Origin of the sequence: Amycolatopsis sp. NPDC058278, assembly GCF_042881395.1 — a bacterium.
GTDB lineage: Bacteria > Actinomycetota > Actinomycetes > Mycobacteriales > Pseudonocardiaceae > Amycolatopsis.
Genome location: NZ_JBHVXZ010000007.1, coordinates 1 through 57,153 on the forward strand (window position 1 = coordinate 1; position 57,153 = coordinate 57,153).

Annotated in this window: 50 protein-coding genes and 1 pseudogene (1 of these 51 only partly in view); 13 read left to right on the forward strand and 38 right to left on the reverse strand. The window is 70.3% G+C overall.

The window, feature by feature from the left end; translation table 11 throughout:
• The 13 genes from ACFVYA_RS05020 to ddaH all read right to left on the reverse strand — a co-directional run.
• Window positions 1–291: glycosyltransferase (locus tag ACFVYA_RS05020; protein WP_387042564.1), on the reverse strand; the 291-nt coding region annotated here is incomplete at its 3' end.
• Complete coding sequence (locus tag ACFVYA_RS05025) at window positions 288–1,475, reverse strand: O-antigen ligase domain-containing protein (protein ID WP_387042840.1); 1,188 nt, start codon at window positions 1,473–1,475, stop codon at window positions 288–290. The genes ACFVYA_RS05025 and ACFVYA_RS05020, both read right to left, overlap by 4 nt.
• Before the next feature lie 82 nt (window positions 1,476–1,557).
• Entirely contained in the window at window positions 1,558–3,084 is a 1,527-nt protein-coding gene (locus tag ACFVYA_RS05030; protein WP_387042567.1) for a right-handed parallel beta-helix repeat-containing protein, read from the reverse strand.
• 9 nt (window positions 3,085–3,093) lie between these two features.
• Window positions 3,094–5,268, reverse strand: coding sequence for an alginate lyase family protein (locus ACFVYA_RS05035; RefSeq protein WP_387042570.1), 2,175 nt, complete (start codon window positions 5,266–5,268; stop codon window positions 3,094–3,096).
• A 232-nt stretch (window positions 5,269–5,500) separates the two neighbouring features.
• Window positions 5,501–7,678 (reverse strand): bi-domain-containing oxidoreductase, encoded by a 2,178-nt coding sequence (locus ACFVYA_RS05040; RefSeq protein WP_387042573.1) that lies wholly within the window; start codon window positions 7,676–7,678, stop codon window positions 5,501–5,503.
• A complete protein-coding gene (asnB, locus tag ACFVYA_RS05045; protein ID WP_387042576.1) occupies window positions 7,675–9,585 on the reverse strand; it encodes an asparagine synthase (glutamine-hydrolyzing) in 1,911 nt (636 codons plus the stop codon). The genes ACFVYA_RS05040 and asnB overlap by 4 nt, the downstream gene beginning before the upstream one ends.
• Before the next feature lie 33 nt (window positions 9,586–9,618).
• A complete protein-coding gene (locus ACFVYA_RS05050) occupies window positions 9,619–11,457 on the reverse strand; it encodes a Wzz/FepE/Etk N-terminal domain-containing protein (protein WP_387042579.1) in 1,839 nt (612 codons plus the stop codon).
• Window positions 11,454–12,797, reverse strand: a complete 1,344-nt coding sequence (locus tag ACFVYA_RS05055; RefSeq protein ID WP_285987990.1) for an exopolysaccharide biosynthesis protein — start codon at window positions 12,795–12,797, stop codon at window positions 11,454–11,456. Before ACFVYA_RS05055 ends, ACFVYA_RS05050 begins: the two co-directional genes overlap by 4 nt.
• Before the next feature lie 186 nt (window positions 12,798–12,983).
• On the reverse strand, window positions 12,984–14,165 hold the full coding sequence (locus ACFVYA_RS05060) for a glycosyltransferase family 4 protein (RefSeq protein ID WP_285987989.1): 1,182 nt from the start codon (window positions 14,163–14,165) through the stop codon (window positions 12,984–12,986).
• Complete coding sequence (locus tag ACFVYA_RS05065; protein WP_387042583.1) at window positions 14,155–15,465, reverse strand: nucleotide sugar dehydrogenase; 1,311 nt, start codon at window positions 15,463–15,465, stop codon at window positions 14,155–14,157. The genes ACFVYA_RS05060 and ACFVYA_RS05065 overlap by 11 nt, the downstream gene beginning before the upstream one ends.
• A 206-nt stretch (window positions 15,466–15,671) precedes the next feature.
• The gene (locus ACFVYA_RS05070) at window positions 15,672–16,367 is read right to left on the reverse strand and encodes a glycoside hydrolase family 75 protein (protein ID WP_387042586.1); all 696 of its coding nucleotides are present in this window, start codon (window positions 16,365–16,367) and stop codon (window positions 15,672–15,674) included.
• 315 nt (window positions 16,368–16,682) lie between these two features.
• On the reverse strand, window positions 16,683–17,339 hold the full coding sequence (locus ACFVYA_RS05075; RefSeq protein ID WP_285987986.1) for a polysaccharide deacetylase family protein: 657 nt from the start codon (window positions 17,337–17,339) through the stop codon (window positions 16,683–16,685).
• Between the two features lie 81 nt (window positions 17,340–17,420).
• Window positions 17,421–18,266 (reverse strand): dimethylargininase, encoded by an 846-nt coding sequence (gene ddaH / locus ACFVYA_RS05080; RefSeq protein WP_387042588.1) that lies wholly within the window; start codon window positions 18,264–18,266, stop codon window positions 17,421–17,423.
• A gap of 73 nt (window positions 18,267–18,339) precedes the next feature.
• Here ddaH and ACFVYA_RS05085 point away from each other — a divergent pair, with 73 nt between their 5' ends.
• The 5 genes from ACFVYA_RS05085 to ACFVYA_RS05105 all read left to right on the forward strand — a co-directional run bounded on the left by ACFVYA_RS05085 (window position 18,340) and on the right by ACFVYA_RS05105 (window position 23,328).
• A complete protein-coding gene (locus ACFVYA_RS05085) occupies window positions 18,340–18,786 on the forward strand; it encodes an Lrp/AsnC family transcriptional regulator (RefSeq protein WP_033261465.1) in 447 nt (148 codons plus the stop codon).
• Window positions 18,787–18,879: 93 nt separating this feature from the next.
• The gene (locus ACFVYA_RS05090; protein ID WP_387042592.1) at window positions 18,880–19,644 is read left to right on the forward strand and encodes an enoyl-CoA hydratase; all 765 of its coding nucleotides are present in this window, start codon (window positions 18,880–18,882) and stop codon (window positions 19,642–19,644) included.
• A 259-nt stretch (window positions 19,645–19,903) separates the two neighbouring features.
• The gene (locus tag ACFVYA_RS05095) at window positions 19,904–21,829 is read left to right on the forward strand and encodes a 2-oxoacid:acceptor oxidoreductase subunit alpha (protein ID WP_387042595.1); all 1,926 of its coding nucleotides are present in this window, start codon (window positions 19,904–19,906) and stop codon (window positions 21,827–21,829) included.
• Entirely contained in the window at window positions 21,826–22,890 is a 1,065-nt protein-coding gene (locus ACFVYA_RS05100; RefSeq protein ID WP_387042598.1) for a 2-oxoacid:ferredoxin oxidoreductase subunit beta, read from the forward strand. The genes ACFVYA_RS05095 and ACFVYA_RS05100 overlap by 4 nt, the downstream gene beginning before the upstream one ends.
• A 96-nt stretch (window positions 22,891–22,986) precedes the next feature.
• Complete coding sequence (locus ACFVYA_RS05105; protein ID WP_387042601.1) at window positions 22,987–23,328, forward strand: VOC family protein; 342 nt, start codon at window positions 22,987–22,989, stop codon at window positions 23,326–23,328.
• Here ACFVYA_RS05105 and ACFVYA_RS05110 read toward each other — a convergent pair.
• From ACFVYA_RS05110 to ACFVYA_RS05120, 3 genes are read right to left on the reverse strand one after another with little or no spacing between them, the layout of a single operon-like run.
• Window positions 23,321–24,556 carry a hypothetical protein gene (locus ACFVYA_RS05110; protein ID WP_387042604.1) on the reverse strand — a complete coding sequence of 412 codons (1,236 nt, stop codon included), beginning with the start codon at window positions 24,554–24,556 and terminating at the stop codon, window positions 23,321–23,323. The genes ACFVYA_RS05105 and ACFVYA_RS05110 overlap by 8 nt on opposite strands.
• A gap of 23 nt (window positions 24,557–24,579) precedes the next feature.
• Window positions 24,580–25,632, reverse strand: a complete 1,053-nt coding sequence (locus ACFVYA_RS05115; RefSeq protein ID WP_387042843.1) for a polyprenyl synthetase family protein — start codon at window positions 25,630–25,632, stop codon at window positions 24,580–24,582.
• A 57-nt stretch (window positions 25,633–25,689) separates the two neighbouring features.
• The gene (locus ACFVYA_RS05120; protein ID WP_387042606.1) at window positions 25,690–26,412 is read right to left on the reverse strand and encodes a hypothetical protein; all 723 of its coding nucleotides are present in this window, start codon (window positions 26,410–26,412) and stop codon (window positions 25,690–25,692) included.
• A 250-nt stretch (window positions 26,413–26,662) separates the two neighbouring features.
• Here ACFVYA_RS05120 and ACFVYA_RS05125 point away from each other — a divergent pair, with 250 nt between their 5' ends.
• The 4 genes from ACFVYA_RS05125 to ACFVYA_RS05140 are packed head-to-tail and all read left to right on the forward strand — an operon-like array spanning window position 26,663 to window position 29,665.
• Window positions 26,663–27,076, forward strand: coding sequence for a hypothetical protein (locus ACFVYA_RS05125; protein WP_387042608.1), 414 nt, complete (start codon window positions 26,663–26,665; stop codon window positions 27,074–27,076).
• Window positions 27,076–27,684, forward strand: coding sequence for a DUF3558 domain-containing protein (locus ACFVYA_RS05130; protein WP_387042611.1), 609 nt, complete (start codon window positions 27,076–27,078; stop codon window positions 27,682–27,684). Before ACFVYA_RS05125 ends, ACFVYA_RS05130 begins: the two co-directional genes overlap by 1 nt.
• Window positions 27,684–28,991, forward strand: a complete 1,308-nt coding sequence (locus tag ACFVYA_RS05135; RefSeq protein ID WP_387042614.1) for a hypothetical protein — start codon at window positions 27,684–27,686, stop codon at window positions 28,989–28,991. Before ACFVYA_RS05130 ends, ACFVYA_RS05135 begins: the two co-directional genes overlap by 1 nt.
• Window positions 28,988–29,665 (forward strand): ESX secretion-associated protein EspG, encoded by a 678-nt coding sequence (locus tag ACFVYA_RS05140; RefSeq protein ID WP_387042615.1) that lies wholly within the window; start codon window positions 28,988–28,990, stop codon window positions 29,663–29,665. Before ACFVYA_RS05135 ends, ACFVYA_RS05140 begins: the two co-directional genes overlap by 4 nt.
• A gap of 23 nt (window positions 29,666–29,688) precedes the next feature.
• Here ACFVYA_RS05140 and nuoN read toward each other — a convergent pair whose 3' ends face one another.
• The 16 genes from nuoN to ACFVYA_RS05220 form a co-directional block, all read right to left on the reverse strand.
• Window positions 29,689–31,260 (reverse strand): NADH-quinone oxidoreductase subunit NuoN, encoded by a 1,572-nt coding sequence (nuoN, locus tag ACFVYA_RS05145; protein ID WP_285987973.1) that lies wholly within the window; start codon window positions 31,258–31,260, stop codon window positions 29,689–29,691.
• Between the two features lie 2 nt (window positions 31,261–31,262).
• Complete coding sequence (locus ACFVYA_RS05150) at window positions 31,263–32,813, reverse strand: NADH-quinone oxidoreductase subunit M (protein ID WP_285987972.1); 1,551 nt, start codon at window positions 32,811–32,813, stop codon at window positions 31,263–31,265.
• Window positions 32,813–34,714: an NADH-quinone oxidoreductase subunit L gene (gene nuoL, locus ACFVYA_RS05155; protein ID WP_387042616.1), complete on the reverse strand. Its 1,902-nt coding sequence runs from the start codon at window positions 34,712–34,714 to the stop codon at window positions 32,813–32,815. Before nuoL ends, ACFVYA_RS05150 begins: the two co-directional genes overlap by 1 nt.
• A gap of 64 nt (window positions 34,715–34,778) precedes the next feature.
• Window positions 34,779–35,078 carry an NADH-quinone oxidoreductase subunit NuoK gene (gene nuoK, locus ACFVYA_RS05160; protein WP_003081840.1) on the reverse strand — a complete coding sequence of 100 codons (300 nt, stop codon included), beginning with the start codon at window positions 35,076–35,078 and terminating at the stop codon, window positions 34,779–34,781.
• The gene (locus ACFVYA_RS05165; RefSeq protein ID WP_387042619.1) at window positions 35,075–35,941 is read right to left on the reverse strand and encodes an NADH-quinone oxidoreductase subunit J; all 867 of its coding nucleotides are present in this window, start codon (window positions 35,939–35,941) and stop codon (window positions 35,075–35,077) included. The genes nuoK and ACFVYA_RS05165 overlap by 4 nt, the downstream gene beginning before the upstream one ends.
• Window positions 35,938–36,462 carry an NADH-quinone oxidoreductase subunit NuoI gene (gene nuoI / locus ACFVYA_RS05170; RefSeq protein WP_013222460.1) on the reverse strand — a complete coding sequence of 175 codons (525 nt, stop codon included), beginning with the start codon at window positions 36,460–36,462 and terminating at the stop codon, window positions 35,938–35,940. The genes ACFVYA_RS05165 and nuoI overlap by 4 nt, the downstream gene beginning before the upstream one ends.
• On the reverse strand, window positions 36,449–37,798 hold the full coding sequence (gene nuoH, locus ACFVYA_RS05175; protein ID WP_387042621.1) for an NADH-quinone oxidoreductase subunit NuoH: 1,350 nt from the start codon (window positions 37,796–37,798) through the stop codon (window positions 36,449–36,451). The genes nuoI and nuoH overlap by 14 nt, the downstream gene beginning before the upstream one ends.
• Window positions 37,795–40,266 (reverse strand): NADH-quinone oxidoreductase subunit G, encoded by a 2,472-nt coding sequence (locus ACFVYA_RS05180; RefSeq protein ID WP_387042624.1) that lies wholly within the window; start codon window positions 40,264–40,266, stop codon window positions 37,795–37,797. Before ACFVYA_RS05180 ends, nuoH begins: the two co-directional genes overlap by 4 nt.
• The gene (nuoF, locus tag ACFVYA_RS05185) at window positions 40,263–41,558 is read right to left on the reverse strand and encodes an NADH-quinone oxidoreductase subunit NuoF (protein ID WP_364514206.1); all 1,296 of its coding nucleotides are present in this window, start codon (window positions 41,556–41,558) and stop codon (window positions 40,263–40,265) included. Before nuoF ends, ACFVYA_RS05180 begins: the two co-directional genes overlap by 4 nt.
• Window positions 41,558–42,415, reverse strand: a complete 858-nt coding sequence (nuoE, locus tag ACFVYA_RS05190) for an NADH-quinone oxidoreductase subunit NuoE (RefSeq protein ID WP_387042627.1) — start codon at window positions 42,413–42,415, stop codon at window positions 41,558–41,560. Before nuoE ends, nuoF begins: the two co-directional genes overlap by 1 nt.
• On the reverse strand, window positions 42,412–43,794 hold the full coding sequence (locus tag ACFVYA_RS05195) for an NADH-quinone oxidoreductase subunit D (RefSeq protein ID WP_387042630.1): 1,383 nt from the start codon (window positions 43,792–43,794) through the stop codon (window positions 42,412–42,414). The genes nuoE and ACFVYA_RS05195 overlap by 4 nt, the downstream gene beginning before the upstream one ends.
• Entirely contained in the window at window positions 43,791–44,540 is a 750-nt protein-coding gene (locus tag ACFVYA_RS05200; RefSeq protein WP_387042632.1) for an NADH-quinone oxidoreductase subunit C, read from the reverse strand. Before ACFVYA_RS05200 ends, ACFVYA_RS05195 begins: the two co-directional genes overlap by 4 nt.
• Window positions 44,541–44,544: 4 nt before the next feature.
• Entirely contained in the window at window positions 44,545–45,093 is a 549-nt protein-coding gene (locus ACFVYA_RS05205; RefSeq protein WP_020643101.1) for an NADH-quinone oxidoreductase subunit B family protein, read from the reverse strand.
• A gap of 4 nt (window positions 45,094–45,097) precedes the next feature.
• The gene (locus ACFVYA_RS05210) at window positions 45,098–45,517 is read right to left on the reverse strand and encodes an NADH-quinone oxidoreductase subunit A (protein ID WP_285987962.1); all 420 of its coding nucleotides are present in this window, start codon (window positions 45,515–45,517) and stop codon (window positions 45,098–45,100) included.
• Window positions 45,518–45,951: 434 nt separating this feature from the next.
• Window positions 45,952–47,238 carry a geranylgeranyl reductase family protein gene (locus ACFVYA_RS05215; RefSeq protein ID WP_387042635.1) on the reverse strand — a complete coding sequence of 429 codons (1,287 nt, stop codon included), beginning with the start codon at window positions 47,236–47,238 and terminating at the stop codon, window positions 45,952–45,954.
• Between the two features lie 63 nt (window positions 47,239–47,301).
• Window positions 47,302–47,991 (reverse strand): demethylmenaquinone methyltransferase, encoded by a 690-nt coding sequence (locus tag ACFVYA_RS05220; RefSeq protein WP_285987960.1) that lies wholly within the window; start codon window positions 47,989–47,991, stop codon window positions 47,302–47,304.
• Window positions 47,992–48,149: 158 nt separating this feature from the next.
• Between ACFVYA_RS05220 and ACFVYA_RS05225 the strand changes: the two genes are divergently transcribed.
• Window positions 48,150–48,524, forward strand: a complete 375-nt coding sequence (locus ACFVYA_RS05225) for a hypothetical protein (protein ID WP_285987959.1) — start codon at window positions 48,150–48,152, stop codon at window positions 48,522–48,524.
• Here the strand turns inward: ACFVYA_RS05225 and ACFVYA_RS05230 are convergent.
• The 3 genes and pseudogenes from ACFVYA_RS05230 to ACFVYA_RS05240 form a co-directional block, all read right to left on the reverse strand.
• On the reverse strand, window positions 48,506–49,279 hold the full coding sequence (locus ACFVYA_RS05230) for a BTAD domain-containing putative transcriptional regulator (protein WP_387042639.1): 774 nt from the start codon (window positions 49,277–49,279) through the stop codon (window positions 48,506–48,508). The two genes, ACFVYA_RS05225 and ACFVYA_RS05230, sit on opposite strands and share 19 nt — an antisense overlap.
• Before the next feature lie 80 nt (window positions 49,280–49,359).
• A pseudogene (locus ACFVYA_RS05235) lies at window positions 49,360–50,462 on the reverse strand (glycosyltransferase).
• 1 nt (window position 50,463) lies between these two features.
• Complete coding sequence (locus ACFVYA_RS05240) at window positions 50,464–51,582, reverse strand: glycosyltransferase family 4 protein (protein ID WP_387042642.1); 1,119 nt, start codon at window positions 51,580–51,582, stop codon at window positions 50,464–50,466.
• A gap of 129 nt (window positions 51,583–51,711) precedes the next feature.
• Between ACFVYA_RS05240 and ACFVYA_RS05245 the strand changes: the two genes are divergently transcribed.
• Window positions 51,712–52,542: an inositol monophosphatase gene (locus ACFVYA_RS05245; RefSeq protein ID WP_285987955.1), complete on the forward strand. Its 831-nt coding sequence runs from the start codon at window positions 51,712–51,714 to the stop codon at window positions 52,540–52,542.
• Between the two features lie 30 nt (window positions 52,543–52,572).
• Window positions 52,573–53,130, forward strand: a complete 558-nt coding sequence (locus ACFVYA_RS05250) for a GNAT family N-acetyltransferase (RefSeq protein WP_387042645.1) — start codon at window positions 52,573–52,575, stop codon at window positions 53,128–53,130.
• On the opposite strand, the gene ACFVYA_RS05255 is transcribed toward ACFVYA_RS05250, so the two are convergent.
• The 3 genes from ACFVYA_RS05255 to menD all read right to left on the reverse strand — a co-directional run bounded on the left by ACFVYA_RS05255 (window position 53,127) and on the right by menD (window position 56,920).
• Window positions 53,127–53,570, reverse strand: coding sequence for a DUF3592 domain-containing protein (locus tag ACFVYA_RS05255; RefSeq protein WP_387042648.1), 444 nt, complete (start codon window positions 53,568–53,570; stop codon window positions 53,127–53,129). The two genes, ACFVYA_RS05250 and ACFVYA_RS05255, sit on opposite strands and share 4 nt — an antisense overlap.
• A 22-nt stretch (window positions 53,571–53,592) precedes the next feature.
• A complete protein-coding gene (locus tag ACFVYA_RS05260; RefSeq protein ID WP_387042650.1) occupies window positions 53,593–55,122 on the reverse strand; it encodes a M1 family metallopeptidase in 1,530 nt (509 codons plus the stop codon).
• A 121-nt stretch (window positions 55,123–55,243) separates the two neighbouring features.
• Window positions 55,244–56,920: a 2-succinyl-5-enolpyruvyl-6-hydroxy-3-cyclohexene-1-carboxylic-acid synthase gene (gene menD / locus ACFVYA_RS05265; protein WP_387042653.1), complete on the reverse strand. Its 1,677-nt coding sequence runs from the start codon at window positions 56,918–56,920 to the stop codon at window positions 55,244–55,246.
• Between the two features lie 60 nt (window positions 56,921–56,980).
• Between menD and ACFVYA_RS05270 the strand changes: the two genes are divergently transcribed.
• Window positions 56,981–57,153, forward strand: the 5' portion of a protein-coding gene (locus ACFVYA_RS05270) for a 1,4-dihydroxy-2-naphthoyl-CoA synthase (protein WP_387042656.1). The gene runs 751 nt beyond the window's last position; the window shows 173 of its 924 coding nt (coding positions 1–173); the start codon lies at window positions 56,981–56,983; its stop codon lies beyond the right edge, outside the window.

Consider the following 57,153-nt stretch of genomic DNA (forward strand, 5'->3'; position numbering starts at 1 on the left):
GACCACCGACGGCGACAGCAGCGGGAACGTGTTGTGGATGTGCACGACGTCCGGGCGCGAAGCCCGCAGCCGGGCGGCGAGCTCCTTCCGCACCGCGGGGTTCCACGGCACCATCAGCGGCACCGCGGCCTTGCGGGGCAGCGGCATCGCCGCGATGTCGTCGCTGCGGCGTTCGAACAACGACACCTGGTGGCCGCCTTCGTCGAGCAGCGTCACCTCGGCGTCGACGACGTTGTTCTCGCCGCTCGGCTGCTCGGACCGGTACCGGTTGTGCACCACGAGCACCTTCACGCGCCTGCACCTCGCACGTCTGCCCCCTTCGTCGGGATGAATGCTTCTTCGTCGGACTGCGGCACCCCGCGGACCAGCAGCGACGCGGCGACCGCCAAGTGCAGCAGGTACGGCGACGCGTCGCCGAGCCCCGCTTCGGTGTAGGAGGCCGAAATGCAATAGGCGATCAGGAAGATCGCGCACGCGCGAGCCAGTGACGGCGGCCGCAGCACGGCCACCACGACCAACGTGAGGAGAAACCCCGCCACCAGCGCGATCCCGACGAACCCCTGCTCGTGGTAGATCGCGAGCCAGCTGTTGTCGATCGGGAGGCCGTCGTAGGACTTGTCGGTCAGCCCGACCCCGAAGATGTACTCCGCCGTCGACCGCGGGGCGTCCAGCAGGGCGTCCCACACCTTGGCGCGGCCGGTCAGGCTGGAGAAGTTGTCCGCGCTCTGGCCGCGGAGGAACCACGTCTGCAACGCACCCGCGAGCACCACGCCGGCGACCCCGCCGACACCGACCGTCCACGCGAACACCTTCCGGGCGCGGGCACTGGTCAGCACCATCGACAGGAAGGCCACCGCGAGACCGGCGACTAGGCCCAGCGTCGCCGTGCGCGTGTGCGTGAGCATCAGCAGCCCCAGCGCCGGCACCACGACCACCAGCGCGCTGCGCCAGGTGGTGCGGCGCCCGAACCAGAGGAGCAGCGTGAGCCCGGAGATGACGGCGGCGTACTGGCCGATCTGCGGCGGGGTCAGCGGCCAGATCGCACCCGAAAGCCGGCCGCCGTACTCCTCCGGCAGCGCGTTGCCGGGCGAGACCACCAGGCCGACCGCGACCGACGCGAGCACGACCGCGTACGTGCGGATGTGGTACCGGACGAAGTCGAAACCGCCGTCCCACCAGCGGGTCAGCAGCCAGAGGGTGGAGAGGAACACCGTGAGCCGGAAGCAGCGGAACAACGCGCCGAGGCCCTCCTGCAGGTCGGCGCTGGCGAGGATGCCCGTCGCCAGCAGCGCCGTCAGCAGCAGCAGGTACGCGCTCGGGCGGATCCGCAGGTGCTTGTTCAGCGCCAGTGCGATCACGAAGGCCGTCATCAGGGAGCCCATGGTGACCAGCTGGCTGACCGACCGCGGCAGCGGGAGGACCGTCTTCGCGCCGGTCGAGCCGAGCGTGTTGAGGATCAGCAGCGCCCACGCCAGGCCCGCCCACTTCGGCGTCGAGGACGCGGCTTCGGGCGCGGCGTCGCCGCGGAGGCCGGCCAGTCCGGTCTGCGCCGTCACGTCAGCCCCCGCCCTGCGCGGTGAAGGTGCTCCCGCTGTCCTGCGAGTACGGCGCACCTTCCCACTCGCCGATCTCGAGGACGCGGTCGGCCGAGTGGACGACGAACGTCCACGGGCCGGCGTAGCTGTTGTCGTGCCAGCGGTTGTCCTGCTTGAACGTGATCGATTCCTGGACGTCGTCGCCGCGGTAGGGCGACCAGTCCGGGTAGCTGCCGAAGTTCGAGAGGAGGCCCATCCGGCCGCAGGAGGCCTGGCAGCCCACGACCGCCGGGTCGAGGACGAACTTGTTGTCGTGGATGTCGACGTGCTGGGTCTTCCAGCGGCAGTCGGCCAGGAGCGCACCGCTGGTGATTGCCGGGGCCGCGCACTGCTTGACGGCCGGCACCAGCCGGGTGCAGTCGCCCGAGGAGGTGTTGGCCGGGCTGTTGCAGAACCGGTCGGCGTTCTCCCACAGCGTGATCCCGGACCAGTTGTTTTCCAGGTAGTTGCGGGAGATCTCGATCTTCGCGGTGCGGGCCTTGATCCGCGGCTCGCCGCCGGACTCGGAGATGTAGACCGCCGACGTCGGGAAGTTGTCGCTCTTGTCGGCGTACCGGCGGCCGTCGGCCCAGTTGTTCTTGCGGATCGTGTTGTCCCGGATGACGGCGTTGTAGCTGATCTCGTAGATCAGCGCGGCGCTGTCGTTGTTCTCGATGAGGTTGCCCTCGATGAGGAAGTCGTTGTTGTTCGTGTCGGCCCACAGCCCGGTGCCGTGGTTGTCGTGCACCCAGTTGCCGCGCACGTCGGCGCCGTCGACGTCCCAGAACTTGACGCCGCCGCTGCAGCCGCAGCCGTCGATCTTCGCTTCCCAGTCGCCGGTGTTGTTGCCGGCGATCTCGTTGCCTTCGACGACGAGCGCGGTGATCGGCGTGCCGCCGGAGTAGGCGTTCATCCCGTACTGGCCGTTGCGGCGCAGGCAGTTGCCGCGCACCTGCTGGCGCGCGCCCGCCATCAGGCCGGCACCGTCGTTGTCCTGGACGGTCGAGTGCTCGATCACCCAGCCGTCGCCGGAGTCGTGGTTGACCACGCCTTCGTCGCGCGGGGCGGCGAAGCCCTGCACGGTCACGTAGGTGATCTTGACCTCGGCCGCGTGGCCGGTGAAGGCGTACTGGTTGATCTTCCGGCCGTCGACGACCGCACCGGGGGCACCGATGTAGACGTCGCCGTCCTTGGGCGACACCTGGTCGTACTTGTCGTCGCCGAGGATGTGCTTGCCGGGCTTGAGCCAGAAGGTGGTGCCCGGCCCGGCCGAGCGCGTCTTCGCCGCCAAGTCCCCCGGCACGGCGGGATCGACGACAACAGCGCCCGCCGGCGCGGCGGACGGGCCCGCCGGCTGCTTGTCGCACACGGCGGCGACCGACCCGCTGGGGGCCGCGGTGGCCTGGGCCGGACCACCGTCGGTGTCGGGACCACCCGAGCACGCCGCGACCGTGAGCAGGACACCGAGCAGCGGAGCTGCACGGCCGAGTCGGAAGCGGCGGGCTGTCACGGGCGGGTCCTAACTGAAGCGGAGCAGGGTGGTGAGGTGACCGGGCGACCCGGAGCCGACAAGGGTGGTGGCGGGTTCCTTCCGCCCGAACCCCGCGGAGTACCAGCCCAACGGGGGCTCGGCAGCACCACGGTGCACGGTCCAAGAGAGTCCGGCGGGCAATTCCATGACGGCGGTGCGCACGACGCCGGCGAGAGAACCGGAAACCCGTCCGACAAGCGGATCGGCGGCCACGGAACCAGCCGCACGCCCACCGCTCGCGGAGGAACCGGTCCGGCCCTCGGCAGCAGCGGAACCCGGCTCACTCCCGCCGCCGGTCAGCGAACCGGTCCGGCCCCCGGCAGTAACGGAACCGGCCGCACGTCCACCACCGGCGGCCGGGGAATCGGCGCTGCTCCCCTCCCCGACGAACGAATCGGGCCCGGCGGGGGCGGCCGTCCAGCGGAGGCGGGCCGTGGTGCCGTCCAGCATGACCGTCACCGATGGGCCGAAGTGGAATGCCAAACGCGCGGCGTCCGGCAAATCCTCGCCCAGCACCTCGTCGACGATCTTCAGCACCTCGCCGTCCAGCTCGACCGTGCGGCGGTGGACCGCCGGGGCGTAGCCGTCGTGGGCGGCCGACCAGCGGGCCGGGCCGGTGTCCGGGGTGTGGACCTCCAGCACCTTCGTCACCGCGTGGCGGGTCCACAGGAACGGGCCGCCCGAGGTCGACTGGTCGCGGCCCGCCAGCTCGAGCGTGTTGTGGCCCAGCGTCGACCGGAAGTACGAGCGCCACTGTGGCTCGCCGTGGTAGCAGAACGTGCCCGGGTCGGCCAGGACATCCACGCCGTCGTGGCGGACCTCCAGCGACAGCGCGTCCGCGTGGGCGTGGGCCGCGATCGACAGGAAGCCGTGGGGACCTCCGTCGCAGCGGACCCAGACCGGGCCCGAACGCAGGATCGTCATCCCCGCGTCGCGCAGGTGCGCCGGACGGCGGCCCGGGCGAACGCCGGAAGCACGCGGCGTCCGCGACACCAACGACGCCAGCAGGGGTGTCCGTACGTCGTCGCCCGGGACCGGCGGCCACCAGTCCAGGCGGCCGAACAGCGCCTCGCCGGAGGCCAGCAGGGAAGCCCAGCGGTCGGTCGAAGCGCCGTCGACGATCAGGCCGAAGCCGTCGTCGGCGTCGCCTTGGCGGGGCGGCCGCAATCGCTTGTCCACAATGGACGCCAGGGCGTCGGTCATCCGGAGCAGGACGTCCCACGTCGAATCCGGCACCGGCGTGCCCGCGGCGTCGGCTTCGACCGCCGCCGCCAGGCCGAGTTCGAGCACCAGGCCGTGGTACTCGGACGCCAGTTCCGCGTTGAGCCCGGACGGGAACGTGTTGCGTCCCAGCTGGACGTCCAGCGAGCGCATCGCCGCGGCCCGCCAGCCCGCCGACTCCGGGAACCAGCCGAACGCGCAGGCCGCGGCCAGCAGCCCGGCGTCCTCGGCGATGACGTGGTTGTTCGCCGACGAGCCGTGGCTGCGCAGCGTCGCGAGCCAGTTCTGGTGGTGCCACAGCTGGAGCTGGAAGTCCGGGTTCTCCTCGAACAGTTCCGCGGCCCCCGGCCAGCCGTCGAGCAGGCGGCGCGTCCAGACCCACGACAGGAGCCGGATGCCCAGCTCGATACCGCTCACCCAGTGCGGCCCCCGCAACGGCGGATTCGCCGCCCACCACGACCGCAGGTGCTCGGCGACGCGCGAGGCGTAGGCCGGCGAGCCGGTCACCGCGAAAGCCGCGGCCAGCACGGTGAGGTGCTGGTGGCGCGACGGCTCCCAGATCTGCTTGATGTCACCGACCGCGTCCTCGGACCGGTACGGCACGTCGAACGCGTACCTGTCCGAGGGCGCGCGGCGCCCGGTCTTCGGGTCGAGGAACCAGTCGGGTGCCGCGAAATCCGTGCGCTCGACGCCGAAGAACTCCGCGCGGCCCGCCATCAGCTCGTCGGCCGTGACCAGCAGCCGCTTGACCGCATCGCCGGACACCTTGCCCAGCACCCCGGCGGGCAGCGTCGCGGTGAAGCGCGGGTGCGAAGGCCAGTCCGGCGGTGTCGGCAGCGCGGACCGCCACTGCCGCTGGACAACGGCGTGCCGCGCGCGGCCAGCAACCTCCGCCGGGCCCATCCGGGACAGCCGGCGCAGGTACCAGCCAGGACCCATCATGGCCGGGCACCTGCCTTCGGTAGCAGCGCCGTCCGGACCAGGGCCACGCCCGGCATGTCCAGATGTGGCCGGGGCCGCCGGGTCGATGCCACACCCGGCATGGCCGGGTGCAGCCGGAGCCGCCGGACCGATGCCACACCCGACATGCCCAGATGCGGCCGGAGCCGCCGAACCGATGCCGCGCCCGGCGTGTCACCGCTCGGCAGCGCCGAGCGGGTCGGCGCGTCGCTCGTCATGCCGGGGCACCCGCCTTCCGGGGCAGCTCGATCCGCACCGGTGCCGCGTTCGCGACGCTCGTCTGCGCGGCCAGGGTCGCCAGCGTCGTCGCGGCCAGCGAAGTGATCGAGATCGGCATCGGCGAGCCCGTGCGCACCGCCGACAGGAACGCGTTGACCTCGGCGGCCTGGCCCTTGTCGCGGCCCTTCGGGATGCGCGAGCTGGCCCACTTCTTCCGCGAGTACACCGACGCGCGGACGAAGTCGTCGAACTTGAGGACCTTGCCGTCGGCGACGACGTCCAGGGTTTCCTTCGGGAAGCCCGAAGAGCCGGTCTCGGCGTAGGTGATCACCGCCGTCGATCCGTCGGGGTAGCCGAGGGTCACCTGGAGGTCTCCGGTGGCGTACACCGAGACCGGGTCGGCGTCGAGCAGCCAGCTCACCGTGTCGATGAAGTGCCCGCCCTCACCGGCGAAGCGGGAACCCTCGGAGGCGGTCTGGTTGTACCAGCTGCCGTGGTCGAGGCGGCCGGCGTTGACCAGGTACCGCACGCTCGCCGGGCCGACGCGCGGGCCGAACTGCTCGCGGGCCTCGTGCAGCAGCGGCGCGAAGCGGCGGTTGAAGCCGACCTGCAGCCGGTCGTTGCCGGACTCCTCGATCGCGTCGAGGACCTTCTGCAGCTCCTCGGGAGACAGCGCGAGGGGCTTCTCGACGAACACCGCCTTGCCCGCCAGCAACGCCTGGCGGGTCAGCTCGGCGTGCGAGCTGTGCCGGGTCACGACGAAGACCGCGTCAATCGACGAGTCGCCGAGGACGTTGTCGATGTCGGTCGACGCCGCCGCGAAGCCGAACTTGCGCCGCGCGTTGGCGCCGGAGAGCGCCGACGTCGTCGCGACGTGCTCGAGCTGCACGTCGTCGCGCTCGACCAGGTGCGGCAGCAGCATCGAGGACGCGTAGTTCCCCGCCCCGATGAACCCCAGCCGCACCGGCTGACCCGCCGGCAGCGCGGTGGCCGAAGACGCGACCAGCCCGACCCGCGCGGACGTGACCACGGGCTCCGTCCGGGCGACCGCGTCCGGGTAGCGGAACAGCACCGCGACAGCCTTGAGCTCACCCTCGTTCAAGGACTTGTACGTCTCGACGGCGGAAGAGAAGTCCGAGACGTGCGTGATCAGCGGCTCGACGTCGAGGCGGTCGCGCGCGATCAGGTCGAGGACGCACTCGAGGTTGCGGCGCTCGGTCCAGCGGACCTGGCCGATCGGGTAGTCACGGCCTTCGAGCTCGTACGACGGGTCGTAGCGGCCCGGCCCGTACGAGCGGGAGAACCGGACGTCCAGTTCCTTCTCGTAGTAGGCGTTCCACGGCAGGTCGAGCTTGCACTTGCCGATGTCGATGACCCGGCCGCGGTCGCGAGAGAGCTTCGCGGCCAGCTCCACCGGGTCGTTCGTGTTGCCGCCGGCGGCGAGGTAGGTCTGGTCGACGCCCGCGCCGTGCGTCAGCTCGTCCACGGCCGTGTCGACGATGCCGGACGCCGGGTGCGCGCAGGTCAGCGCGCCGAGGCTCTCGGCCAGCTTGCAGCGCTCCGGGTCGGGGTCGACGCCGACGACGCGCACGCCGGACGACGCCAGCAGCTGCACGACCAGCTGGCCGATCAGGCCGAGCCCGATCACGAGCGCGACGTCGCCGATCTGCGGCTCGCCGCGGCGGACGCCCTGCATGGCGATCGATCCGACGGTGCCGAACGCGGCGTGCCGGGGGTCGACGCCGTTGGGCACGCGCGAGTAAAGGTTCTTGGGCACCCAGTTCAGCTCGGAGTGCAGCGCGTGCTCATTGCCGGCGCAGGCCACCAGGTCGCCGACCGAGACGTCGGTGATGCCGTCGCCGACCTGCTCGACGACGCCGCACAGCGAGTAGCCGAGCGGGGTGTAGGAGTCCAGTTTGGACGTCACCTTGCGGTAGGTCGCCGAGAGCCCGTTGGTGGCCACGCTCTGCATGACCTTCGCGACCTGGTCGGGCCGGGCCTTCGCCTTGCCCACCAGCGACATGCTGGCCTCGGACACCTTCATCATCTCGGTGCCGGTCGAGATCAGCGAGTACACCGTCCGCACCAGCACGCCACCCGGCTTGCAGGCGGGCTCGGGGACCTCGAGGAGCGCCAGTTCCCCGCTCTTGTAGTTCTGGACTACCTGCTTCACTTCGCTCCCGCTCCAGACATCGCGTTCCGGTACCAATACTCAAGAGTCAAGACGTGCCAGAGGTGCTTGCCGCGGTCCTCCTGGCCGGCGGCGTCCTCGGCGACCATGCGCTGCAGCGCCTCGCGTTGCAGGAAGCCGGACTGGACGAGCACGCCTTCGTTGACGACTTCACGCACCAGCGGCGCCAGGTCGCGGCTCATCCACGCCCGCAGCGGCGCGCTGAACAGGCCCTTCGGGCGGTGCACGATCTCGCTCGGCAGGATGTTCAGCGCCGCGTTCTTCAGCGCCACCTTGCCGGCGCGGCCGACGATCTTCTTGTTCCCCGGGATCTTGAAGGCGGCCCGCACGACCTCGACGTCGACGAACGGCGTCCGCACCTCGGTGGACGCCGCCATCGTCGACCGGTCGGTGTAGGTCAGGTTGAGCCCCGGCAGGAACATCCGCGAGTCGGCCAGGCACATGCGGTTGACGAAGTCGTCCAAAGCCTGGTCGTGGTAGGTGTCCGCGTGCTCGGTCAGGACGTCGTCGACGACCGGCGCGAGGTCGGGGTTCACCAGGTCGAGCAGCTCGGTCCGGTCGTACATCGTGTAGCTGCGCCGGAACGCCGTCTCCTCGGGCAGGCCCGCGAAAGACAGGAACCGCTTGGCGAACCGCACCGACCGGTACCCGCGCTTGGCCGACGCCACCGGCAGTCGGTCCACAATGGACTCGACCGGACGGCGGACCGCGCCCGGCACCTTGTGGTAGCGCAGCGCGATCAGGTTCGCGAGGTGCTTGCGGTAGCCGGCGAACAGCTCGTCGGCGCCCATCCCGGACAGCATCACCTTGACGCCGGCCTCGCGCGCGGCCGAGCAGATCAGGAACGAGTTGATCGCCGCCGGGTCGCCGATCGGCTCGTCGAGGTGGTAGGTCATCTTCGGCAGCAGGTCGAGCACCTGCGGCGCGATCTCGATCTCGTGCAGGTCGACGCCGAACTGCCGCGCCACGATCCGGGCGTACTTGAGGTCGTCCGGCATGGCCTCGAACTTCGCGTCCTCGGCCCGGAACCCGATCGTGTAGGCGGAGATCCCCGGCTGCGACCGCGCGGCCAGCGCCGTCAGGTAACTGGAGTCCAGGCCGCCCGAAAGAAACGTCGCCACCGGGACGTCCGAGAGCAGGTGCTTGGCCGTCGACTCGGCGATCACGGCGTGCAGGTCGACCTCGCCGTCGAAGGCCGCGCCCTCCTCGGCGACCTCGCGCAGCGACCAGAACCGGCCGCGGTCGACCTGGCCGTCCGGGCGGCAGCGCAGCCACGTGCCCGGCTGCAGCTTCTCCGCGCCCTGGTAGGCGCACCGGCTGTCCGGCACCCAGTAGTAGAGCAGCGACGCGATCAGGGCCCCGTTGTCGACCTGCAGCGACCCGCCGAGTTCGCCGGCCAGCGCCTTCAGCTCGGACGCGAAGGCCACCCCGCCGTTCCGCTGGACGAAGAACAGCGGCTTGATGCCCAGCTGGTCGCGGACCAGGAACAGCTCGCCGGTGCCCTCCTCGAACAGCGCGAAGGCGAACATCCCGCGCAGCTTGGGCAGGCAGTCCGTGCCCCAGCGCCGCCACGCCTGCAGCAGCACCTCGGTGTCGGACGTCCCGCGGAAGCGCACGCCGGCCGCGGAAAGCTCGGCCCGCAGCTCGGGCGCGTTGTAGAGCTCGCCGTTGTAGCTCAGCGCGAGCCCGTCGAGGACCATCGGCTGCGCGCCGGTTTCGGACAGGTCGATGATCGAGAGCCGCCGGTGTCCCAAGTGGACTTCACCGGGGCCGGCCCGGTGCTCGTAGCGGCCGGAACCGTCCGGTCCGCGGTGGGCCAGCGTCTTGGTCAGCCGGTCGGTGAGCGGCCCGCCGTCCGGCCAGAGGTAAGTGCCTGCGATGCCGCACATCTCGGGTGCGTTCCCCTTCGGTTTCGGCGCGGGTCAGGAGACCTCAGCGCTCTTTTCGGGGGCCCGGGTGTCGGAGCCCCCGGCCCGGGGCGACGCCCCGTTTGTCACTGCGCTCTTTTCTGGCTCGAGTCCGGCGTTCAGTTCGCCCTTGTGGGCCGGTTCGCCGTGATCGCGCTTGAACGGCGTCGGCCGCTTCGTGGGCTTGACCGGGGCGAATTTCTTCGTCGGTGCGTTCAGGTGGTCCGGGACGCTCACGCCACCGGGTGGCGGCAGGGGCGACGCCGGTGGCCTGGGTGTGGCGAGGGCGGGCGGGAGCACCGGCCGGACCGGGGTGAACCGGCGCGTCGGCTGCTCGGTCGCGGCGACGCGCTCGGCGACACGGGCGACCAGCTCGTCCAGGCGGTCTTCGCGCTCGGCCGGGGCCGGCTGCGCCGCGGGAGCTTGGCGCCCGCGGCCCCGCAGGGCCGTGTGCAGCCCGTCCCACAGCGTGCCGTCGGACTTGTCGCGCGGGTCCGGGTCGACCAGCACGACGCCGATGATCGGGATCTCCTGGTCGGCCAGCTGCCGCGCGACCGTGTGCAGCCACAGCGTGTTCGCGTGCCCGGCCTTCACGACCAGCACGGTCTCTTTGCCGAGGTGTTCCAGGTCGGTCCACGCCGTGCCGGGCGACACCGTGCCGACGCCGACGCGACGCTCCTCCTGCGTCCCGGGCGGGTCGCCGGCGCCGACCACGGAGACGTCGCTCTTGGTCTCCTGCACGAGCTTGCGGACGTCCTCGCCCGGCAGGTCGTCGACGACGCTGGCAGCGCCTTCGGCGGCCAGCTCCTCGGCGATGTCCAGGCCGAGCGCGGCGGCGACCTTCGGGGCGCCGAGCTCGAGCAGCGACACCCCGCGCGGGTCCTGCTTGATCAGGCGGACCAGCGTCGTGGCGACGCGCTTGCGTTCGGAGACCGCGCGCGAGCGCCGCCACAGCCGGGCCGGCCCGCGCGGTTTCGACGGTAGCTGCGCGATCACGGACGCCCCGAGGTGCGTCGAGATTTCGCGGCGCAGCACCGGCCGGTCGCGGGAAACCGCGCCGACGGCGACGAGCGCGAGTCCGAGGGCCAGGCCGAGGGCGAAGCCGATGCCGGCGTTGGTCGCGGTGGTCTTGAGGAACGCCTTGGGCAGCGCGCGGGCCGCGTCGACGACCTGGGTGCCCGCGGTGACCTGCGGGCTGCCGATTCCGGCCTGCTGGGCGCGCGAGGTGAAGTCCGTGATCTGCGCGGTGAGCGCGGCCCGGCGGCTGTAGAGGTTCTCGAGCGTGGGCTGGCTGGCCTGGCGGCCCTTGCCCTCTTCGACGACGATCTGCTGCTCGACCTTGGCCAGCTCGTCCTGGGCGTTCTTGCGCTGGTCGAGGATGGCCTGCGACTGGGCGGCCGCGGCCGCCTGGCTGCGCTTGACGTGGTCGGCGATGAACGTTTCGGCCAGCGCCTGGGCCCGCGCCACGGCCTCTTCGTTGCTCTTGGCCTTGACGGTGATCTGCAGGACGTTGTTGGTCAGCCCGAGGCCCGCGTAGTTCTTCATGAAGTCTTCGGGCGAGTCGGTGCTGCCCAGCTTCTTCAGCGCGGCCCCGGCGATCTGGGTCGTCTGCAGCACGGCGACGTCGGTGCGCATCAGCGTGCCGCTGTCGGTCGGCGAGTCGTCCTGGTGGACCACGATGACCTTGGCGACCGCGGTCGGCGGCGCGGGCAGCACGAAGGCCAGCGCCGTGCCGGCGATGAGCCCGAGCAGCGCGGTGGCCAGCCAGACGCGCTTGCGGCGGCGGATCGCGATGAACAGCCGCTGCAGGTCGACGAGCGGGGCAGCCGGGGCCTGCGAAGGAGGAGTCGTCACGCCGAACCTGCCAGGGCTTTCTCGGGGGCTTCCGCCGCGGGTTCGGGTTTCTGCGGCTCGGACGGCCGGACGGCGTGGGTGAGGACGGCACCGACGATCTCCTGGCCGCCGTCGGCGCAGGCCTCGGCGAGCTGGACGAGCTGCCACGCGGTGCGCGTGCCGGCGCCGAGCACGACCAGGACCCCGGAGCTCGCGGTGGCGTCCGGCACCGTCGGCCGGTCGGGCGAGAACTCGAAGACCCGCAGCGGCACGGACAGCCGGTCGGCCAGCTCGGCGAGCTGCGCGGCGGCCAGGCGGCCGGTCTCGTCGTCGTCGGCCACCAGCAGCAGGACGTCCGCGGGGCCGGTGGCCAGCCGGGCCAGCACCCGGCGGTAGCGGATGTCGCGGTTGACCTCGTCGGCCGAGGTGGCGACCGGCGGCAGCACCCACGGCCGGTCCCCGCCGAGGAGGTGGCGCACGGTGCCGAGGAAGCCGGTGGCCGGGGCGCGCTCGCCCGGCGGGGTGGTGACGTCGACGCCGGCGAGGATCGGCGCGCCGAGCGCGGAGGCGATCTCCGGCTCGCCCCGCAGGCGCCGGTCGGTGCGGGCGGTGAACAGGTGGCCGAACACGCCCACGAGGAAGAACAGCACCGCGCCCCCGGCGACGAACTGCGTCATCGTCGGGGCCGCCGGCGACGTCGGGCGCTGGGACGGCCCGAGCACCACGGTGTTGCCGACGCCGGTCGCCAGGTCGGCCTGGTTCAGGTCGTTGATCGCCTGCTCCAGCGACGTCTTCAGGCCCTCGAGCTGGGTGCGGACCTGCACGCTCTCCACGGTCAGGCCGCCACCGACGTTCTTGGCCAAGTCGCTGATCTTGTCCGTGGTCAGCTTGACCTGCTGGCGCAGCGACTCGCGCTGCTCCTGGGCGAGCTGCACCGAGGCGTCGGCGGAGTTGCTCGCCAGCTGCGTGGAGTACTTGACGTACTGCTGCGCGACCTGGTCGGCGAGCTGCTGGGCGTGCTCGGCGGTGTCGGCGGAGACGGTGATCGTCACCACGTTGCTCTGCGCCACCGACGCGCTGACCTGCTTCTTCAGGTCGATTCCGCTGGGGTGCCACGGCAGCATGGCGGCGGCGCGGTCGAGGACGACCGAAGCGGTCGCGATCTCGGCCTGGGTCAGCAGCTCGTCGGCCTGGCGCGGGCCCTGGAGCAGCACGCCCGAGGTCGTCTTGTAGCCGGGCGAGAACAGGATCGACGCTCCGGCGCCGACCAGCGCGCCCAGGACGGCGAGCGCGGCCAGCAGCCGCCAGCGTCGTCTCAGGACCTGCCCGACGAGGGCCAGGCGCACCGTGTCGTCAGTCAACGGCGGGTCTCCATTCCTGAGCCGGGTACGCCGAACGGGTTCAGTGGATCGGCCGGTTACCCCAACCGTCGTCGGACCGGGGACATTGGTTACACGTTCGGTGGAGTCTGTGACATTCGGGGCTTCGCCCCGGGCCGGGGGCTCCGCCACCCGGAACCCCCGAAAGCCCACTTGACCGGAAGGCGATCAAGACTTCACAGCGTGCTCATACGCGGCGAGGAGGTTCCTCGCCGAGTTCTCCCACGAAAGCGGGCCCGCCACCCTGGCCTGGCCGAGCTTGCCCATCCGGATCCGCTCCTCCGGGTCGTCGAGCAGCCGGGACACCAGCGCCGCGAACTCCGTCTCGTCGTTCGCCGGGGCGTAGACCGCCGCGTCGCCCGCGGACACCCGGGCCTCCCGCAGCTCGAACGAGACGATCGGCTTGCTCATCGCCATGTACTCCATGACCTTGTTCATCGTGGAGACGTCGTTCAGCGGGTTCAGCGGGTCCGGCGACAGGCAGACGTCGGCGGTGGACAGGTAGCGGACCAGGTCCTCGTCGGAGATCCGGCCGGTGAACTCGACCTGGTTGGCCAGCCCGAGCTTCGCCGACAGCGCGACCATGTCGTCGAACGCGTCGCCCGAGCCGACGAACACCGCGTGCCAGTCGGTGCGGCCGACCTCGTCACGCAGCTTCGCCAGCGCGCGCAGGGCGTAGTCGACGCCGTCCTGCGGCCCCATCACGCCCAGGTAGGCGAGCAGGTAGGGCTTGCCCTTCTTCAGCTCGGGCTCGGCCGGCACCTCGTGGAACCGCTCGACGACCGGGGCGCTGCGGACCACGAAGACGTCCTCGGGCCGCTTGCCGCCGCGGATCCGGGCGACCTGCTTGTAGCTCTCGTTCGTCGAAATCACGACGTCGGCGGCGCGGTAGGTGGCGCGTTCGAGCGCGCAGACCCCGCGGTAGAGGAGGTCCTGGCCGCGGTCGAACCGCGAGAGGTACAGCTCCGGGCACAGGTCGTGCTGGTCGAAGATGAACTTCGCGCCGTGGCGCTTCAGGTACTTCGCGACCAGGTAGAGCAGGTCCGGCGGGTTGCAGGCGTGCACGACGTCGACCGGCCCGACCTTGCGGGCCAGCCGCAGCGTGTGCCACAGCGCGCTGCCGTATTCCTGCAGGTAGCCGGCGGGCCCGCCGGTCGCCGCCTTCAGCGGGTACCGGTGGATGTGGACGCCGTCGACGACGGCTTCGGCCTCGGTGTCCCGTTTCGTGCCCTGCGGGCAGATCACGTGGACTTCCCACCCGGCGTCGCGCAGGGTCGTGGACTCCTGCCAGACCCGCCGGTCGAAGGGAACCGAGAGATTTTCGACGAGGATGAGCGCTTTACCAGGCAAGGCCGGCGTATCCCTCTTCAAGGCGACGCGTCGCGGCGTCGGGCAGGCGGACGAGGTCGACGATCTCCCGGTCGTGCGGCAGGGCCGCCAGCACGTCCGGGTCCTTGGTGCCGACGAGCAGGACGTCGGCGTGGTCCATGACTTCTTCGACGGTCCCGGCGAGCAGCTGGCCGAGGTGCGGCAGCCGGCCCTCGATGTACTCGCGGTTGGCACCCATCAGCCGCGAAAGGCTGACGTTGGCGTCGTAGATCTTCAGGTCGTACCCCTTGCCGAGCAGCTTCTCGGCCAGCTCGACCAGCGGCGACTCGCGCAGGTCGTCGGTGCCCGGCTTGAACGACAGCCCGAACAGCCCGACCTTGCGCTTGCCGGTGCGCGCGACCAGGTCGAACGCCCGCTGCAGGTGGTCGGCGTTGGACGCGAGCACGTGCGACAGGATCGGCACGCTGACGTCGGCGCGGTGCGCGGCGTAGACCAGCCCGCGCAGGTCCTTCGGCAGGCACGAGCCGCCGAAGGCGAACCCGGGCTTGAGGTAGGCGGGGCTGATGTTGAGCTTGGTGTCGGCGAGGAAGACGTCGATCACCTGGTGCGAGTCGAGGCCGAGCGCGCGGCAGATCGAACCGAGCTCGTTCGCGAAGCCGATCTTCAGGCCGTGGAAGGAGTTGTCGGCGTACTTCGTCATTTCCGCGACCGGGATCGGCACCCGGAAAACGGGGCCGGGCAGGCCCTCGTACAACGCCGCGACGGCGTCGCCGCTGGCCTCGTCGATCTCGCCGATCACCGTCTTCGGCGGGTCGAAGAAGTCGCGGACGCTGGTGCCCTCGCGCAGGAACTCCGGGTTCACCGCGACGCCGAAGTCGACCCCGGCGGTGCGGCCCGAAGCCTTCTCCAGGATCGGGACCAGCAGGTCGAGGCAGGTGCCGGGCAGCATCGTGCTGCGGAAGACGACCGTGTGCCGCTCGGTCTTCCCGGCGATCGCGTCGCCGATCTCCTCGGCCACGCGCTCCAGGTAGACCGTGGAAAGGCTGCCGTTCGACGCCGACGGCGTACCGACGCAGACCAGCGAAATCTCACTGTCGGCGACGGCTTCGGCCACGTCGGTCGTGGCTCTCAGCGCGCCGCTCGCGACGACCTCGGCGGTCAGCTCGCCGATCCGCTCCTCGACCACCGGGGCGTTGCCCTGCGTGATGAGGTCGATCTTCACCGGGTTGACGTCCACGCCGACCACCCGGTGTCCCTGCCCCGCCAGGCACGCGGCGGAGACACAACCGACGTAACCGAGCCCGAAGACACTGATCTTCACGCCAAAACCTCCGCTATTCCGCGCGACCCTCAAGTTGGTCGGCGGGCGCCCCTGGATCGTTACCGCGGGGTCGGCGAACGGGGGACGGCGTGAGACTGCGGTGAGACGCAAGGGATCCGAGTGAGAATTGCGTCTCGATCCGGTACGCGGACCGGCGGCGGACCGTGGCCGGGAACCACGATCCGCCGCCGGGCGGAAAATAGGTGTCAGTTGTTGTTCACGAAGGTGGTGGCCAGGCTTTGGCCCTTGCTCACCGCGTTGGAGTGGTTCTCGATCGGCGAGACGGTCGAGTTCTTGAAGCAGATGTACGTGACGCCGGAGTCGGTGCCGCCGTTGGACGGGTCCGGGTTGATGCCGAGGTCCTTCGCCGTCGCGTAGGAGGCTTCGCCGATGATCTGCGACGGCCCGGTGTCCCCGATGACGGTGTACTCGACCTTGCCGTTGTAGATCACCGCGCAGGAGCCGCCGCCCTTGAGGCCGGAGGAGGAGTACTTCCAGATGCTGCTGGAGCTCGGCACGACGATGTAGGGCAGCTTCGCGGCGTTGAGCGGCTTGCCGTCGGACTGGTGGAAGGCGGTGTCGTCCTGGTAGCAGCAGTCGGTGTTCTCGTTGCACTGCGAGCTGCGCTGGCCGTCGCAGTCGATGTCCATGTCGGCTTTCCAGAAGACCGCGCCGTTGGCGTCGCAGATCGCGACCGTTTTGCTCGAAACGTCTTCGTCGGTCTTGTACTTGCCGTTCGAGACCTGCTTGCAGCCGGTGGTCTTGGCGAGCAGCTGGGCCGCGGTGGGGGCGGCTTCGGCGGTGGCGGGCTGGGCGGCCGGGGCCGGTGACGCCGACGCGAGGGCCGACGGCATCACGGCCGACGCCAGCGCGAGGGTCGCGAGCAGGATCAGTTTCCGCATTCCTGGGGCTCCCTTTAGTTAGGAAACTTTCCTTACGGCGGCGGGGCACCAGGATGCACCCGGGCACGGGCGCGTTCAAGACCTCCGGGTCCGGGAATTTCCCATCAGGTGGCCGAAGTTGACGAAAAGGCTGCTCATCGATCCGGGACGCGCGAAACCGGTTCCCGCCGGTGTCCCGTTCGCCGGGACGCGGCCGGCCGGCCCGGATCCGGCGAACGCGGCCCAACGGAGGGCGCGGCGAAGGGCCGGGCCGCCGCTACGAGGTGCCGGACCGCGCGGCGAACGAGACGGGCCGCCCGCTCCGAGATGCCGCGCCTAACGGAGGGCGCGGCGGAACAGGCGGTTCGCCCAGTGCGCCGCCCGCCGCGACCCGGCGAGCACGCTGTCGAGCCAGTCGCCGTCGAGGTCGTGCGGGAGCTCGGTGCGCGCCTGCAGCCAGCCGTCCCGGCGGGCCGCGCCGCCGTCGCTCGAGTACACGCGGGTGGCGCCCGCCTGCCGCAGCCGCGCGAGCACGCGCCGGTCGTAGGCGCCGAAGGGCAGCGAGTACCGCCGCACCGGCCGGCCGCACAGGTCGCCGAGCAGCTTCGGCGCGTCCTTCAGCTCGCGGTCGGCGTGCCGGTCGTCGAGCCGCCGCCAGTCGCGGGGTTCCCAGCCGTGCGAGCCGATCTCCATCCCGGAGCGCGCGAGCTCGCGCAGCCCGTCGCGATCGAGGTAGCCGCGCTGCCCGAGCCGGCCGGCGAGGGGGAAGAACTCCGCCGTCAGGCCGCGGTCGGCCAGCCGCGGCAGCACGATCTCGACGTCGGATTCGTTGCCGTCGTCGAAGGTGAGGCGGACGTCTTCACGCTCCGCGGCGACGTCGAGTACGCGCTCGAACTGCTCCACGGTCAGCCAGCGCTCGTCCTCCCCGGGGTCGAGCTGGCGCGCCGGCCGGCCCACCCCGTGCACGGCGAGGATCACCGTCACCACTCCCACCGCCTGCCACCGCGAGTAGTCGATTTGTTACTTCGATTAATCGCGATGGCAAACGGGTGAGTTACACATTTTTGCCGTTATTTAGCCTTTGCGAATCTCCAGCGTGCAGCACTTCGGGCCGCCGCCGGCTTTCCGCAGCTCAGAGATGTCGACGTAGACCGGTTCGTACCCCCGAGCCGAGAGAAGTTCACCCAATCGGGTGGCCTCCACCGGGAGGACGACATTGCGGCCGTCGGAGACGCCGTTGAGGCCGAAACACTTCGCGTCTTCCTTGGTGGCGAGCACCGCGTCCGGGAACACCCGCTCCAGCACGCGGCGCGAGCCGGCCGAGAACGCTTCGGGGTAGTAGACGATCTGGGCGCGGGTCGAGTCCGTCGCTTCGGCGAGCACGAACAGCGCGGTGTCGAGGTGGTAGTAGCGCGGGTCGACCAGCTGCAGCGAGACGACCGGGACGCCGAGGACCTCCTGCGCCTCGGCGTGCGCGGCCGGGTCGGTGCGGAAGCCGGTGCCGGCGAGCAGCAGGGCGCCGGTCCAGGCGAAGTCGCCTTCGGCCTCATTGATCTTCTCCGGCATGGTGATGTCGCGGTAGCCGTGTTCGACGAACCAGCGGCGGAAGTGCTCGGCCTCGGCGGCGCGCTGCGGGGCGCGGAACCGCGAGCCGAGCACCCGGCCGTCGACGACGGTGCCGGAGTTCGCGGCGAAGACCATGTCGGGCAGGCCGGGCTGGGGCTCGATCTCTTCGACGGTGTGGCCGAGGCGGCGGTAGGTGTCGCGCAGCTCGGTCCACTGCGCGACGGCGACGTCGGCGCTGACCGGCTGGGTCGGGTCCATCCAGGGGTTGATCACGTAGTCGACCGCGAAGAAGCGCGGCGGGCACATCAGGTATCGGCGGGTGGTCGGTACGCGGGTGGGCAGTGATCCCTGCATGATTGCAGGGTAAGACAGCCCAATATCGCAATCAATCGCTGTTCGCTGCGCGCATCTGTGCTAGATGTTGCGTGTGAACACCATCGACCAGCGAATCGTTTCGTGTCTAGTGGCGAACGCCCGCTCGAGCTACGCGGAGATCGGCAAGGTGGTCGGCCTGTCGGCGCCGGCGGTGAAACGGCGGGTCGACCGACTGCTCGAAACGGGCATCCTGCGGGGCTTCACGGCGGTGGTCGACCCGGAAGCCCTTGGCTGGGGAACGGAGGCGTTCGTCGAGGTCACCTGCCAGGGCAACATCACGCCGGCCCGGATCCGCGCGCGGCTGGAGCCGTTGCCGGAAGTGGTGGCGGCGTACACCGTGTCGGGCGCGGCGGACGCGATCGTGCACCTGCGGGCGGCGGACATCCACCACCTGGAGACGGCGCTGGAGCGGCTGCGCGGACTGGAGATCGTGGACCGGACGGTGTCGACGGTGGTGCTCTCGCGGCTGCTGGAACGGCCGCCGACGCCGGAGCAGTGACGCGGTCGACCGCCTGCATCGTCAGCTCCCCCGGCTCGAACGCCACCGGCTCCTCGCGCAACGACCGCCACCGCACCGTGCCACCCTGGGCCCATGACCGACAGCATCGTCAGCGAGCACTCCGGCGGCGTCGCCCTGCTGACCGTCGACGCGCCCGGCAGCCGCAACGCGCTGACGCTCGAGCTCTCCGCGCAGCTCGCCGCCGCCGTCGAGGCCGCGGAACGGGACGAGTCCGTGCACGCCGTCGTCGTCACCGGGACGCCGCCCGCCTTCTGCGCCGGTGCCGACCTGTCCGCGCTCGCCGCGGCCGACGAGCCCGGCCTGCGGGCCATCTACGAAGGCTTCCTCGCCGTCGCGCGGTGCGCGCTGCCGACCATCGCCGCGGTCGGGGGTGCCGCCGTCGGGGCCGGGCTGAACCTCGCGCTCGCCGCCGACGTCCGGCTGGCCGGGCCGCGGGCGAAGTTCGTCGCCCGGTTCCTCGAACTCGGGCTGCACCCGGGCGGCGGGATGACCTGGATGGCGCAGCGGCTCGCCGGTCCGCAGCAGGCCGCCGCCATGACGTTGTTCGGGCAGCCGCTCGACGCCGAAGCCGCGGTGCGCGCCGGGCTGGCGCTGCGCGTGGTCGACGGCGGCCATGACGAACTACTGACAGCCGCGCGTGAGCTCGCTCACCCCGCCGTCGCCGCGCCGCGTGAAGCGCTGATCGCCACCAAGCGCAGTCTCCGCGCCACCGCGGGCCTGGCCGAGCACAGCGACGCCGTCGACGCCGAGATCCGGCCCCAGCTGGCCTCGCTGGCGTCACCGGAGTTCGCCGAGCGGCTTTCCCTGCTGCGGGACCGGATCCACTCACGGCCGTGACTCGAGCCGGTGGCCCTACCCTGCGGGAGACGCGCGTCACAACGCGGCACAGCAGCTAACCGTTACGATGAGTTACAGGTATCTGGCGTACCTGCAAAAGAGACATTGAAGAGCACCGATGAGGTCGCCCAACAGCCGGGACACTACCAACATCGGTGTTGAGGGCGAGCTAACCTCGGGAGTAGACCTGGTGAACGCAGCCGCGGCACCGGCAGGCCAACGGAAGCCGTACCGTCGGGAGAGAGGGAATCCCTGACCCATGAGCACGAGTGCGAACGGCAACGGCGCTGGTCACGGCTCGCTCGCCGCCACCAGGCCGACCGAGGTCAGCAAGCTGGACCGGGTGGTCATCCGGTTCGCCGGCGACTCCGGTGACGGCATGCAGCTGACCGGCGACCGCTTCACGTCCGAAGCCGCCGCGTTCGGCAACGACCTGTCGACGATGCCGAACTTCCCCGCCGAGATCCGCGCGCCACAGGGCACCATCCCCGGCGTTTCCAGCTTCCAGGTGCACTTCGCCGACTACGACATCCTCACCCCCGGCGACCGGCCGGACGTGCTGGTGGCGATGAACCCGGCCGCGCTCAAGGCGAACCTCGCCGACGTCCCGCACGGCGGGACGATCATCCTCAACACCGACGACTTCATCAAGCGGAACCTCACCAAGGTCGGCTACGCGAGCGACCCGCTGGAGGACGACACGCTCGAGGCGTACCAGGTGCACCGGGTCGCCATGTCGACCCTGACCCAGGGCGCGCTCGCGGACACCGGCCTCGGCAAGAAGGACGCCGAGCGCTGCAAGAACATGTTCGCGCTCGGCCTGCTGTCGTGGATGTACCACCGGCCGACCGAGGGCACCGAGCGGTTCCTGCGCGAGAAGTTCGCGAAGAAGCCGGACATCGCCGAGGCGAACATCCTGGCCTTCCGCGCGGGCTGGAACTACGGCGAGACCACCGAGTCGTTCGCGACGACGTTCCAGGTCGCCCCGGCGAAGCTGAAGCAGGGCACCTACCGGCAGATCACCGGCAACACCGCGCTGGCCTACGGGATCGTCGCCGCCGGACAGCGTTCCGGCCTGCAGATCCTGCTCGGCACGTACCCGATCACCCCGGCGTCGGACATCCTGCACGAGCTGTCCAAGCACAAGCACTTCGGCATCATCACCTTCCAGGCCGAGGACGAGATCGCCGGCATCGGCGCCGCGCTCGGCGCGTCCTACGGCGGCGCGCTCGGCGTCACCTCGACGTCCGGGCCGGGTGTCGCGCTGAAGTCCGAAGCCGTCGGCCTCGGCGTGATGGTGGAGCTGCCGCTCGTCGTCATCGACGTCCAGCGCGGTGGCCCGTCCACCGGGCTGCCGACCAAGACCGAGCAGGCCGACCTGCTGCAGGCGATGTTCGGCCGCAACGGCGAATCGCCGGTGCCGATCGTCGCGCCGCTGTCGCCGGCGGACTGCTTCGACGCGGCCGTCGAGGCGACCCGGATCGCGCTGAAGTACCGCACCCCGGTGCTGCTGCTCTCGGACGGCGCGATCGCGAACGGCTCCGAGCCGTGGCTGATCCCGGACGTCGAGACGCTGCCCGACCTGCGGGTCGAGTTCGCCGCCGAACCCAACGCGGACAACGACTCCGGCGAGTTCTGGCCGTACGTCCGCGACCCCGAGACCCTCGCCCGCGCCTGGGCGATCCCCGGTACCCCCGGCCTGCAGCACCGCATCGGCGGGCTGGAGAAGGCCGACAAGACGGGCCACATCTCCTACGACCCGGTCAACCACGACAAGATGGTCCGGCTGCGGCAGGCGAAGATCGACGGCATCGACGTCCCCGATCTCGTCGTCGACGACCCGAGCGGCGGCAAGGCCCGCGTGCTCGCGCTCGGCTGGGGCAGCTCGTTCGGCCCGATCGGCGCGGCCTGCCGCCGCGTGCGCAAGCTCGGCCTGCCGATCGCGCAGGCGCACCTGCGGCACCTCAACCCGCTGCCGGCCAACCTGGGCGACATCCTGCGCAGCTACGAAAAGGTCGTGGTGCCGGAGATGAACCTCGGCCAGCTGTCGCTGCTGCTGCGGGCGAAGTACCTGGTGGACGTCCACTCGCACACCAAGGTCGCCGGAATGGCGTTCAAGGCCGAAGAGCTGCAGAACCTGTTCTCGGAGATCATCACCGGCGTTACTACGGAGGCGGCGAAATGACCGCGATTGATCTGGGGATACCCAATCTCGGCGGCCTGGACCTTGTGCCCACCAGCGAGGAGCCGCAGAAGGCCAAGGAATACAAGTCGGATCAGGAAGTCCGCTGGTGCCCCGGCTGCGGCGACTACGTCGTCCTCAACGCGGTCCAGTCCTTCCTGCCGACGCTCGGCCTCAAGCGCGAGAACATCGTGTTCATCTCGGGCATCGGCTGCTCGTCGCGGTTCCCGTACTACCTGAACACCTACGGCATGCACTCGATCCACGGCCGCGCGCCGTCGATCGCGACCGGGCTCGCCACCACGCGGCCGGACCTGTCGGTGTGGGTCGTCACCGGTGACGGCGACGCACTGTCCATCGGCGGCAACCACCTGATCCACGCGCTGCGCCGCAACGTGAACATCAAGATCCTGCTGTTCAACAACCGGATCTACGGGCTGACCAAGGGCCAGTACTCCCCGACGTCCGGGCAGGGCATGGTCACGAAGTCGACGCCGATGGGTTCGGTGGACACGCCGTTCAACCCGCTGTCGCTGGCGATCGGCGCGGAGGCGTCGTTCGTGGGCCGGGCGATGGACTCCGACCGCAAGGGCCTGACCGAGGTCCTGGAGGCGGCGGCACAGCACCGCGGCTCGGCGCTGGTCGAGATCTACCAGAACTGCCCGATCTTCAACGACGGTGCGTTCGACGTCCTCAAGGACGCCGACGAGGCCGCGGCGCGTCTGATCCCGCTGCGCGCGGGCGAGCCGATCCGCTTCGGCCCCAACCAGGAGTTCGGCGTCAAGCGCGGCGACTGGGGCGGCCTGGACGTCGCCAAGGTCGCGGACATCGGCGAGGACGACATCGTCGTGCACGACCCGTCGATCACGGACACGTCGTACGCGTTCGCGCTGTCGCGCCTGGGCGACCAGAACCTCAACCACGTCCCGACGGGCATCCTCCGCCAGGTCGAGCGCCCGACGTACGACGACGGCGCCCGCGCGCAGGTCGAGGAGGCCCGCGCCGCCCGCAAGCCGGACCTGCAGGACCTGCTGCGCGGCAAGGACACCTGGACGGTCGCGTAACCTTCGCTGCTCCCGAAGGCCGCCATGCCCGGTGCATGGCGGCCTTCGGCGTTTCCGGGGTTGCCCACTTGGGACAAGTGTCCTAAGTTTTAGGCCATGCGACCTGAATCACCTTTCGTGTTCTTCGACGTCCGCACCGCCGATCCGGAGGGCAGCAAGCGGTTCTTCGCCGACCTGCTGGGCTGGGAAGCGGACGGCCCGCTGCTGACCGCCGGCGGCGCGCCGTGGGGCGGCCTCACCGAGCTGGCCCCGGGCGATGACCGGGCCCCGCAGTGGCTGCCCTACGCGCCGGTGTCCGATGTGGACGCCGCCGCGGCGAAAGCGCTGGAGCTGGGCGGAACCCTCGTGCGCGAGCGCACCGAGCTGCCGTTCGGCTCCCTGGTGGTGGTCACCGATCCCGGCGGCGCGGCCCTCGTCCTGTTCCAGAAACTCAGCTGAGCGGCCGGAACCCGACGCGTTCGGCGTCCTCCGCCGTCCGGAACCAGACCTCGGCGACCATCTTCGGGAACTGCGCCGATTCCTCGGTGCAGTACCGCAAAGCCGTCACGCTGGCCTTCACCGCGAAGCTGTCGCTGGGCGCCCCGCCGCCCGGCCGCGGCATCGCCGAACCGGGGCCGAACGGGCCCGGCGGGACCGAGTCGCCCGCCGCCTGACGGGCCGGGGGCGGCTCCGGCGCCGCGACGCCGGCGGCCGCCGCCGCCTGGTTCGGCTGCACCGACGGCTCGAACAGCGAGCCGCTGTGCCCGCCGGACAGGTCGGGCTCGCGACGCTCGACCGTGCGCATCGACGGCTGGATCGGCTGCGGCGCGTCGAACCCGCCGCGCACCGCCTCCCGCGGCTGCCGCTTCGGCAGCACCTGCGTCGCTTCGGCGGGGGTCTCCGGTGGCACGTCCAGCTCACTTTCGGCGACGTCGCCGCCGAACGCGTACTGCGGCGGCTCGTCCTCTTCCGAGTCGTCCCTGCGCACGGAACCGGGGTGCTCACCGATGTAGCGCGTGCGCTCCACCGGCTCTTCGAACGCCGACCGCTCGGACGGCGGCTCGTGGTCGAACCAGTCCGGCGTCGCCTCCCCGGAGGGCGGCTGGAACAGCGAGGCCGCCGGGTCCGGCTCCAGCCGCGACAACGCCGGCGACTCGAGCTCCGCCTCGTCTTCGAACGAATCCCCGACCGGGGTCAGGTACTGGGTCGCGGTGGCGCGATCCGGGTCTTCCGGCTCCGGCTCGTCGTCCGTCGTCAGGAACTGAGTGGCCGCGCTCCGGTACGAGTCGTCTTCCGCGAGCTCTGATCCCGGCGGGGGAACGAACGGCTCGGTCGGCGGCATCCGCAACGGCACCTGCGCGTCCAGCTCGGCGAAGTCCTCGTCGATGTCGTCGTGGATGTCGTCGCGGTGGATCGGCGGCGCGGCGACCAGGGTGCCCGGGTAGGACGTCTCCTGGCGGGACGGCTCCGGCTCGGGCCGCGGCTCCGGCCGCCGGAACGACTCGGTGCCGCCCATCGCGGCGGCGTTCGCGGGGGTCCGCGCGGCGTCGGCGTGGGCCTGCGCCAGCGAGCTCTCCAGCCGGCGGACGCTCTTGCGGAGCGGCAGCACGAGCACCAGCCAGGTGAGGAGGACGCCGACGAAGAACGCGGCGAGGCTCCACAGCCAGACCTGTCCGAATATGGACATCTTTTCCTGCCCCTGTTAAGTGCTTAGCGCGTGCGCGCGACCAGGTAGTCGGCGACCGACTCGCACGCGTCCCTGGCGGGTGACGCGGGCAGCGAGGCGAGCTCGGCTCGCGCGCGCTGAGCGTAGTCGGCAAGGGTGACGCGTGCTCGATCGAGTCCGCTACTGACCCGCAGCAGCTCGAGCGCCTCCTGCACGAGCGCGTCGTCGGCGATCGGGCCGGACAGCAGCTCCACCAGCCGGGGGTCGGTGCCCGGGTCGGCCAGCGCGTACAGCATGGGCAGCGTCCGGACGCCTTCGCGCAGGTCGGTGCCCTGCGCCTTGCCCAGCTCGTCGGACGGCGACGCGATGTCGATGATGTCGTCGGAGATCTGGAACGCCGTGCCGATGATGTCGCCGAACCGGCGCAGCGCCTCGACGTGCTCCTCGGCGGCGCCGGACATCATGCCGCCGAACCGGCCGGAGGTGGCGATCAGCGAGCCGGTCTTCTGCGCGATCACGGTCAGGTAGTGCGCGACGGCGTCGTCACCCGGGCCGGGGCCGACGGTCTCGCGCATCTGGCCGGTGACCAGCTCGCCGAAGGTCTCGGCGATGATCCGCGCGGCGTCCGTGCCGAGGTCGGCGACCAGGCGCGAAGCGTGGGCGAAGAGGAAGTCGCCGGTGAGGATGGCGATGGTGTTGTCCCAGCGGGCGTTGACGCTCTCGGCGCCGCGCCGCATGGTGGCCTCGTCCATGACGTCGTCGTGGTAGAGCGTGGCCAGGTGCACCAGCTCGACCGCGGCGGCGGCGATCACCACGTGGTCGTCCTGCTTGGGGCCGAACTGGGCGGACAGCAGCGTGAACAGCGGACGGAAGCGTTTGCCCCCGGCCTCGACCAGGTGCAACGCGGCGTCGTTGACGGCCTGGACGTCACTGCGGACGACCTCGCGCAGCAGCTTCTCGACCTCGGTCAGCCCGCCGGCGATCGAGCGCAACAGGGTTTCGTCGGCGATCTGCAGCCCGACCGACGCCCGCAGGTCGTCGAGGGCGCCGCCCGGCGCAGCGGGGAGGGATCCCGCCCCGGGGGCTGGGGAAGGCACAGACACGTCGGCTCCGCTCTACTCGTGCACCGGTCGGTTGCCCCTTGAGCGTAGTGGCTACGCCGCGCGGTCGTTTACCCGCTGTCCTGCGGAAACGGTGACGAACATGACACCGGCCACGGTCACCCACCGGGTGGTTCGTGATCCTCGGAAGGGTGATCGGAGATTCCGGGCGCAACGGACGTCTCCGCCGAGCGGATATTCAAGCGTGGAAGAGCCGCCGGCACGGCCGCTCTCCGGCGGCGAGGAGGACAGCGAGATGCGCAGCACGATCGTCACGGCTTTGGTGCTGACGGGCCTGGCCGCTTCGGCCGGTTCGGCTGCATCTTCGCCACCACCGGGCGCGGCGGAGATCGGCTCGGCGTCGTTCACGGCGGTCGAGGTCCCACCCCAGGGCCACTGCGCGATCGACGGCCCGGCGAGCGCAACGGCCCAGCAGGTCTCGAAACCGGGAATCACCTTCGGCGGCGGCACATCATCGTGCACGGACACGAAGGTGACGGCAACGGGCAAGGACTTCGAACTGTCGGCGCTGCTGAGGTCGGGAGGGCCCCGGGTGAAGCTGTCGAGCTTCACGGTGACGTGCGAGAGGACGCCGACGCAGACGAACGCGAACTGGACGTACAGCGGGATGTCGGGAATCACGAACCCGCCCAGCCCGGTACCGGTGGGGTACGTGTCGCCGCTCCGGAAATCGGACGGAACGGTCCTGGCGAACGCGGTGTTCAACACCCAGAGCCTGCCGGGCGACGGAAGTATCGGCTTGACGATGCTGCGCATTGATTTCCTCCCGCCATCGGGCATCACCGGAACGGTGGAATTGGGCCGCACCAGCTGTTCCCCAACCCCATAGACGTCACGAGGGCCGCGGCGTGGGAGAGCACCGAGAGGACCGCCGCGGCCCTTGTGACCTCGCTTTTCCGTGGTGGGAACTTTGGTAGGGTGCGAAGCGTCGGATACGCAGGGTGCTCGGGGTGGAGCACACTGCAAGCTAGGGGAGAGCTGATGACGACTGTTCCGGTGAGGCGTCATGCCTGAAGGACCGATTTACGACCCGGGCGGGGATTGGGAGCTGCCAGGGCCGAACGGGGTGCCGCGCGCGGGGTCGTATGGGGGCGGGGGTGCCTCGGGGGCGGGGTTCGAGTATGACGAGGAGACGCTTCGTGAGCTGATGCACGAGTGGAACGACCTGGCCCGCGAGTTCCAAGAGGACCGCGAGCAAGCCCGAGCCATCGCGACAACGCACGGTCCCGGCCTCGAGTATGCAAGTGCCGGCAACGCCGAAAGGATCCGCGCCTCGGGTGACGCCCTCGATACCGCCCTTCAACAACGGGCGGAGTACTGCCGAGCGATGGCAGAGAAGTTCGCGAAGGCGCTTGGCAAGTACGCAGCAACCGAAGAATCCCACGCTTCCGAGATCAAACAAACAGGAGGAACGCTGTGATGCGCCGCTCACTTGTACTGCTCGGCGCATCCCTGCTGGTCCTAACGGCGTGCTCGGACACGAAAGCCGGGACTGCTTCACCCGTGACCACTTCATCAATCCCGACGGATGCCGTACCCGGTCCCGGCGTACCCAAGGTCGATTCACCACTGGACACCGCCCGATTCAAGCGAACGCCATGCGAATCCTTGCCCGCTGAAGAAGTCACGACACTTCTCGGCTCAGGGGCAACAGCCAAAGAGGAGCTGAGCGCACCGGGTGGCCCTACGTGCAACTGGCAACCGGCAGGAACCACCCAGGCAACTGTCGGCATCATCTTCAACAAGGTGAACCAGGCGGGCCTGACCGCGATCTACGAGCAGCAAGGGTCGACATTTCGTCTCTTCATACCGGTCGCCCCGGTGGAAGGTCTGCCAGCCGTCGCGTACGGACTGAAGGACGAGCGTGCCACGAGCGGCCGATGCGCGATCGCTGTTGGAACCAGCGACCACGAGATGATCGATGTCTCCATCACTCAGTCTGAAGCGAACGTCGGCAAGACCGATCCTTGTGTAGCTGCGCATGAAGTCGCCGAGAAAATTGTCGAAAACATCAAAGGGGCGCAGTGATGGTTGCAGAATCGCCGCTGACCGCAGCCGAGATCTACGCACAAATCACAGGAGGCCAAGGCTCCAGTTCTCTCTCCGACGCACAACGCGACGCCGACCATCTCACCACTCGGATGGTTGAACGGGCCCAGCGGATCAGCGCGCTCCGGGCCAAGACCATGTCCGGCTGGCGCGGAGACGCCGGAGAAGCCGCTGCCGACGCTACTCGGCCTCTTGTTCAAGCCGCCGCTGATGATGCTGTTCATCTTCGGAATGCGCAGGCTGCTGTTGGGGCTCAAATGGATGCCTTTGGTACTGCCAAAAACTCCGTCAAGCCTGTTGCCGCCCAGCCGCCGGAACTGCAGGTTGATGATGTTCTTCACGCCGTCAGCGGTGACGGGTGGGGTTCCTACCACGCCAAAGTTGCCGGATGGCAGGCTGACAGCCAGGCCAATATCGATGCCTTCAGCGCCTACCACTCCGCCAGCTCCGCCAACGGTGGGCAAATGCCCTCCCAATACGCGCAGCTTGCCGATTCCGGGGCTCCCGTCTCCATGCGCACCTCCACCGAGTGGAAGAGCGAACCTACCGATACCGGGGAATGGGCTCGGAATCCCCGGGATACGCAGGTTCCCGCTCAGGATCGGCAGACCGTTCGGCCCGGGCAAACCCGAGGCACCGATGGGGACCGGACCCAGGCGACGACCCAGCAAAACCAGCAGACCCAACAGACCCAACAGAATCGGCAAACCCAGCAGAACCAGGTTCGGCCCGGCACCACGAACACCGACAACACCCACGCCAACAGCTACCTCCCCAAACCCGTCCTGCCTGCCGCTCAGGGCGGTTACGAGTTCGGGCCCACCGGGCAGCCCGTCAGCAACCTGACCGGCACCGAGACGAACTGGCCCGGCGGGTTCGGACCAGGGACCGGGCCGTACCCCGGCGTTGGATACCAACCGGGACCCGGAACTCCAGGAACCGGCACACAAACGCCAGGAACCGGGCCGGGAACACCAGGAAACAGGCCCGGGACGCCGAGGACCGGGCCCGGGACCGGACCGAACCAACCCGGCCCCGGAAGCAGCACCGGCGCGCGCCTCCCCCAGGAACGCCTCCCCGGCGCCAACCCCGCCCGCGGCTCCGCCGGCCCCCGGGGCGCCAACGGCTTGCCCATGGGCGCCCCAATGGCCGGCCGCGGCGGCAAAGAAGAAGACCGCGAAAAGAAAAAAGCCCCCTACCTGCAAAACCCCGATCCCGACGAAACCTTCGGCGGCTTCACCGAAAAGCCCATGCCGCCGGTCATCGGTGAGAACAAGAAACGATGATTGCCGCCCTCTCGCTGACCACCCTGCTCACCGCCATGCGCGATGTCGGTTGCGGTGATCCGCACCCCGTCCTGGCCAACGGACTGCGCTACATCCCGCCGTCGGCCGCGGAACGGACAAAGCGGGATGCCTTCGAAGAACTCAGTCGATACGGCTTCACGCAAGGGCACGGCTTCACCCCCGAATTCGAAGATCTGCTGCACCTCGTCGGCCACCCCGCCCGGGAATACGTCGCCTACGCGCGGGATACCGCCGGCCAGCGGAACGTTCTCGTCGCCGTAACCGGCCTGGACAAGGTGTGCGTTGTCTGCCGGGGCGACCGAGTCGAACTCAGCGAGGTCGACGTCCACCCCGCCGACGCCCTCGTCGCGCAGCTGCCGGACTACCGGGCCGTCGACCTCAAACCCTTCTCGCTCCCGCAAGAAGACTTCCGGACGCCCGAGGTCAGTGACGTCTTCGACGAAGAGCGCAGCCGGGAAGCGCAGGAACTCGACGCCCTCTTCCGGCAACCCCACTTCGGCGTCGGGCAACTCCACGCCGATGACAAGACCGTCAGCTACCTCGACCTGAAAGCCGGGCGCGTTGGGATCGCCGTCGCCGATGGCTACATCAGCGTCGTGCCCGGGGAGAACAAAAACCTCAGCCAAAAGCTGAAGGCCGCCACCCCTGGGTAAAGGGGTGGCGGCCGGAAACAGCATCAGAAAGCGAAACCGCCCGAACCGGCCCAGCCGAGCGCGAACGCCGGGACCAAGCCCAGCACCAGCGTCACCGCCGTGCCCAGGAAGATCGCCGTTCCCGTGCCGAAGCCCGGGATGGTGACCGTGGGACCGTCCGCAGCCGGCTCGGAGAAGTACATCAGCACGATCACCCGCAGGTAGAAGAACGCCGCCACCGCGCTGAACACCAGGGCGATCACCACCAGCGGGGCCATGCCGTCCGACAGCGCCGCCGAGAACACCACGAACTTCCCCACGAAACCGGAAGTGAGCGGAATCCCGGCCAGCGCCAGCAGCAAGAACGTGAAGACGCCCGCCACCAGCGGCGACCGCTTGGCCAGCCCGGCCCACGCCGAGAGGTGCGTCGCCTCGCCCGAGGAATCCCGGACCAGGCTGATCACGCCGAACGCCGCCAGCGTCGTGAAGCCGTACGCCAGCAGGTAGAACAGTGTGCTCGACAACCCGTCGCGCGTCATCGCGATCGCACCCACCAGCAGGAAGCCCGCGTGGGCGATCGACGAGTACGCCACCATGCGCTTGACGTCCGTCTGCGTCAGGCCCAGCACCGCGCCGATCACCATCGAAATGATCGCCACGCCCCAGAGAACTCCGCGCCACTCCCACGAAGTCGACGAGAACGCCACCGACAGCACCCGCAGGATCCCGCCGAACGCCGCCACCTTCGTGCACGCCGCCATGAACGCCGTCACCGGCGTCGGTGCTCCCTGGTACACGTCCGGGGTCCACGTGTGGAACGGGCCGACCGAACCCTTGAACAGCAGGCCGACCACCAGGAGACCCAGCCCGGCGAACAGCAGCGTGTCCGACCGGTCCGAACCCGCCGCTGCGGCCGCGATGTCGCCCAGCTTCACCGAGTTCGCGTAGCCGTACAGCAGCGCCAGCCCGTACAGGAAGAACGCCGACGAGAACGCCCCGAGCAGGAAGTACTTGACCGCCGCTTCCTGCGAGAGCAGCCGGCGACGACGCGCGAGGCCGCACATCAGGTACAGCGGCAGCGACAGCACTTCCAGCGCGATGAACATCGTCAGCAGGTCGTTCGCCGCGGTGAACGCCATCATGCCGCCGAGCGCGAACAGCGTCAGCGGGAACACCTCGGTCTGCATGACCGTCGCCGTCTGGGCGCGGTCCTGGACCGTGCCCGGGCGGATACCGGCCTGGGCGACGAGCGCGCCACCCGGCTCGACCACGCGGTCGGAGATCAGCAGCACCGCGCCGACCGCCAGCGCCAGCAGCGTGCCCCAGAGGAACAGCGCCGGCCGGTCGATCGAGATCGCGCCGCTGAACGTCGTCACGCCGCCCGCGGGCGCGTTGCCCGTCGCGTAGATGACCAGGCTGACGCCGGCCGCGACGATCGCCGCCAGGCTCAGGCCGACCTGGATGCCGAACCGGGACCGCTTCGCCGCGAACGCCTCGACCAGCACGCTGACGCACGCCGCGCCGAAGATGATCAGCACCGGCAGGACGGCGTTGTAGTCGACCGACGGCACCTGGATCGGTGGCTCCGGTGCCTGGGTCAGGAGGATGTCGAGCACCTTTACTTGCCTCCCTGGACCGCGGACAGCGTCTGCTGCACCGTCGGGATGACTGTGTCGAGCACCGGCTTCGGGTAGAAGCCGAGGACGAGGATCAGCACGACCAGCGGCGCGAGGATCGCGATCTCCCGGCCGTTCAGGTCCGTGATGGCCTTCTTGGCGCCCAGTTCCGGCGCAATCGCCGTACCCGGGCCGCCGCCGACGCCGACGAGGGCGTCACCGCGGACCGGGCCCTGGAAGACCCGCTGGTAGAGCCAGAGCACGTACGCCGCGGCCAGGACCATGCCCACCGTGGCGAGGATCGTGTACACCGGCTGGTCCACAAAGGACCCGATGAGCACCAGGAACTCCGAGACGAACGAGTTGGTGCCCGGCAGGGACAAAGTGGACAGACCGGCGAGGAGGAACAGGCCCGCCAGCAGCGGCGTCACCTTCGCCATGCCGCCGTAGTCCGAAATGCGAGACGACCCGCCGCGCGCGATCACCAGGCCGATCACCACGATCAGCATGCCGGTGGCGAGGCTGTGGTTGAGCATGTACGTCGCCGAGCCGACCATCGCCTGCTCGTTGAACGCGAAGATGCCCAGCGAGATGAAGCCGAAGTGCGCGATCGAGACGTAGGCGATGAACCGCTTCATGTCCCGCTGCCCCGCGGCGAGGATCGATCCGTAGAGGACGCCGATCACCGAGAGCACCAGCACCAGCGGCGCCAGGGTCCGGCTCGCGTCCGGGAACATCGGCAGGCAGTAGCGCAGGAACCCGAAGGTGCCGACCTTGTCCAGCACGCCGACCAGCAGGACGGCGACGCCGATCGGCGCCTCCCCCGCCGCGTCCGGCAGCCAGGTGTGGAACGGCACCAGCGGCGCCTTGATCGCGAACGCCAGGAAGAACCCGAGGAACAGCCAGATCTGCGTGGACAGCGGCGCGTCGCGCACCACCGTCACCAGCGTCTCCCAGTCGAACGTGCCCTTGCCGAGCTTGTCCTTCGCGAGCGAGTACGCCCCGATCGCCGACGCCAGCATGATCAGGCCGCCGAGGAACGAGTAGAGGAAGAACTTCACCGCCGCGTACTGCCGGTTCGCGCCGCCGTAGCCGCCGATCAGGAAGTACATCGGGATCAGCATGATCTCGAACAGCACGTAGAACAGGAAGACGTCGGTCGCGGCGAACACGCCGATCGTGAGCGCCTCCTGCAGCAGGATCAGCGAGAGGAACCCGCCCGCGCTGCGGCCCGCCGGGAGCTTGTCCAGCGTGCCGAGCCCGCCGACGACGATCGGCACCAGGAGCGCGATCACCGCGATCATGATCAGCGAGATGCCGTCGGTGCCGAACGCGATGTGCACGCCGAAGCTGGGGATCCAGTCGAAGCTCGACGTCATCTGCAGCCGCGCGCCCGAAGGCGAGTAGCTGAGCCAGAACGGGATGATCAGCAGGAACTCGAGGATCGAGAACGCCAGCGCGGCCAGCACCGCGGCGCGGTCGTTCCCCTTGAGGAACGCCAGCACCAGGGAGCCGGCGAGCGGCACCAGGATGAGGATGAGCAACCAGGTCATCAGGAGAACCTCACCAGCAGGAGAGCCGCCAGAAGCAGGAACGTGCCGCCCAGCATCGACAGGGCGTAGGACCGGACGAACCCGGTCTGGAGCCGCCTCAGCCGGCCGGAGCCGCCGCCGAGGGAGGCGGCCAGGCCGTTGACCGCGCCGTCGACGCCGCGGTTGTCGACGAACACCAGCGCCCGCGAGAGCCAGGTGCCCGGGCGGGCGATCAGCGTCTCGTTGAGGGTGTTGCCGTACAGGTCCTTGCGCGCGGCCCGGGTGACGAACGAGACCCGCTGGGGCTGCTCGACCGGGACGTCACGGCGGAAGATCAGGGCCGCGATCAGCACACCCAGCACCGAGAACACGATCGCCGCGACGGAGATCACCCAGGCGTCGAACGGCGCGTGGTGCGCTTCCTCCAGCTTGCCGACCGAGGGGGTCAGCCACTCGGAGAAGCGATCGCCGAGGGCGAAGAACGCGCCGGCGCCGACCGAGCCGACCGCCAGGACCGCCATCGGGATCCACATGATCGCCTTCGACTCGTGCGGGTGGAAGTCACGACCGTCGGAGGACTTGATGTCCTTCCAGCGCTCCTTGCCGAAGAACGTCATCATCATCAGGCGGGTCATGTAGAAGGCGGTGAGCCCGGCGCCGAGCAGCGCCGCGCCGCCCATCACCCAGCCGCGCCAGCCGCCCTGGCCGAACGCCGCTTCGATGATCGCGTCCTTGGTGAAGAAGCCCGACAGCGGCGGGATGCCGATCAGGGCCAGGTAGCCGAGGCCGAAGGTGATGAAGGTGATCGGCATGTGCTTGCGCAGCCCGCCGAACTTCCGCATGTCGACCTCGTCGTTCATGCCGTGCATGACCGACCCGGCCCCGAGGAAGAGCCCGGCTTTGAAGAAGCCGTGCGCGACCAGGTGCATGATGCCCAGCGCGTAGGCGATGGGCCCGAGCCCGACGGCCAGCATCATGTAGCCGATCTGGCTGACCGTGGAGTACGCGAGGACCTTCTTGATGTCGTCGTACGCGCAGCCGATGATGCACCCGAGCAGCAGGGTCACCGTGCCGACCAGCGTGACGATCAGGCGGCCGTCTTCGGTGGCGTTGAAGATGTCCTTCGAGCGGGCCACCAGGTAGACACCCGCGGTCACCATCGTCGCCGCGTGGATCAAGGCCGACACCGGGGTCGGGCCCTCCATCGCGTCCGGGAGCCACGCCTGCAGCGGAAACTGGCCGGACTTACCGCAGGCGCCCAGCAGGAGCAGGATCGCCATCGCGGTGATCGCGCCCGTCGAGAACTTGCCGTCGGCGACCGCCTGGAAGACCTGCGCGTAGCCGGTGGAGCCCGCGTACTTGAACATGATGAAGATCGCCAGCGCGAGCCCGACGTCCCCGACGCGGTTCATCAGGAACGCCTTCTTCGCCGCGGTCGCGGCGGACGGGCGGCCCTGGTACCAGCCGATGAGCAGGTAGGAGGCGAGACCCACGCCTTCCCAGCCGAGGTACAGCGTCACGAAGCTGTTGCCCAGCACCAGGATCAGCATCGACGCGACGAAGAGGTTCAGGTACGCGAAGAAGCGGTACCGGCCCTCGTCGTCGGCCATGTAGCCGATCGAGTAGTAGTGGATCAGCATGCCGACGCCGGTGATGAGCAGCACGAACGTCAGCGACAGCGCGTCGATCCGCAGCCCGAAGTCCACCTGCAGCTGCCCGACCGGGATCCACGAGTAGACCTTGGTGTCGGTCGTGGTGCCCGTGTCGGCGGTGAAGAACAGGATCAGCCCGTAGACGAAGGCGAGGGTGACGGTGGCACAGCCGAGCAGATGCCCCCAGGCCTTCGCGCGCTTCCCGGCCAGCAGGAGGATCAGGGCGCCGAGGCCAGGCAGGGCCACCAGCAGCCACGATGATGCGGTCACTCGGCAATCCTTTCAGTGGCGCGGAGCGCCTCCGTCGAGGGTGGGTGGTGGGGATGAGGCGGCACTAGTACTTCAGCAGGTTGGTGTCGTCGACCGAAGCCGAGCGCCGGGTGCGGAAGATGGCCATGATGATCGCCAAGCCGACCACGACCTCGGCGGCCGCGACGACCATGACGAAGAACGCCATGATCTGGCCGTCGAGCCCGCCGTTGATCCGGGCGAAGGTGACCAGCGACAGGTTCACCGCGTTGAGCATCAGCTCGATGCACATGAACACGACGATCGCGTTGCGCCGCACCAGCACGCCGACCGCGCCGAGCGCGAACAACAGCGCCGACAGCAGCAGGTAGTACGTGGGGGTCATTCCTTCTCCCCTTCCGAAGCTTCCGAAGCACCCTCGGAGCCGACTAGCGCGTGCGCGTCCGCGTGCGGGCCCTCGTCCGTGACGAGCTTGCGTTCCTTCGCCAGCTCGATCGCCGAGGTGGACTCGATGATCGCCGACAGCGACTCCGGGGCGATCGAGCCGTCCGGCAGCAGCGCCGGCGTCGCCACCGAGTTCGCGGTGGCGAAGACGCCGGGGCCGGGCAGCGGGGAGGGCCGGTCGTGCTCGCCGCGGAAGCGGAGCAGGACCAGTTCCTTCTGCGTGAGCTTGCCGCCCTTGCCGTGCCGGTCGGTGAAGGCCAGCACCATCGCGCCGATGGCGGCGGTGATGAGCAGCGCCGACGTCAGCTCGAAGGGGAAGAGGTAGTCGGTGAAGATCAGCCGGCCCAGGCCCTTGGGTCCGCCGCCCGCCGGCGTGGCCGAGTCGAGCGGGATCGCCGGGGTGACGTTCTCCAGCGCGCGGTAGATGCCGGTGGCCAGCAGCGCGGCCAGCCCGATGCCGAGAACGGTCGCGGCCAGCCGCTGGCCACGCAGGACTTCGACGACCGAGTCGGAGCTCTCCCGGCCGACCAGCATCAGCACGAACAGGAACAGCATCATGATCGCGCCGGTGTAGACGATGATCTGCGTGAAGCCCAGGAACGGGGCCGACTGGATCATGTACAGCGCGCCCAGGCTGAGCATGGTCAGCACCAGCCACAGCGCCGAGTGCACGGCGTTACGGGAGAAGATCATGCCGAGCGCGCCGAGCAGGGAGACCGGGCCGAGGACCCAGAACGCGATGGCCTCGCCGGTGGAGACACCGGCGGAGGCGTTCGGCGCCGCGGCCAGGAGGGCGGTGATCACTTGATCCCCTCCCCGCGCGCCAGTTCGGGGCCGTTCACGTAGTAGTCCTGCTCGTTCTCCCCGAGCCGCATCGGGTGCGGCGGCTGCTCCATGCCGGGCAGCAGCGGGGCGAGCAGGTCCTCCTTCGTGTAGATCAGCCGCTGACGGTCGTCGTCGGCGAGCTCGTAGAAGTTGATCATCGTCAGCGACCGGGTCGGGCACGCCTCGATGCAGAGGCCGCAGCCGATGCAGCGCAGGTAGTTGATCTGGTAGTCCGCGCCGTACCGCTCGCCCGGCGAGAACCGGGCTTCCTCGGTGTTGTCACCGCCTTCGACGAAGATCGCGTCCGCCGGGCACGCCCACGCGCACAGCTCGCAGCCGACGCACTTCTCGAGGCCGTCCGGGTGGCGGTTCAGCTGGTGCCGGCCGTGGTAACGCGGGGCGGCGGGAGCGCCGGCCTCCGGGTACTCCTCGGTGGCGACCTTCTTGAACATCATCCCGAAGGTGACGCCGAAGCCCTTGACGGGATCAAGAAACCCCATCTTGCGCTCCTTCCTTTGCGGTACCGACGACTGCCGGCTTGCGGCGGGCCGCCTTGGCTTCGGCCTTGGCCAAAGCCTTCTGACGCGGGGTGGTCTGCGGGACTTTGAGGTCCAGCGGCGGAACCGGGAAGCCACCGCCGGTGACCGGGACGCTCTCGCTCTCCTCTTCCCGGCCCGCGGCGCGGACGTAGAAGAACAGCGCGACGACGATGAAGATCGCGACCGCGGCGATGATGATGGACGCGGTGTTCCAGGTGATGACCTTCGCGAAGGTCACCATGATGATCCACACCAGGTTCAGCGGGACCAGGACCTTCCAGCCCAGGCGCATGAACTGGTCGTAGCGCAGGCGGGGCAGCGTGCCGCGCAGCCAGATGAACCCGAACAGCAGGACGAACATCTTCGCGAAGAACCACAGCACCGGCCACCAGCCGGTGTTGAGCACGTTGTTCCCGATCAGCGACAGCGGCCACGGGGCCATCCAGCCGCCGAGGAACAGCGTCGTCGCGAACGCCGAGACGATCACCATGTTGACGTACTCGGCGAGGAAGAACATCGCGAACTTCATCGAGCTGTACTCGGTGTGGAAGCCGCCGACCAGCTCCGACTCGGCCTCGGGGAGGTCGAACGGGGCACGGTTGGTCTCGCCGACCATCGAGATCAGGTAGATCACGAAGCTCGGGATCAGGTAAAGGAACCACGCCGGCTGCTGCTTGGCGACGATGTCGGCCAGGTTCAGCGACCCGGCCTGCAGGATCACCGCGACGATCGACAGGCCCATCGCGATTTCGTAGGAGATCACCTGCGCCGCGCTGCGCATGCCGCCGAGCAGCGGGTACGGCGAGCCGGACGACCAGCCGGCGAGCACGATGCCGTAGACGCCGATCGAGGAGCAGGCCAGGATCACCAGCGCGCTGACCGGCAGGTCGAGCAGCTGGAGGACGGTCCGCTCGCCGAAGATCGACACGACCGGGCCGAACGGGATGGCCGACAGCGCGATCAGCGAAGGCACCACGCAGACGACCGGGGCGAGGAAGTACACCTTGCGGTCGGCGGTGTCCGGGATGATCTGTTCCTTGAACGGCAGCTTGATCGCGTCCGCCAGGGACTGCAGGTAGCCGCCGGGGCCGACGCGGTTGGGGCCGGGCCGGTTCTGCATCCGGCCGACCGCCTTGCGCTCCCAGACGATCAGGAAGATCGTCAGGATCGGCCCGATCAGCAGGATGACCACGCACTTGAGCAGGATCAGCCAGAACGGGTCGTCCGCCAGCAGCGCCGCCCGCGTCGCCGCGTCCGGAACACTCCCGACAGCGGTTTCGGTCAGCAGCGGGGTCATTGCCCACCTCCAGCGAGGTTCACGACGGCGCCGTGTCCGGCGCCGAGCGTCTTGGCCACGGCGGAGCCGTCGGAGTTGCCCGGCAGCCACACGACGCCGTCGGGCAGGTCGGCGACCTCGACCGGCAGCGTGATCGCGCCGCGTTCGGTGCTCACCCGCACGGTGACGCCCAGTCCTTCGGCGGTCTTCGCCGACAGCCGCGCGACCGGCGTGCGCTGGGTGCCCTTGAGGTGCGGCTCGCCGTCCTGCAGCGAACCGTTGTCGATCAGCTGGCGCCAGGTCGACAGGATCGCCTGGCCGGCACCCGGCGTCGCGGGCGGCGCGACCTCGGCGGCGACGTGGCTCCAGCGCAGCGCCGAGGCCTGGCCCAGCTTCTCGAAGTCACCGCGCGCGGCGGCCGGCGTCTGTGTGAACAGGTCCACGTCCATCTCGACGGCGAGGGTGTCGAGCACCCGGCAGTCCGGCAGGGTGCCGGTGCCTTCGAGGGTGACGTCGAACGGGCGGGTGCGGCCCTCCCAGTTGAGGTAGCTGCCCGCCTTCTCGTCCGACGCGGCCACCGGGAGCACGACGTCCGCGCGCTCGGTCACCGCGCTGTGCCGCAGTTCGAGGCTGACCACGAACCCGGCGGTGTCCAGTGCGCGCAGCGCGAGAGCCGGGTCCGGCAGGTCGAACGGGTCGACGCCGCCGACGACCAGGCCGCCGAGCTCGCCGGCCGAAGCGGCCAGCAGGATGTCGGTGGTGTCGCGGCCCGGCGTGGCCGGGAGCGGGACGCCCCAGGCGTTTTCGACGGCGACGCGGGCGGCGTCGTCGCCGACCCGGCGGCCGCCGGGCAGCAGCGACGGCACGCAGCCGGTCTCCAGCGCACCCCGGTCGCCGGCGCGGCGCGGGATCCACGCGAGCCGGACGCCGGTGCGCTCGACCAGGTCGTGCAGGGCGGCGAACAGGCCGGGGATCGCGGCGGCGCGCTCGCCGACCAGGACGACGGCGCCTTCGCCGCGCAGGGCCTCGTCGACGTCCGGCGCGTGCTTGGCGATGCCTTCGACGGCCGCGGCTTCCTGGCCGGGGACGCAGGCGAGCAGCTCACCGAACGTCTTGCGCACCGACGACGTCGTCCATTGTCCCAAGTGGACGATCCGGGTCCGGTTCCGGCGGGCCGCCTTGCGCAGCCGCAGGAACACGATCGGGGCCTCGTCCTCGGGTTCGAACGCGACGCACAACACCGTGCGGGCCCGCTCGATCTCGCCGAAGGTGACGCCGGACTCCGGCGTCACGCCCACGACGTGCGAGGTGAGGAACGCGAGTTCCTCGGCCGAGTGCGGGCGGGCGCGGAAGTCGATGTCGTTCGTCCGCAGGGCGACGCGGGCGAACTTCGAGTACGCGTAGGCGTCCTCGACGGTCAGCCGGCCACCGGTCAGGACGCCGACGCCGCCGTTGCCGCGAGCCTCGGTGAGGCCGGCCGCGGCGATGCGCAGCGCGTCGGTCCAGGACGCCTCTTCCAGCTCACCGGTCTCGCGGTTGCGGACCAGCGGACGCCGGATGCGGTCCTCGGCGCCGGTGTAGCGGAAAGCGAAGCGGCCCTTGTCGCAGATCCACTCCTCGTTGACCTCGGGGTCGTCGCCGGCCAGCTTGCGCTGGACCTTGCCGCGCCGGAAGTCGGTGCGCTCGGCGCAGCCGGACGAGCAGTGCTCGCACACGCTGGGCGCGGACACCAGGTCGAACGGGCGGGAGCGGAACCGGTAGGCCGCGCTCGTGAGGGCCCCGACCGGGCAGATCTGGATGACGTTGCCGGAGAAGTAGCTCTGGAACGGCTGGCCGGACGTCGTCCGCGAGGCCAGGTCCAGCACATCCGCCGTCTCCGCGGTGCCGATCTGCTGGTGGGCGCCGCGTTCGAGGAGCTCGATGAACGGGTCGCCGGCGATCTCGCGGGAGAACCGGGTGCAGCGCTGGCAGAGCACGCAGCGCTCGCGGTCGAGCAGCACCTGCGTCGAGATCGGGAGCGGCTTGGGGAACGTCCGCTTGGTGTCGACGAACCGCGACTCCGCGCGGCCGTGGGCCAGCGCCTGGTTCTGCAGCGGGCACTCGCCGCCCTTGTCGCAGATCGGGCAGTCCAGCGGGTGGTTGATGAGCAGCAGCTCCATCACGCCCTGCTGGGCCTTGTCCGCGACCGGCGACGTCAGCTGCGTCTTGACGACCATGCCGTCGGCGACGGTCATCGTGCAGGACGCCTGCGGCTTCGGCATCGGCCGGCCGCCCATCTCGACCTCGACCAGGCACTGGCGGCAGGCGCCCGCCGGGTCGAGGAGCGGGTGGTCGCAGAACCGCGGGATGACCGTGCCGAGGCGCTCGGCCGTGCGGATCAGCAGCTCGCCCTTGGGGGCGATGACCTCTTCGCCGTCGATGACCAGCTTGACGTGGCCTTCGGGGACCGGCGTCTCCTGGGTCTCTGGCTTGTCGGGCGCGATCGTCATGCCTGCGCTCCCACGAGTTCGGGCTTGGTCTGTTCGTGCCGGTTCTTCTCGCACAGCGCGAGGAACTCCTCGCGGAAGTACTTGATGCCGCTCTGGATCGGCGACACCGCGCCGTCCCCGAGGGCGCAGAACGACCGGCCGAGGATGTTGTCGCAGACGTCGAGGAGGGTGTCGATGTCCTCTTCGGTGCCGTGGCCCTCGACCATCCGCTCGAGGATCTGCGCGAGCCAGTACGTGCCTTCGCGGCACGGCGTGCACTTGCCGCAGGACTCGTGCTCGTAGAACTGCGTCCACTTCATCACGGCCCACGGCACCGACACGGTCTCGTTGAAGACCTGGACGGCGGTGGTGCCGAGCATGGAGCCCGCTTCCGCCGCACCCTCGAAGTCCAGGGGAACGTCGAGGTGCTCGGCGGTGAACATCGGGGTGGACGAGCCGCCCGGGGTCCAGAACTTGAGCGGGATGCCGTCCTTCATGCCGCCCGCCATGTCCAGCAGCTCGCGCAGCGTGGTGCCGAGCGGGCACTCGTACTGGCCGGGCTTCTCGACGTGGCCGGAGATCGAGTAGATCTTCGGGCCGGGCGACTTCTCGCGGCCCATCTCGCGGAACCAGCTGGAGCCGCCGTTGACGATGAACGGCGCGCTGGCGATGGTCTCGACGTTGTTGACCGTGGTCGGCGCGGCGTAGAGACCCGCGGCGGCCGGGAACGGCGGCTTGAGCCGCGGCTGGCCACGACGGCCTTCCAGCGAGTCGAGCAGCGCCGTCTCCTCACCGCAGATGTACGCGCCGGCGCCGGCGTGCACGGTGATCTTGAGGTCGAAGCCCGAGCCCAGGATGTTCTCGCCCAGGTAGCCCGCCGCTTCGGCTTCGCGCACGGCCGCGTTGAGGCGGCGGATGCAGTGCAACGCCTCGCCTCGGACGTAGATGAAGCAGTGGTTGGACCGCATCGCGTACGAGGCGATGATGCAGCCCTCGATGAGCGAGTGCGGGTCCGCCATCATCAGCGGGATGTCCTTGCAGGTGCCCGGCTCGCCCTCGTCGGCGTTGATGACCAGGTAGTGCGGCTTGTCGAAGTTCGGCGGCATGAACGACCACTTGATGCCGGCCGGGAAGCCCGCGCCGCCGCGGCCGCGCAGGCCGGAGTCCTTGACCAGCTGGACGAGCTGCTCCGGCGTCCCGGCCAGTGCCTTGCGGACGGCGGTGTAGCCCTCGAGTGCCTCGTACGTCCCGATCTGCCAGGAGTTCGGGGACAGCCAGCGCTTCGTGAGGACCGGAGTGATGGGGTCGGCCATTACTTCTTCTCCACTTCTGGGAGAGGGACGTCCTGCGCGACCGGGGCGACCCAGCCGCGGTCCTGCGCGAGCTTCGCGCCCCGCAGCGTCTCGACGGCCTGCGACGGACCGTCGACGTCCTTGCGGTACTGCCGTTCGTCCTCCGGGAAGAACCCGGCGAGCTGCAGCTCGGCGCCCTTGAAGTTCGTCAGCGGCGCACCGCGCGTCGGGGCCGGCTTCTTGCCCGCCTGCAGCGCGTCGACCAGCGCGACGGCCTTTTCCTCGGTCTGGTTGTCGAAGTACTCGTAGTTGACCTGGATGACCGGCGCGAGGTCGCAGGCCGCGAGGCACTCGGCGTGCTCGAGGGTGATCGAGCCCGGCTCGTTCGGCGTGCCCGCGGTCTCGTTGTGCCCCAGCGGCTCCGCCTCGGAACCGAGGTGCGTCTGGAGCTTCTTGTAGATCGCGTCGCCGCCCATGGCCGCGCACAGCGTGTTGGTGCAGACGCTCACGAGGTGCTCGCCGCACGGCTTGCGCTTGTACATCGTGTAGAACGTCGCGACCGCGCTGACCTCGGCGTCGGACAGGTCGAGCTGCCGCGCGCAGAACGCGATGCCCTCCTGGCTGACGTACCCCTGCACCGACTGCACGAGGTGCAGCATCGGCAGCAGCGCCGAGCGGGACATCGGGTAGCGCGCGATCAGGTCCTGCGCCTTGGCGTGGATGTCCGCGTCGAAGAGGTCTTCCAGTGGCGTCTCGGTGATGATGCCGGCTGCGACATTGGGGTCCGGCGCGATGGCGACGACGTCGGTGTCCGGGCCCGCCGCGGCGTGCGTTGCCGCGGCGTAGTTCGGGCCCGGCTCGGGAACTGCTGTGGTCATCGGTCCACTCCCCCCATGACGGGGTCGATCGAGGCGATGGCGGCGATCACGTCGGCGACCAGGCCGCCCTCGGCCATGGCGGGCATCGACTGCAGGTTCACGAAGCTCGGTTCGCGCACGTGGACCCGCAGCGGCCGGGTGCCGCCGTCGGACACCAGGTGCGCGCTCAGCTCGCCGCGCGGCGACTCGACCGACGTGTAGACCTGGCCCGGCGGAACCTTGAAGCCCTCGGTGACCAGCTTGAAGTGGTGGATCAGGGACTCCATCGACTGGCCCATGATCTTCTTGACGTGCTCGAGCGAGTTGCCCATGCCGTCGCTGCCGATGGACAGCTGCGCGGGCCAGGCGACCTTCTTGTCCTCGACCATGACCGGGCCCGGCTCGAGCTTCTCGAGGCACTGCTCGATGATCTTGAGGCTCTCGTGCATCTCGTGCACCCGGATCAGGTAGCGCGACCAGCAGTCGGCGCCGTTGTCGACCGGGACGTCGAAGTCGAACTCGTCGTAGCAGGAGTACGGCTCGGTCTTGCGCAGGTCCCACGGCAGGCCGGCGCTGCGCAGCACCGGACCGGTGACACCGAGCGCGAGGCACGCGTCGACCGGCAGGTACCCGACACCCTTGAGCCGGTTGCGCCAGATCGGCTGCCCGGTGAAGAGCTTGTCGTACAGCGGAAGGCGTTCCTTCATCGTCTTGAGGAACGCCTTGACGACCTCGACGTAGTCGGCCGGCATGTCCTGCGCGAGGCCGCCGGGGCGGATGAACGCGTGGTTCATCCGCAGGCCGGTCAGGTGCTCCAGCAGGTGCAGCACCTCTTCGCGCTCGCGGAAGCCGAGCGTCATCGCCGTGGTGGCGCCGAGCTCCATGCCGCCGGTGGCGATGTAGACCAGGTGCGAGCCGATCCGGTTGATCTCCAGCAGCATCACGCGCAGCAGCTGCGCGCGGCGCGGGGCCTCGATCTGCAGCAGCTTCTCGACGCCGAGGCAGTAGGCCATCTCCGTCGAAAGCGGGGCCAGGTAGTCCATGCGCGTCACGAAGGTGACGCCCTGGGTCCAGGTCCGGTACTCGCAGTTCTTCTCGATGCCGGTGTGCAGGTAGCCGATGACCGACCGCAGCTGCGTGACGGTCTCGCCCTCCATCTCCAGCACGAGCCGGAGCACGCCGTGCGTGGACGGGTGCTGCGGGCCCATGTTGATGACCATGCGCTCGTCGTGCGCCGCGTCGGCGATGACGTCGTCCCAGTCGCCGCCGGAGACCGAGTAGACGCGGCCTTCGGTGGTGTCGCGGGAGTCGGCGTAGTTGACGTTGTCCGTGCTGTCGCTGCCGGTCTCGGTGGTGCTCGTCCCGGTCGTGACGTCCGACAGGTTCTCGGTGCTGCTCACGAGTACGACCTCCGCTGGTCCGGCGGCGGGATCTCCGCGCCCTTGTATTCGACCGGGATCCCGCCGAGCGGGTAGTCCTTGCGCTGGGGGTGGCCGTCCCAGTCGTCCGGCATCAGGATCCGGGTCAGCGCCGGGTGGCCGTCGAAGACGATCCCGAACATGTCCCAGGCCTCCCGCTCCTGCCAGTCGGCGGTCGGGTAGGTCTCCACCAGCGACGGCACGTGCGCGTCCTCGACGTCGAGGGTGACCTCGAGCCGGATCCGGCGCCGGTAGGTCAGCGACGTGAAGTGGTAGACGGCGTGCAGCCGCTGCGGGACGTCGACGCCGTAGTCCACACCGGACACCGACGACAGCAGCTCGAACCGGAGGCCGCCGTCGTCGCGCAGCGTCTTCGCGATGGCGGGCAGGTGCTCGCGGGCGACGTAGAAGGTGATCTCGCCGCGGTCGACCGTCGTCTGCAGGATCGCCTCGGCGGGGATCTTGCGCTCGGCCAGCGCGGCGTAGAACTCGTCGGCGAACTGGTCGAACCAGCCGCCGTACGGGCGCTCGGCCGGCGCCGGGCTGTACGCCGGGAGCCGGACGCCGCCGTAGCCGGAGGTGTCGCCGCTGCCGTGGACGCCGAACATGCCCTGGCGTTCGCGCCCGGTGACGACCGGTTCGGCCGAGCCGGGGCCCTTCGCCGTCAGGCCGGTTTCGGCGCGTTCGGCGCTCGACTGCTCTTCGCCGGGTTGGGGGTTCTCAGTCATCGCTCTACTTCTTCGCGTACTTGATCGACGACGCGACGAGCTCGGTCCGCGCCCCGCTGGCGGCGCGGATGGCGGCGCGGCGGGCGTTGATCGGCTCGTCCTGGATCTTGGCGTGCAGCTTGAGGATCGCGTCCAGCAGCATCTCCGGCCGCGGCGGGCAGCCGGGCAGGTACATGTCGACCGGCACGATGTGGTCGACGCCCTGGACCACGGCGTAGTTGTTGAACATGCCGCCGGAGGAGGCGCAGACACCCATGGCGAGCACCCACTTGGGCTCCGCCATCTGGTCGTAGATCTGGCGCAGGACCGGGGCCATCTTCTGGGTGACCCGGCCGGCGACGATCATCAGGTCGGCCTGGCGCGGCGTCGCGCTGAAGCGCTCCATGCCGAAGCGGGCGATGTCGTAGCGGGAACCGCCGACGGTCATCATCTCGATCGCGCAGCAGGCGAGCCCGAAGGTGGCCGGCCACATCGAGTTCTTCCGCGACCAGTTGACCAGGCCTTCGAGACTGGCCAGCAGGATGCCGTTGGGGAGTTTCTCTTCGAGGCCCATGGGTCTAGTTCCAATCCAGGCCGCCGCGCCGCCACACGTAGGCGTACGCGAAGCCGACCGTCGCGATGAACAGCAGGATCTCCACCAGGCCGAACGTGCCCAGCGCGTCCGCCTGCACGGCGAACGGGTAGAGGAAGACCATCTCGATGTCGAACAGGATGAACATCATTGCGGTGATGTAGTACGCCACCGGCATCCGCCCGGCGCCGACGAGCGGCTGCGGGGACGGTTCGATGCCGCACTCGTAGGCCTCGAGCTTGGCCTTGTTGTAGCGACTGGGACCCACGAGCGGGCCCAGGAGCACCGACAGCACGGCAAACCCGAGCGCCAGCACGAACAACAGGACCAGGGGCAGGTAGGGCTTCAGGCTCGGGGCCTCTTGAGCCAGCTGCACCGTCTCGGTTCGGGTCAGCAACGTCAGCACGGGTCTTCGCCATCCTTTCCGCGCCGCTGCGGTTTTGCTTGTGGTGGGGAACCGCTTGAGCCTCGTCGGCACCCTAAGGGACCTGGGTCACACCGCCGAGGGTCAGGGTCTCCTTACGGCCCGTGGCTGGACCTCAAGGTGCTTGTGAAATAGTTCACAAGCCACTCGTCGCGGATGTGAAGGGATTCACAAAGCATGGGGGGAGTCTAGGACGCGACTCACACTCTTGTCCCTAGTACCCCGTGTTATGAGGGTCGCCTAACTTTCGGCGCCATCGTTGTCACGGGTCGGCAACACCGCGCGCGCGACCTGCGCGAAGGGCGTTCAAGATCGCGTTCCGGACGGACAAAACGGGCGCTGACCTGTGATCTATCCCACTGGCCGCACGGCCAACTTGCTAGGCCACTCGTGTGTCCGCGCGCAAGGGCGCCAGGTCAGCGGGGGGTGGGGGTGACGCGGGCGAGGGCCGCGATGAGGCGGTCGACGCCGTCGCCGCCCTTGGCGTCGTAGCAGCCGGAGAGGCCCTTGTAGACCAGCGGCAGGAGCTTGTTGATGCGCAGCCCGTACTTGGTGCACGCGTGCATGATCTTCGGCTTGCCGATGATCTTCGCGAAGACGTTTCCCAGCTGGTAGTAGCCGCCCATCAGCTCGCCGACGGCCCGCGGGTACGCCTCCAGCGCCCGCTCCCGCGAAGGCCCTTCACGCCGGGCCAGCGCCTGCACGACGACCTCCGCGGCGATCTGCGCCGACTCCATCGCGGCCGAGATGCCTTCGCCGTTGAACGGGCTGACCATGCCGCCCGCGTCGCCCAGCAGCAGCAGGCCGTCGCGGTAGTGCGGGGTGCGGTTGAAGCCCATCGGGAGACCGGCGCCGCCGACCTTGCCGATCGCGTTCTCCTCGCGGTAGCCCCACTCCTCCGGCGTCCCGTCGAGCCACTGGCGCAGCAGCGCGCGGTAGTCGGTGTTCCGGAACGAGGCCGACGTCGAGAGCATGCCGAGGCCGACGTTCACCGTGCCGTCGCCGAGCGGGAACGCCCAGCCGTAGCCCGGCAGCAGCTTCGGGTCGCGCGGGTCCGAGCGGTCCCACAGCTCGAGGTGGCCCTCGATGAACGGGTCGTCGTGGCGCGGGCTCTTGTAGTACTGGCGCACCGCGACGCCCATCGGGCGCTTCTCGTTCTTCTGGATGCCGACGCTCAGGGCGAGCCGCGCGGAGACGCCGTCGCAGGCCAGGACCAGCGGCGCGGAGTACTTCACCGGCGTCCGCTCCGGGCCGACCTTCGCCTCGACGCCGACCACGCGGCCGCTCGCGTTGGTGATCGCGCCGGTGACGGTGGTGCGCTCGTACAGCCGCGCGCCCGCCTTCACGGCGAGCTTCGCGAGGAGGTCGTCGAAGTCGTGGCGGGTGCGGGAAACGCCGTACGGCGGGTAGCTCGTCAGGTCCGGCCAGTCGAGCTCCAGCGTCAGGTCGCCGGTGAGGATCCGCAGCCCGCGGCTGTGCACCCAGCCCGCGTTCTCGCTCGTGTCGATGCCGAGGTCGATCAGCTGCTTGACGCCGCGCGGGGTCAGGCCGTCACCGCAGACCTTCTCGCGGGGGAACTCGGTCTTCTCCAGCAGCAGCACGTCGACGCCCGCGCGGGCCAGGTAGGTGGCCACGGTGGAACCGGCGGGTCCGGCGCCGACGACGATGACTTCGGCGTCCTGGTCTGCGGTGCGTCGACTCATACGTCGAATCTACAGCGGGGCGAAGCCCCTCCTTTGAGGGTGGCGGCGGGGAGGAAGGCGGGGTTAGGCAGGCTTTCGCGCGCGGTGGATCGCCACGACCCCGAATGTGAGGTTCAACCACTCGACGTCGGTCCAGCCCGCGCTCGCGATGATCTCGCCGAGGGTGCGCTGGTCGGGCCAGGCCAGCATCGATTCGGCCAGGTAGGAGTAGGCCTCGGGATTCGACGACGTCCGCTTGCCGACCCAGGTGAGCAGCTTCAGCATGAACCGCCGGTGGATGAACCGGATCGGGGCGAACGGCGGGGTCGAGACCTCGCAGATCACCAGCCGGCCACCCGGCTTGACCACGCGGGCGATCTCGGTGAGCGCGGCCTTCGTGTCGACGAAGTTGCGCAGCGCCAGGGAGATCGTCACGGCGTCGAAGCTCTCGTCGGCGAACGGGAGGTTCAGCGCGTCCGCGGCCACCATCGGGACCCGGCGGTGCAGCCCGGCCTTCAGCATGCCGAACGAGAAGTCCGCGGCCAGGCACCACGCGCCCCCGCGGGCGTACTCGACGGTGGACACCCCGGTGCCGGCGGCGAGGTCCAGGACCTTTTCGCCGCGGCGGGCGTCGAGGACGCGGGCGGTGGTGGTGCGCCAACGCCGGTCGAAGCCGAAGGTCATGAACGAGTTCGCCCGGTCGTACCCGGACGCGACGCCGTCGAACATTGCCGCGACCTCGTGCGGGTCCTTGTCCAGGCTTGCGCGTGACATGACCTGAATGTAGACAGCCGGGCCCCGGAGGTCGCGGCGAGGTGGACCTGGACCGGCAAACCAGGAGCAAAGCGGTGACAAAGCCACGACAAACCTCACCTCGGCAGTGTCTTCCTCACGGCAGGCGAACAGCCGGCCCACGAGAAAGGCACTACGAGATGAGCTTCGTCAAGAAGGCGGCGGCCGTGGCCGCGCTGACCGGCGCCGTCGTCGGTGGTTCCCTGATCAGCTCGGCGCCCGCGATGGCGGCCACCGACGGCGTGGTGACGATCCAGGGCGCCTGCGGCGACAAGTTCAACCCCTCGGTCGGCGGTGGCGCCGCCGCGTGGACGATCACCTGCACCAGCGGCAAGGTCTCGGTCCAGGGCTGGGTGAAGGACACCGACGCCGACGGCAAGGCCGCCGAGGTCTACGGCACCTGGGAGGACGGCAGCAACTTCGGCACCGTCCGCGCCGGTGGCGAGGGCACGAAGAAGGAGTTCAACAAGACCCACGCCGGCTCGCACGTGTACCTCTACCTGCGCGTCATCTGATCCCCGCCGGACGGGCCCGTGGCCGGCCAGGCCGCGGGCCCGTCCGCCAGGATCCGGCGTTCGAGGTCCCGCAGCGCGCGGCCCGGTTCCAGGCCGAGCTGCCGGACCAGCACCCGGCGGGCGCCGTGGTAGGCGTCGAGCGCCTCCGCCCGCCGCCCGTCGAGCGACAGCGCCACCATCAGCAGGTAGTGCAGCCGTTCGCGCAGCGGATACCGCCGCACCAGGCCGGTCAGCTCGACCACCACCGCCGCGTGCCGCCCGAGGTCCAATTCGGCCTGGTGCAGGTGTTCGAGCAGGACCAGGCGGCGTTCGGTCAGCCGCAGGGCTTCGTCGGCCAGGACCGGGACGTCCAGACCGCCGTACGGCGTGCCGTGCCACAACGCGAGCGCCTCGCGGATCAACGCGGTCCGTTCGGCGGGGCGCGGCTCCCCCGCCACCCGCCCGGCGAGCGCTTCGAAGCGCTCGGCGTCCAGCTCGCCCGGCCGGACGACGATCCGGTAGCCACCGTGCCCGGAGTCCAGCCGCTCGCGGTCGGGCAGCACGGCCCGCAGCTTGTGCACGTGCCAGTGCAGCTTCCGCGCCGCGCGCCGGTCGGGATCGCCGTCCCACAGCGCGTCGGCCAGCACGTCGGCCCGGACGAAGTGGTTGGCGTCGGCCAGGAGCACGCCGAGCAGGACGCGCCGCAGCCGGCCGGGCACGGGGATCGCCCGTGCGCCGGAAACCAGGGTGATCGGACCGAGAACCTCGAACTCCACCGGAAGGTCCCTCCTCGTGTCGAGAAGTTGACCTTGATCGGCCGGTGTACAAATCCCGTACAGGACCGGGCAAACCGGGCTCAGCCGTGCGTGGCGAGCATCCCGGCCACCGCCGCGGGCCAGGTGAACTCTTCGGCACGGGCCCGCGCCGCCGCCCGCCGCTGGTCTTCCGGGCTGTCCAGCAGATCCGTGACGGCGGCCGCGAACGCGGGCGCGTGGTCGTCGACCGCCGCCCCGCAGCCCGGCCGCACGATCTCCCGCAGCGCCGACGACGCCGACACGACCACCGGCGTCCCGGACGCCAGTGCCTCCAGCGCCGCGAGCCCGAACGTCTCGTGCGGGCCGGGGGCGAGCGAGACGTCCGCGCTGGCCAGCAGCCGGGCGACGTCGGCGCGGCCCGGCAGGAAACCCAGGAACGTCACCGGCAGGCCGCGCGCCCGGCGCTCCAGCGCCCGCCGTCGCGGCCCGCACCCGCCACCACCAGCCGCACGCGCGCACCCGACGCCGCCAGCTCGGCGACGGTGTCCACGCTGCGCTCCACGTGCTTCTCCGGCGACAAGCGTCCACAGTGGACCAGCAGGACGTCCGCTCCGCCGGCCAGGCCGGCGCGCCGGCCGTCGTCGCGCATGGCGGGCCGGAACGTCGTGAGGTCGACGCCGAGCGGGACGCGGCGGACGTTCGGCGCCGCGATCCGGTCGAACTCCGCGCGCGCGAACGCCGTCGTGCAAACGACCGTGTCGTAGCTCGCGGCCATCCGCCGGTTCGCGGCGTCGGCGACGCGGCGGGCCACCGGCGCGGGCAGCAGGAACTGCTCCAGCAAGCGGTCGAGGCGCTCGTGGGAGAGGACCGTGCTGGGCACGCCGCGGCGGCTCGCCCAGCCGCCCATCCCCCGCAGCGTCAGCCGGTCGGACACCTCCAGGCGGTCCGGCTCGAGCTTCCGCAGCACCGCGCGGACCCGGTGCGGGTCGACGGCCCGGTAGCCGCCGGTACCCGGGATCCGCGGCGCCCGCAGGGAAAACCGGCGCACGCCGGTCGGCAGGACCTCGTCGGCGTACCGGCGGCCGGGCACCACGAGCGTCACCTCGTGCCCGCTCGCGACGTAGCCGGCGCCGAGGTGGTGCAGTGCGGTGCGCAGCCCGCCCGAGCGCGGCCCGTAGAAGTTCGCGACCTGGACGATGTGCACGTCAGGCCGCGCGGGCGGCCCGGCCCCGCACGGCTTCGTAGTGCCCGACCAGCTCGTGGCAGACGGCGGGCCAGGTGCGGCCCAGCACCACCTTGCGCGCCTTTTCACCGAGCCTCGCGCGCAACGCGGCGTCTCGGAGGGCGTCGACCTTTTCGACGAGTGCCGGGCCGAACCGCTCGCGGTCCGCGGGCAGCAGATACCCGGTGCGGCCGGGCAGCACGAGGTCCTTCGGGCCGCCCGCGTCCGGGGCGAGCACCGGCAGCCCGGAGGCCATCGCTTCCTGCACCGCCTGGCAGAACGTCTCGTGCGGTCCGGTGTGGACGAAGACGTCGAGGCTCGCGTACGCCTTCGAGAGGTCTTCGCCGTACTTCGCGCCGAGGAAAGCCGCGTCCGGCAGCTGTCCCCTGAGGTTTTCGAGTTCGGGCCCGTCGCCGACGACGACCACGCGGATCCCCGGCACCGCGGCCAGCGCGGCCAGCCGGTCGACCTCCTTCTCGGGGGCCAGCCGGCCGACGAACCCGACGAGGAGCTCACCGTCCGGGGCCAGCTCGGCCCGCAGCGCCGGGTCGGCGTGCGCCGGGGAGAACCGGTCGATGTCCACACCGCGGGCCCACCGGTGCACGCGCGGGACGCCGTGCAGCTCCAGCTGCTCGACGGAATCGCTCGACGGGGCGAGGGTCCGGTCGGCGCGCGAGTGCAGCCGCCGCACCCAGCGCCACGCGGCGCGGGCGCCGAGTCCGAAGCCGTAGGCGGCGGCGAACCCGGCGATGTCGGTCTGGTAGACGGCGATCGAAGGGACGCGCAGCCGTCTCGCCGCGGCGAGTCCACGCGCGCCGACCACGAACGGCGACGCCAGGTGCACGACGTCCGGGCCGAACGCGGCCAGCGCGTTCAGCACCGTGCGCGTCGGCAGGCCGATCGGCAGGGAGCTGACCCCGGGGACGTCCAGCGCGGGAATCCGGACCACCGGGGCCCCGCGGTAGGAGTCCGGGCCGGGGCCGGGGGCGATGATCAGCACGTCGTGCGCGCGTTCGCGCAGGTGCTCGACGACCCGCAGGACGGAGTTGGTCACGCCGTTCACCTGGGGCAGGAAACTTTCGGTGACTATGGCGACTCGCACGTCCTGGACGATCGCACCCGAGGCTGGCGCTCGTGTGACACTGCGGCCAACGGTGCCGGAACAGATCGGCTACGACATGTCATCTCAAGGTCGTGTCCTGGAAACCACGGTAAGCCAGGCTAAGCAGGCATGACCCTCTTGTCCTCACGGCCGCCGCGGCCCGTCGAGCCCGGCCTGCTGTCGAGGGCGCTCGAAGTGGCCGGGCGGCTGGCCAACGACGCCACCGACGTGATCACCGCGACCGCCGGCCGCGGCGCCCACCCTTCCACGCTGGACTCGCCGTTCGACTGGGTCACCGACACGGATCGGATCCTGGAGCGCCATACGCGGCGCGTCCTGACGGCGGAGTTCCCGGGCATCCCGGTGGTCGGCCACGAGTTCGGCGCCGACCACGGCGCGGACGTCGCGGAGTACCGCTGGGTGGTCGACTCGGTGGACGGCACGGCGAACTACGTGGCCGGGGTGCCGTGGTGCGCGTACAGCCTGGCGCTGGTGGACGCGGCCGGCCCGGTCGTGGGCGTGGTGGCGGACCCGTACCGGGCCCAGATCTACGCCGCGGCGCGCGGCCGGGGGGCCCGCGCGAACGGCAAGCCGATCAAGCTGGTGGACCGCTGCGTGACGGCGGGGGCGCTCGTGTGCACCGAGCTGGCCCGCAGCGGGCCGTGGCCGGGCATGGGCGGCTTCATCGAGCGAGCGGCGGCGGCCCACGCCGGGGTGCGCGTCCTCGGGTCGGCGGCGTTGTCGATCGCCCAGGTGGCCCTGGGCCACGCGGCGGCGGCGGTGCTGCACAGCTACCACGAGTGGGACGTGGCCGGATCGGTGGCGATGGCCATCGAGGCGGGCGCGGTGGTGCTGGACAAGCACGGCGAGGACACGGCGCTGCCGACGGACGGCTTGCTGGTGGCGGCGCCGGGGGTCGCGGACGAGGTGCTGGGCTGGTGGCAGGAGACGGCGGGCTAATCGAGTTGCGCGCGCTGTGAAGATCGGGACATGCCGACCCTTCGCACCCCGAGGCTCACGCTCGTGCCTCTGCGCGACGAGCACCTCGAGCTGGAGTACGAGCTGGACTCCGACCCGGAGGTGATGCGCTACCTCACCGGACGCGCCGCGACCCGGGCCGAAGTCGAGCGGGCGCACGCGCGGCGGATGGCCACCGAACCCGGGTTCGGCTTCTGGATGGGCTTCGCGCGGGAAGACTTCGTGGGGTGGTGGCTTTTGCGGCCGCCTCATGGCCCGGACCAGCCGGAAGTGGACGGCGAGGCGGAGCTGGGATATCGGCTGCTGCGCCGCCAGTGGCGGCAGGGGTACGCGCGGGAGGGTTCGCTCGAGCTGCTCCGCTACGGCTTCGAGGAGCTGGGGCTCGATCGTATTTTCGCGCAGACCATGGCGGTCAACACGCCCTCGCGGGCGACGATGGTGTCGGCGGGGCTGACGTTCGCCCGGGCGTTCATCTCGGCCGGCGAGTACGACGACCCGATCGAAGGCGCCGAGCAGGGTGAGGTCGAGTACGAGATCTCGCGGCGCCGCTGGCTGGAGACGGCGGGCTAAGCCGCGGCCTCCGCCTTCACGCGCTTGTTCTGCCGCCGGATCCACCACAGCGCCGGACCGGCCACCAGCCACGTGAAGAACACGAAACTCCCCAGCGGCAGCAGCGTCAGCGTCGCCGACCGGCCGGCCACCCGAGCCAGCTCCGGATCGGACGCGTCGTACTCGATGCGGACCAGCTGGCCCGCCGCCAGGCCGTCCGGGTACAGCACGCCGTTCGCCGGGCTGTGGACGATGCCGTCCGGGGTCTCGAAGTGGATGATCGTGCGGTCGAACGCCACCGAATCCACCGTGGCCGTCGCCGTGCCGAGCTGGGCCGAGATCGCGCTGTCGTTGCGGATCGCCGCGAACAGCAGGCACACGCACATCACCGTGAGGAGCGAGGCGACGCCGAGGGTGGTCCACCACCCGACGCGCCTCGCCCGCTCACCTCTCGTGCTCACGCCGCGAGCGTAGCGGTCTTGCTCAGCCCGCGTGTTCGGCGGCGAGGAACCGGTGGTTCGCCTGGATCTGGTCGTACGAGCGCGGCTTGGCCGGAGCCGGAGCAGCCGAGCGGGCGGCCACCGCGGCCGGAGCGGCAGCACCGTTCGGGCCCACCGCCGGCTTGCCCGCCGTGTACAGCCACGTCTGGAACAGGTCGTGCAGGGGCTTGCCCGAGATCTTCTCCGCCAGCGCGATGAACTCCAGGATCCGCCCGTCCTTCCCGCCCTTCTGCGCCTGCCACGCCTTCAAGATGGCGAAGAACGCCTGGTCACCGACGGCCGTCCGCAGCGCCTGCAGCGTCAGCGCACCCCGGTCGTAGACCGCGTTGTCGAACTGGTTGTCCGCGCCCGGGTCGGCCGGGACGAGCTTCCACAGGTCACCGTCGGCCGGGTTCGAGTCGTAGGTGTACTGCGCCAGCTCGGCGACCGTGCCCTCGCCCTCGTGCTCCGACCACAGCCACTCCGCGTAGGACGCGAAGCCCTCGTTCAGCCAGATGTCGCTCCAGCGGCCGAGGGAGACGTTGTCGCCGAACCACTGGTGGGCGTTCTCGTGCGCGATCAGCGTGGTGTTCGAGCCCGCGCGGAAGTTGCGGGCGCCGTACGTCGGACGGGTCTGGTTCTCCAGGGAGAACGTGATCCCGCTGGTCACGACGCCACCCTCGGCCTCGAACGGGTACGGCCCGAACTGCGTCGCCAGGAACTCGTCGATCTCCGGCGTCCGCTCGACGCTGGCCTTCGCCGCGTACAGCGAGTCGCCGAGGTCGGCTCCGTACGCCGTCACGAACGGCTTGCCGTCGGGCGTCGTGGACTCGATGACCTCGTACTTGCCGACGATGAACGACGTCAGGTACGTCGCCTGCGGCTTGGTGCTCCGCCACTGCCAGCGGGTCCAGCCGGCGCGCTGTTTCGTCTTGCGGACCAGGGTGCCGTTGGAGATGGCGGCGTTGTCGTCCGGCGCCTCGATGGAGACGTCGTAGGTCGCCTTGTCGGTCGGGTGGTCGTTGGCCGGGAACCACCACGCCGAGCTCTGCGGCTCGTCGATGCCGAGCGCACCGAAGGAGCCCTTCTTCCACGCGTTGATGCCGTCGACCGTCTCGGTCGACGGCGTGTCCGCGTAGGCGACGACGACCGTCGCGGTCTGGCCCTTGAGCAGCGGCTGCGCCGGCGTGACGACGAGCTCGCCGTTGCCGGTCTGGTTCGTGAACTGCGCCGGCCGGTTGTTCACCCGCACGCTCGACGCCTTCAGCGCGAAGTCCAGGTCGAACCGCGAGAGGTCCTGCGTCGCGGTGAGCAGCAGCGTCGTGGTGCCCGACAGGAGGTCGGTCGCGGGCTGGTAGGTCAGCCGGATGTCGTAGTGCAGCACGTCGGTGCCGCCGTTGCCGGCGTTCGGGTAGTACGGGTCGCCGGCACCGGGGGCGCCGGGCGAGGGCGCCGCGCTCGCGGTGCCGGCGAGCAGCACCGAGACGACGCCCGCCGTGAGCGCACCGAGGCCGGTGCGCGTTCTTGCACGCATTCGAATTCCTCCAGAGGAGTGAGAAAGCAGCGCGCTCGAACGTAGCCAGCCAAGGAGCACCCAGGAACAGCCGAAGGGAGGTTTCTTGCCTGCTGAGATCCCACCCGGAAAGCGGTTGACGTCAGGCCGCGGAAACAGCTGAGGACACCGCCGCGCGCAGGCGGGCGTGCAGGTCGCGGTGCCGGGACCGGTCCACCCGCACCTCGACGACCCGCAATCCCGGGGCGGGCGTCAACGCCGCCCGGAACTCCGTCAGCGTCTCCGCGACGACGTGCGGGACGCGGTAGCCGGCGCACAGCGCGCCCAGGTCGGCGCCGTGCGGGGTGCCGAAGACGCGCTCGAAGCTCGCCGAGTGCTCCGGCGCCCCCTGCTCGAGCAGCGAGAAGATGCCGCCGCCGTCGTCGTTGAGCACGACGATCGTCAGGTCGGGTCGCTGCTCGGCGGGCCCGGTCAGCAAGCCCGACGCGTCGTGCAGGAACGTCAAGTCGCCCAGCAGCGCGTACGACGGTCCCCGGTGCACGTACGCGGCCCCGATGGCCGTCGAGACCGTGCCGTCGATGCCCGCGACGCCGCGGTTGCGGTGCACGAGGACGTCCGGACGCAGCCGGCCGGCCAGTGCGACGTCCCGGGTCGGGTTGGACGAACCCACCACCAGCAGCGAGTCCGGGGGCAGCGCGTCCACCAGCTCGGTGGCCACCCGCAGCCCGCTGGGCCACGGCTCGTCGGCCAGCGTCGCGGCGACGGCGGAGGCGGCCGCGGCGTCGGCCCGGCGCCAGCTGGCCAGCCACTCCGGGTCGGCGGGCTTGGTCGGCTCGTCGAACCACTGCCCGACCTGGCGGACGTTGTGCGCGGGCGCCGGCCAGTCCGAGTCCGGGCGCACCAGCAGCACCTCGACGTCGGCGTCCGAGAGCACCTTCTGGATCTGCCGGAACACCGTCGGACGGCCGAGGCAGAGCACCTGCTCCGGTTTGTGCCTGCTGATGAACTCCTCGACGGCCAGCAGCCACACCCCGGACGAGATCGCCGTGCCGCCGGACAGCCCCAGGCCGCCGGTCTCCGACACGACCGGCCAGCCGTGCTGCTCGGCCCACTCGCTGGCCGCCTGGACGCCGGTGTCGCAGGCGATCACCAGGCCGTGGCGCGCCGAAGGCACCACGAACGACGGGAGCGCGCCGAAGTCCGGCAGCTCGGTCCAGCGGGACCCGTCCGCGCGGCCGTCGAGGGATTCGTACCATTCGCCGTCGTCGTCCAAATCGGGCACGAGCGGCTCGCGGAACGGGATGTTCAGGTGCACCGGCCCGCAGCGCCACTCGCCGTAGGCGGCGTTCCACGCCCGGCAGATCTGGCTGCGCCAGTACGAGTTCTGGCCGGCCCGCCGCTCGGCGACGGCCAGCTCGTCGAAGTAGCGGATCGCGTCGCCGTAGAGCTGGTGCTGGTCGATGACCTGCGACGCCCCCGCGGCCCGCAGCTCGGGCGGCCGGTCGGCGGTCAGCACGATCAGCGGGACACCGGCCCGGTCGGCCTCGAGCACGGCCGGGTGGAAGTTCGCGGCCGCGGTGCCGGACGTGCAGAGCACGGCCACCGGGCGGCCGGTGCGCGCGGCGATGCCGAGGGCGAGGAAGGCGGCCCCGCGCTCGTCGATGCGGACGTGCAGCCGCAGCTTCCCGGCCGCGGCCGCGTCATACAGCGCGATCGACAGCGGCGCGTTGCGGGAACCCGGGCAGAGGACGACGTGCGAAACGGTGTTGCGGACGAGTTCGTCGACGATGACCCTGGCCTGCGCGGTGGATGGGTTCATCTCCGGCAGGCTCCAGACTCATCGAGATCACAAGTGTCCACAGGTCCTATCCTCGCAAACGTGGATGACGCCCGAGTTTCCGAGCTGTTCGATCCGGCCGCGTGGACCGAGGTCGACGGTTTCGCCTTCACCGACATCACCTACCACCGTTCCGCCGAGAACCGCGGTGGCAAACGCGTGGTGCGCATCGCGTTCGACCGTCCGGAGGTTCGCAACGCCTTCCGGCCGCACAC

What these genes read in the sequence shown, in the direction of transcription:
- nuoH (WP_387042621.1), bottom strand. Translation starts at nt 37,798, where the DNA reads ATGACCCCGCTGCTGACCGAAACCGCTGTCGGGAGTGTTCCGGACGCG.
- ACFVYA_RS05215 (WP_387042635.1), bottom strand. Translation starts at nt 47,238, where the DNA reads ATGAGTCGACGCACCGCAGACCAGGACGCCGAAGTCATCGTCGTCGGC.
- ACFVYA_RS05120 (WP_387042606.1), bottom strand. Translation starts at nt 26,412, where the DNA reads ATGCGCAGCATCGTCAAGCCGATACTTCCGTCGCCCGGCAGGCTCTGG.
- ACFVYA_RS05250 (WP_387042645.1), top strand. Translation starts at nt 52,573, where the DNA reads ATGCCGACCCTTCGCACCCCGAGGCTCACGCTCGTGCCTCTGCGCGAC.
- ACFVYA_RS05110 (WP_387042604.1), bottom strand. Translation starts at nt 24,556, where the DNA reads ATGTCCATATTCGGACAGGTCTGGCTGTGGAGCCTCGCCGCGTTCTTC.
- nuoF (WP_364514206.1), bottom strand. Translation starts at nt 41,558, where the DNA reads ATGGCCGACCCCATCACTCCGGTCCTCACGAAGCGCTGGCTGTCCCCG.
- ACFVYA_RS05035 (WP_387042570.1), bottom strand. Translation starts at nt 5,268, where the DNA reads ATGATGGGTCCTGGCTGGTACCTGCGCCGGCTGTCCCGGATGGGCCCG.
- ACFVYA_RS05090 (WP_387042592.1), top strand. Translation starts at nt 18,880, where the DNA reads ATGACCGACAGCATCGTCAGCGAGCACTCCGGCGGCGTCGCCCTGCTG.
- ACFVYA_RS05150 (WP_285987972.1), bottom strand. Translation starts at nt 32,813, where the DNA reads ATGACCTGGTTGCTCATCCTCATCCTGGTGCCGCTCGCCGGCTCCCTG.
- ACFVYA_RS05205 (WP_020643101.1), bottom strand. Translation starts at nt 45,093, where the DNA reads ATGGGCCTCGAAGAGAAACTCCCCAACGGCATCCTGCTGGCCAGTCTC.
- ACFVYA_RS05220 (WP_285987960.1), bottom strand. Translation starts at nt 47,991, where the DNA reads ATGTCACGCGCAAGCCTGGACAAGGACCCGCACGAGGTCGCGGCAATG.
- ACFVYA_RS05125 (WP_387042608.1), top strand. Translation starts at nt 26,663, where the DNA reads ATGCCTGAAGGACCGATTTACGACCCGGGCGGGGATTGGGAGCTGCCA.
- nuoI (WP_013222460.1), bottom strand. Translation starts at nt 36,462, where the DNA reads ATGGGGTTTCTTGATCCCGTCAAGGGCTTCGGCGTCACCTTCGGGATG.
- ddaH (WP_387042588.1), bottom strand. Translation starts at nt 18,266, where the DNA reads ATGCAGGGATCACTGCCCACCCGCGTACCGACCACCCGCCGATACCTG.
- ACFVYA_RS05200 (WP_387042632.1), bottom strand. Translation starts at nt 44,540, where the DNA reads ATGACTGAGAACCCCCAACCCGGCGAAGAGCAGTCGAGCGCCGAACGC.
- nuoK (WP_003081840.1), bottom strand. Translation starts at nt 35,078, where the DNA reads ATGACCCCCACGTACTACCTGCTGCTGTCGGCGCTGTTGTTCGCGCTC.
- ACFVYA_RS05095 (WP_387042595.1), top strand. Translation starts at nt 19,904, where the DNA reads ATGAGCACGAGTGCGAACGGCAACGGCGCTGGTCACGGCTCGCTCGCC.
- ACFVYA_RS05225 (WP_285987959.1), top strand. Translation starts at nt 48,150, where the DNA reads ATGAGCTTCGTCAAGAAGGCGGCGGCCGTGGCCGCGCTGACCGGCGCC.
- ACFVYA_RS05135 (WP_387042614.1), top strand. Translation starts at nt 27,684, where the DNA reads ATGGTTGCAGAATCGCCGCTGACCGCAGCCGAGATCTACGCACAAATC.
- ACFVYA_RS05105 (WP_387042601.1), top strand. Translation starts at nt 22,987, where the DNA reads ATGCGACCTGAATCACCTTTCGTGTTCTTCGACGTCCGCACCGCCGAT.
- ACFVYA_RS05100 (WP_387042598.1), top strand. Translation starts at nt 21,826, where the DNA reads ATGACCGCGATTGATCTGGGGATACCCAATCTCGGCGGCCTGGACCTT.
- ACFVYA_RS05260 (WP_387042650.1), bottom strand. Translation starts at nt 55,122, where the DNA reads ATGCGTGCAAGAACGCGCACCGGCCTCGGTGCGCTCACGGCGGGCGTC.
- ACFVYA_RS05140 (WP_387042615.1), top strand. Translation starts at nt 28,988, where the DNA reads ATGATTGCCGCCCTCTCGCTGACCACCCTGCTCACCGCCATGCGCGAT.
- nuoE (WP_387042627.1), bottom strand. Translation starts at nt 42,415, where the DNA reads ATGACCACAGCAGTTCCCGAGCCGGGCCCGAACTACGCCGCGGCAACG.
- asnB (WP_387042576.1), bottom strand. Translation starts at nt 9,585, where the DNA reads ATGTGCGGCATCGCAGGCACTTACCTCTGGCCGGACGGCGGGCCGCTC.
- menD (WP_387042653.1), bottom strand. Translation starts at nt 56,920, where the DNA reads ATGAACCCATCCACCGCGCAGGCCAGGGTCATCGTCGACGAACTCGTC.
- ACFVYA_RS05070 (WP_387042586.1), bottom strand. Translation starts at nt 16,367, where the DNA reads ATGCGGAAACTGATCCTGCTCGCGACCCTCGCGCTGGCGTCGGCCGTG.
- ACFVYA_RS05130 (WP_387042611.1), top strand. Translation starts at nt 27,076, where the DNA reads ATGCGCCGCTCACTTGTACTGCTCGGCGCATCCCTGCTGGTCCTAACG.
- ACFVYA_RS05245 (WP_285987955.1), top strand. Translation starts at nt 51,712, where the DNA reads ATGACCCTCTTGTCCTCACGGCCGCCGCGGCCCGTCGAGCCCGGCCTG.
- ACFVYA_RS05180 (WP_387042624.1), bottom strand. Translation starts at nt 40,266, where the DNA reads ATGACGATCGCGCCCGACAAGCCAGAGACCCAGGAGACGCCGGTCCCC.